The following is a 57,671-nucleotide window of genomic DNA, read 5'->3' as shown; positions in this document are numbered from 1 at the left end:
CTTTAGTTCCCATGACTCAATCTATTCATCAATTATTTGAACAGCAGGTACAACGCACCTCTGAAGCTATGGCGCTGATTGGGGAAAACTGGCAAATTAGCTATGAAAGCTTAAATCAAAAAGCCAATCAACTGGCCCATTATTTACAAAAATGTGGGCTAAAACCGGAAAGTCTCGTCGGCTTATCTGTTGAACGTTCCCCGGAAATGGTGATGGCCCTTTTGGCTATTCTCAAAGCCGGATGCGCCTATGTTCCCCTCGACCCCGACTATCCCCCGGAGCGCTTGGATTATATGATACAAGATGCTCAATTATCTCTTATAATCACCAATAGTTATTTAATCGGTAAATTCGGGGACAATCAGAGAGTTAAATTTCTGAAATTGGATGAAGATTGGGAGCTAATTGCCCTAGAAAAGCCAGAAAATCCCGATATTGAAGTTAACCCCGAAAACCTCGCTTATATTATCTATACATCAGGTTCCACCGGAAAACCCAAGGGCGTGATGATTGAACATCGCTCTGTGGTTAATTTTATTGAAGTGGTTAAGACTACCGCTAATCTCAGTCAAAGCGATCGAATTTTACAATTTGCCTCGATTAGTTTTGATGTTGCCGTCGAGGAAATTTATCCTTGCTTAACTGTTGGTGGCACAGTGTTTTTGCGAACTGAGGCGATGTTAAGCTCATTTTCTAGCTTTATCGAAAAGTGTCGAGAATGGCAACTAACAATCTTAGATTTACCCACAGCTTTTTGGCAGGCTTTAATTAGCGAATTAGCGCGAACTAAGGAACCCTTCCCCGAATCGGTGCGATTATTATTTGTGGGTGGAGAAAGTTTATTACCCGAAAAACTCAAACTATGGCAGCAATATATAGAAGAAATGTTACAAACTGGGAAACTCCGCCGAGTACCCCAATTAATTAACGCTTATGGACCGACAGAAACCACTGTCGAAGCAACCTATTGTGATTTATCTAATTATAAATTAACAGAAAACTGTACCTCTGTCCCTATTGGTCGTCCCATCAATCAGACACAAATCTATATTCTTGATCAGAATTTACAGCCTGTCCCCCAAGGAACTCAAGGGGAATTATATATTGCTGGTATTAGTTTAGCGAGAGGTTATCTCAATCAGCTAGAATTAACCCAAGAAAACTTTATCAATAACCCTTTTAATCCCTCAGAACGGCTTTATAAAACTGGAGATTTGGGTCGCTATTTAGGCGATGGTGACATTGAATACTTAGGACGCATTGACAATCAAATTAAGATTCGAGGTTTTCGGGTAGAACTAGGAGAAATTGAGAATGTATTGATTCAACACTCGGCGATTGATTCGGCGGCGGTTATCCTCAGCCAAGATCAATTAGGGGATAAACAGTTAATCGCTTATGTCGTTCCTCATCTAACTTCTGAGGATTCCTTAGAACAGGAAAAAACTCAACAAGAATATCTGGCTCTTTGGAAAACTGTTAATCAGCAAACCGATAGTAAAACACCTATTCAAAGTGATCTTACTTTTAATATTATTGGTTGGGATAGTAGTTATGACGGACAGCCAATTCCCGAAGAAGAAATGCACGAATGGGTTAATAAAACCGTTGAGCGCATTCAAGAATTACACCCAGAAAAAGTTTTAGAAATTGGCTGCGGCACCGGATTATTATTAACTCGAGTTGCCCCGGATTGTTCCGAGTATGTAGGTCTTGATTTTTCTCGTCCTGCTTTAGATCATATTCGGAAAATTCAGCAAACAATAGGCGGTTTAGATCATGTAACTTTGTGGGAACGAAGCGCCGATGATTTAGCGGGGTTGGAGTCAGAAAGTTTTGATACTGTTATCATGAACTCTGTGCTGCAACATTTCCCCAGTACCGCCTACCTATTGCAAGTTTTAGAAGGGTTAATTAAACGGGTTAAAAAAGGAGGTCATATTCTTGTTGGAGATATTCGTAATTTAGCCCTTTTGCCAACCTATTGTAATTCTGTAGAAGCTTATCGGGCTAATGATCATGTTCTTGCCTGTCAATTACAAGAAAGAATTACCCGCAAACAACAAGCAGAAGAAGAGTTGTTATTACATCCCTTTTTCTTCCTAGAACTTCAACAACAATTTCCTGAAATTACTCATGTGCAAATAAAACCCAAAACTGGGGTTTATGATAATGAATTAACTCGCTTTCGTTACGAGGCGATTTTATCTATCAATAGTTCCGTTGAACCGTTGACAGAGATTGATTGGTTAGACTGGCAAAAAGAACAACTGAACTTAGACGAAGTTAAACGTATTTTAACTGAAGATCAACCGAAAAATTTAGGTATTTCTCGTATTCCTAATGCTCGTTTGAGCAAGGAAGTTAAGGTTCAACAATGGTTAGAAGAAGCTGATCAAAGCGACTCACTTAAGCAACTAAACCAGTGGCTAGGTAAGCAGCCGAAGCATGGGGTAGAAATTGATCGGATAATGGCTCTTGTGGAGGACTTACCTTATCACCTAGAGATTAGCTGGATTAACACCGATGCCACAGGATATTATGATCTAGTTTTTAGCCATAAATCCGCACCATTCCAACCAGCAATTTTTTCCATTAGTTCTCCTATTGAAGATATATTTACCTATGCCAATAATCCAATCGAGATTAAATTTAAGCAGCAATTAGTATTAGAACTCAGTCAATTTATCAAAAGTCAATTGCCAGAATATATGCTGCCCAATGCCATCAGTATTTTAGACAAATTGCCCCTTACGCCTAATGATAAAATAGACCGTCTAGCCTTGTCAAAACTGGCAAAACCGAGTTATCTATTAACCAGTAATAAAGCTAATTTTGTGGCTCCTCGTAATCGAGAAGAAGAAATATTAGCGAACTTGTGGTCTGAAGTTCTGCAACTAGAGCCAATAGGTATTAATGATAACTTCTTTGAGTTAGGCGGAAATTCTCTCAAAGTCATTATTTTATTGAATAGAATCCAAGAAAAGTTGAATAAAAACTTGCAGATGCTTGACCTATTTCAGTCGCCCACCATTGCTGAATTAGTAACTTGTTTGTCAAAAAAATCATCAACATTTAACAGAATTGAAGCAACAAATTCCCAATCTGCTGACGAAATTCGCTATTATCCGCCCTCTTTTGCTCAAGAGCGATTTTGGGATTATCGTCATTTAGGTAGCTTTTATTATCTACCTAACTACTTCCATCTGGAAGGAAAGCTGAATGTAGCTATTTTGGAAAAAAGTTTTAATGAGATTATTCGTCGCCATGAAATTCTAAGAACAAAATTAGAAGAAATCAATGGTTCTTTAAGGCAGGTTGTCTATCCCAATACAAAGATAGCTCTTGAAATTATTGATCTGCAAAACCGCTCAGAAGTAGAGCAACAGCAAGAAATAGAAAGAATAACCGCAGAAAAAATCAAAAACCAAGTTTTTCTGGACAAAGATCCTTGGTTGTTTGTTAATCTACTACAATTGTCGGAAACATCTCATATTTTGCTGATCGGTTTACACATAATGCTGGCCAATGAACAATCTTCGGAAATATTAATGGCAGAGTTGAGTCTTCTCTACGATACTTTCCTCTCTGATAACCCTTCTCCTTTGGACGAATTACCCCTACAATATAGCGATTATGCAATCGCCGAACGTCAATCTCTTACAGAAGAAGGACTAAAAATAAGGCGCGACTATTGGCAACAGTGGTTAAGTCGAGAACCCCAACCTTTAAACCTTCCCACTGACAGATCGCTACCAGAGGTGCAAAGCTTCCAGGCAGCCACCCTAAAAACGCAGATTTCTCCTGAACTGACTACTCAGTTAGAAATTTTGAGTCAGAAACAAAAAGTGACTTTTTTTACCACCATCGCCACTGCCTTTGGACTTTTACTCCATCAGTACGATTCTCAGGAAAGTCTCGTTATCTGCGTTCCAGCGATTGATAGCAATCAGCAGCAATTTGCATCTGTCATGGGAGATTTTGGTAAGCACTTGCTTTTAAGACTTAATTTTGGCGAAAATGACCACTTTTTTCACCTATTAAAACGGGTTCAACAGGAGATGCTTGCTGTTATCACTCACCAAGATGTACCTTTTGAGCAAATCGCCAAAACCTTTGACCCGCCGATAGAGCGAAATAAACGCTTTTTTAGAGTGTATTTAGACTTTTTACAAAAAGCTCCCACAGATCATTTAGAATTATCGGGTTTGAATGTCACCCCCATACCGATTAAATCATCAATGGCAAGAGTAGATTTAGGAATATTGTTCTGGAAAAAAAATACTCCTTCAGGAACTGTTATTCAGCTATGGTGGAAGTATAAAAAAGAGTTGTTTCAAGCAGATACTATCACTAGGATAGCGTCAAATTTTGAAAATTTATTAGAGGTAATCGTCAATCAATGAAACCCGATCAATCCCATGTTTTCAATACAACTCGTTGGCATAATACCTGTTTAATGGCAGAATCGGGAAAAGGTATTTATGTTTATGATTCAGAGGGAAAAATCTATCTAGATGCCATCGGGGGGACTCATGTTATTTCCATCGGTCATGGTGTCACAGAAGTGGCCGATGCCATGGCAGAACAAGCTCGTCAACTGTGTTTTATTCATAAGGCTCAATTCACCAGTGAACCCCAGGAAAAGTTGGCCAATGTGGTGACAACAATGGCTCCCGAAGGTATGGATAGAGTCGGTTTTGTCACCAGTGGTTCAACCGCTAATGAAATGGCTTTTCAAATAGCTCTTTATTACCATAAACTACGAGGCAAAGCCAGCAAATACAAAATTATTTCTCGTTGGCATAGCTATCACGGACATACAATTGCCACTCTCGCCATGACTGGTAGTAGGTTTGTGCGAGAAAGTTTATCACCCTTTGACCTCTTAAATTTTCCCCATATTCAAGCACCTCACTGTTATCAATGTCCCTATAAACTTACCTATCCCAGTTGTGAATTAACTTGTGCTAATGAACTAGCAAGAATAATCGAACAAGAAGGAGCAGATACCATAGCAGCTTTCGTGGCTGAACCGATTATTGGCGGTGCCGGGAGTGCCATTGTTCCGCCTCCTGGCTATTATGAAAAAGTGCGAGAAATTTGTGATTTCTATGATATTCTTTGGATTTCTGAGGAAGTTATCACGGGTTTTGGTCGAACGGGTAAAAACTTTGGGGTTGACCATTGGGCGGCAATTCCCGATATAATTACAGCCACGAAAGCCTTAAGCAGCGGGTACGCTCCTATTGGTGCAGTTATTGTTCATCAACGGGTTCGGGAAGTATTTGACAATGCAACTAAAAATATACCCCTGTCATTGTTTACCTATGCCGGTCATCCTATTAGTTGCGCTGCGGCTTTAGCTGTGCAGAACTATATGGCTAAACATAATTTAATAGAACGATGTGCAGTGATGGGTAAATACCTCAAACATCAATTAGAAAAACTGGCTGAACGGGAGCCAATCATAGGCGATGTTCGGGGGGAAGGATTATTAATAGGAATTGAATTTGTTAAAAATCGAGACAATCATCAACCTTTTTCTCGTTCCCTGGGTATTACTGAAAAAATTATGCAAGTAGGCTTAGAAAATGGATTAATCCTCAGAGGGAGGTTTGGTACTGGTGTCGGAGTCGATGGAGACCATATCTTAATTTCGCCACCCTTTATTATCACAGAAACTCAATGTGATGAATTGGTGGAAAAGTTAGAGTTAACTTTCAAGCAAGTAAAACATTCTTTAAAATTGGTTGAGGTGTGTTAAAGATGATCGCTCAAAACAGTCTGCTACAAACAGCTAAATCCTATTTAATATCATCCGTTGCCCCTAATGCAACAGAAATTGATCGGGACACCAATGCTTTGCGACAAGCACTTCATGGTCTGGCAGAATTAGGTTTATTGGGATTAAGAATTCCCCCTCAATGGGGGGGGACTCAAGTGAGTCAAGAAACTTTTGATGATTTTCAAGCGTTAGTAGCCAGATATTCTGGTGCTTTGGCATTTTTGCAAACTCAACACCAGGGGGCGGGAGTCATGCTGTCGCGCAGCGAAAACTTGACGTTAAAACAAAAATATTTGCCTTTAATGAGCCAAGGCAAACTTTTGTTAGGCGCCAGTAATTCTCATTGGCGAAGGACTAACGAACAGCCCTTAAAAACCTTCCCCGTGCCTGGGGGCTATCAGTTAGAAGGAAAAGTACCTTGGGCGAGCGGTTGGGACATATTGGAGGAACTTATTGTCGTGGCTGCTTTACCTAGTGGTGACTCTCTTTTTGGGATAGTTCCTTTTCAAGAAATGGTTCAGGAGCAAGGGGGTGTAATTAGCTTTACTGAACCAGCGCAACTAGGGGCGATGACATCCACTAACACGGTGAGTGTTATCCTGAACGAATGGTTTTTGTCTGAAGAGCTTGTGGTTGATATTAAATCAGCAAGTTGGATGGCGGAAAATGATAAAAATAGAATCTTGACTCGATTTACTTTTGCAACTATCGGATGTGCTTATGCAGCCTTAGATATCCTACAAAATACTGTGCAAAAAAATTCTCAGCCTTTTATTAAGGATGCTTTTGAAGCCTTGTCTTCAGAATTAGATAGCTGTAAAAATTCTCTCAAGAAAGCTAATAACAATCCAGCTTTAGATTTGGCAGAAAAACACAAATTGCGAGCTTGGACTATTGACTTGGCATGGCGTTGTACTCTGGCGGCGGTTACTATTTCTAAAGGCGCAGCTAATTTAGTCAGCCACCCCGCTCAAAGAATTTATCGAGAGGCTCTAGTTTTTGCTGTTTCTGGTCAAACTGAGGGAATAATACAGTCAAGCCTAGAATTGTTGACAAGTAAGGTAAAATCGTTAATAATTTAGCCAAGGATCTATTCTTAGCAAAAAATACCCTTTTTAGGGAATCCGTAAGCTCAATCAAAAAGGTCATTAAATTATGTTTAATCTTCCTGGGGAAAACCCAAATCAAATATCTCCTAGAGACACCGTTTTACTGATGATTAGGGGGTTTCAGATCAGTCAATGTATTTATGCTGCTGTAAAATTAGGAATTCTTGATCTGTTAGGAGATGGCTCAAAACACTATCAAGAATTAGCGACGGAAACTAACACTCATGCTGATTCTCTCTATCGTCTTTTACGAACTTTGGTCAGTTTAGGAGTTTTGCAAGAAAATCAACCGGATTATTTTCAAAATACTCCCTTAGCGGCTTATCTAAGGGATGATCAAGTGGGAACTTTACGCAACTGGCTAATTACCGAGATAGAAGAAAGTTATGCTTGTTGGGGCAATTTTACCCAAAGTTTAACGACTGGTGAAGGAGCTTTTAAAGCCATGTATGGTCTTGATATTGAGGAGTACCATCGAGAGAATCCTAGCCAAAATAAAGTTTATGATCAATCAATGAATGATATAACCACATTCCAAATAGCCAAAATATTAGAAGCTTATGATTTTTCCTCCGTAGAAGTATTGGCAGATATTGGAGGCGGTCAGGGAAAACTGATTGCTGCTATCTTAAAACGTTACCCTCAAATAAAAGGGATACTTTTTGAACAGCCATACTCCCTTGAAAAAGCCAAAAATTTATTGAAACAGGAAGGGGTAAGCGAACGCTGTGAGTTGATAAGTGGAGATTTTTTTGAATCGGTTCCCGTCGTAGCGGATGTTTATTTACTTAAGCAAGTTTTGCTCAGTTGGAATGATCAACAAGTGGTTGATATTCTCAAAAACTGTCGCCAGTATATGCCTTCCACATCTCGATTATTAATTGCAGAAAGAATTATCCGCAAAATTTATTGGAGAGACAATTTAGCTGATCTACAGTTATGGATGCTTCATTCAGGAAAAATTCGCTCAGAAAATGAATTAAAAGTCCTATTAACAAGTGCTGGATTTCAAATAGATAGAATTATTGACACTATGCCTGTGCAGAGTTTGATTGAAGCAAGTCCACTCCCTAAATTAAATTAGATATGTCCTAGCAAATAATGAGCAATCAAGAATGTATTCCAAATTTAAAAACAGAAGCTATTCTTAATCCTGATATCAGTTTTGACAGTCCTCTGAAGGAGGATATTGACGAGCCAAAATCAATTTTTTTAACTGGCGCTACTGGATTTTTAGGGGCTTATTTGCTCCGGGAACTGATCGATCAAACCACCGCTAATATCTATTGTTTAATTCGTTGTCATACTTTAGAAACTGGTAAACAGCGACTAAAAGAAAACCTCCAATCTTACCAACTTTGGCAGGAACCTTTTGATGATCGTATTATCCCAATGCTTGGCGATTTGGCTCAACCATTGTTAGGTCTTTCTGAGAAAGAGTTTTGTCAATTAGCCACCGAGATTGATGTTATTTATCATAACGGATCACAAAACCACCCGATCCCCCCTTACTATCAAATGAAAGCGGTTAATGTTCTGGGAACTCAAGAAATTCTTAAGTTAGCCGGACTAAGAAAAACTAAACCTGTTCATTTTATCTCGACACTGGCCATTTTTTTTAGTCAGGCTCATAGACAAGATACACCCATTAGAGAGACAGAATTTCCTCGATTTTCTCCCAGTTTAAATACGGGCTATAAACAAAGCAAATGGGTTGCTGAAGAATTAATACACCTAGCTCAAAAAAGAGGTTTGCCCGTCTCTATTTATCGACCCACAAGAATTATGGGTGACAGCAAAACTGGAATTTATAGAAAATCGAATAATTTCTTTTTTCAGTTTATTCAAATATGTATTAAATCAGAAAAATTTCCCACTTTTGATGTGGATATAAATATCATTCCCATTGACTATGCCAGTAAAGCTATTGTTTATCTCTCAAGGCACAAGCAACTTCTGGGAAAAACCTTTCATTTAGTTAATCCTGAATCAATTTCATGGCAGAGACTTTTTGAACTAATTAATGCCTGTGGTTATGCCACTGAAGCGGTATCCGCTAAAAATTGGTTAGTGATGGTTGAAAATTACCTTTTTGAGCAGGGAGGAGAAAAAGCCGTTAGTTCTTGCTTCCCAATTATTTTAAAATCAGCTAAAATGATTGGTCAGACAAAGCCTCGCTTCGATGCTTGTCAAACTATCGAGGGATTAGCCCATAGCTCAATCGTTTGTCATCCTCTCGATTTATCCCTGATCTCTACTTATTTACTTGCTTGGAAAAATATGAGACAAAAATGTTAAACTAGCAAAGGCTCAACTGCTGCCCGACTACCAATAGCGTCAACCCCTTTTTTTTGGAAATATGTCAACCCAAGTTGCTGAAAATAAAAATGTACTTGCTTCTTTTAACCAATTTTTGAAAGATGTCAAGGCGATTACTCAACCTTACTGGTATCCGACCGAACCAGGAGCAAGAAGCTTTCCCGCAGTAATTCGTGGCTGGGGAATGCTATTTTTGCTACTTTTTCTAATCCTCGGGCTAGTAGTCGTAACGCTTTTTAATAGTTTTGCTATTCGTCGCTTGATTGACGCAATTGTACAACAGGGAGACTATGCCAAATTTAATCGGGAATTGATCGCCTATGTGATTGGGCTGATCTTGGTGACACTGCTAGTCGGTTACAGTAAAAATATTTCCAAAAAAATTGCTTTAGATTGGTATGAATGGCTAAATAGTCAGGTTTTAACTAAATACTTCCATAAACGTGCCTATTATAGAATTAATTTCAAATCTGATATTGATAATCCCGATCAACGCATTGCTCAAGAAATTGAACCGATCACCAGTAATGCTCTTAGCTTTTTCTCATCTTTCCTAGAAAAAAGCCTGAAGATGCTTGTCTTTTTAGTGGTGATTTGGACGATTTCTGAGCGGATTGCTATTCCCCTACTTATTTATACAGTCATCGGTAATTTTATCGCCCTTTATTTAAATCAAGAATTAATCAAGATCAATGAAAAGCAATTAGCTTCAAAAGCTGATTATAATTATGCGTTAACTCACGTTCGGAATCATGCTGAATCCATCGCTTTTTTTCGGGGGGAAAAAGAAGAATTAAATATCATTCAGCGAAGATTTAAAAAGGTATTAGAAGATACTCTCGATAAAATTGATTGGGAAAGAGGGAACGAACTGTTTGCTAGGGGCTATCAAGCCGCTATTCAAGTATTTCCCTTCTTAATTCTGGGACCTTTGTATATTAGAGGTGAGATCGATTATGGACAGGTGGAACAAGCTTCCACAGCCTGTTATATATTCGCTACTTCTTTGGGCGACCTGATCACTGAATTTGGCATTTCGGGACGATTTTCTAGTTATGTTGAACGTTTAAATGAATTTGCGACTGCCCTAGAAACCGTCACTCAACAACCGGAGAATATCAGCACGATCAAAACTATAGAAGAAAATCATTTTGCCTTTGAGAAAGTCACTTTACAAACTCCCGACTATGAGCAGGTAATTGTCGAAGATCTATCTCTTTCTGTTCAACCAGGTGAAGGATTACTGATTGTTGGCCCTAGTGGCCGCGGCAAAAGTTCCCTCCTACGAGCGATCGCGGGTTTATGGAATTCCGGTACCGGACGTTTAATACGGCCACCCCTTGAAGAAATTCTCTTTTTACCCCAACGTCCCTACATTATCTTAGGAACCTTACGCGAACAACTGCTCTATCCTCAGACCGATCGTCAGATAACTAATAGCGAAATTCAAGCAGTATTGCAACAAGTCAATTTACAAAACGCACTAAGTCGGGTGGATGAATTTGACTCTGAAAAACCCTGGGAAAACATTCTCTCCCTAGGAGAACAACAACGTCTAGCCTTTGCTCGCCTCTTAGTTAATCCCCCCAGTTTTATCATTTTAGATGAAGCAACCAGCGCCCTAGATTTAGTCAACGAAAGGATTCTATATGAGCAATTAAAAGCTCGTAAGACAACTTTTATTAGTGTCGGTCATCGAGAAAGTCTCTTTAATTATCATCAATGGGTTCTAGAACTCTCGGCTAACTCTAGTTGGGAACTCTTGACTGTTGAAAATTATCGCCTTAAGAAAGCTCAAGAAATGTTTACTAATACCCCTAAGGACAATTCTGTAAAACCCGATATTACCATTAATTATGGGTCAGAATCCCCAGAAACCGATCAGTCTCTTGAGGGACTTTCTCATCAAGAGATGAAACTATTAACCGACTTATCGCTCTCTAGTGTTCGTAGTAAAGCTAGTCGCGGAAATTTGATCCTAGCCAAGGATGGTTTTACCTATCGTTATGACAAAAATCCTCAAATCTTAAAGTGGCTTAAAATCTCACCTTAAGCTCTCTGGCTGGAAAAGATTGATATAATCAGGCCAATAGCCAGACCTCGAATCGACCCCAGAACCTGGACAAACCCGCCAGCTGTCTGACGATGCCAGCAATTTAACTGCCAGTTTCTACCAACAAGAATTGAGTAAGAATATAGGATGAGAGGCTATTGAAACTAAATTTTACGAAAACTTCTCACTTATATCGCTAGATGATTAAAATGTGGTAAGCTAGGCGATAACGTTCACAAAGACCGCGACAAATAGATCAATCTCTTATTAGTCAGAGTCCCTGAACCCCTGATTACCTCTTTCTCCCCTAGGTGATTACAAAACCAATGGCTGAACAACGCTCTGTACTAAAATTTAATGGCATCGATGATTGCATGGAGCTATCCGGGAGATTTCTCGATATCGATCAGAGTGTTACCATTACATTTTGGGCAAAAGGAGAAAATAATTTAGCTACAGAAACTACTCTTTTAGAAGCTGTTAATCGCGAGAATAACCGCATACTACATATTACCCTTCCCTGGGGGAATTCCGTCAAACCTGCGATTTTTTGGGATGCAGGTAATGAAGAAGGTTTCGATCGAATTGAAAAAAAAGTCAAGATTAAAGATTATAGTGATTGGACTCACTGGGCCTTTGTCAAAAATGCCACCACAGGCCGAATGTTAATCCACCGTAACGGGATCATATGGCATCGTGGCAACGGTCATAACCGTACCTTAACCGGAATTGAAAAAATCATCTTAGGAGCCGCTGTTAATCTCTCCCATTATTGGCAAGGTTGTCTCGCCGAACTTTCTGTTTGGAATCAAGCACTTAGCCAAGAAGAAATCGAAAAAACGATGTATCAATCTCCCAGGGTTGATGACCTTAGCCTAGTCACTTATTTATCACTCAATGGCAGTGCAGAAGATCAAACAAGTTATAGCAATCATGGTATTCTTTATGGGACAACCTGGCAACTAGATAGTCTTCCCGCCAAACCGACCTCGCCCCCTAAATCAAAAACTCAGACTAGCAGTAAAGTTAGAAGGAATGCAAAAAGGATAACAATGGTCAACGAAATATTTAACTCCCTTGAAGAAGAAGAAGTAATTGAACAGGATGCTCCAGCCGAACATCAAGAACCCTCCCCAGAAGAGAATCCAGAATCAACTATAATCACCGAAGAAGCTGCCCTTACCAGCAATGAAATGGAGGAAATTACTGAAAAAGCAATTTCTCAACCAGATATACTGACTTATTCAAACCAGAAAAAACGGTTAATTATTTGTTGTGATGGTTCTTGGGAAGACTCGGCCAGTGCTTACCCCACCAACGTGGTTAAATTCGCCGAATCCATTAAATATATTGCCGAAGATCAAACCCCTCAAATCGTCTTTCTGTCAGGTTCTGGCAGCCCAGAAGATAACGAATTCATCAAAAGTTTAGGAAATGAAACTTTTGGCTGGGGACTCGATCGAATGATTCAAGATGCCTATCGTTTTCTTGTCCTTAACTACAATCCCAAAAGCGAAGATGAAATTTATTTATTAGGTTTTAGTCGCGGAGCATATATCGTTCGATGTTTGGCAAGTTTTATCGATAAATGCGGAATCCTAAAACCCTCTAAGATTAAAGAAATTCCCCAAGCTTATCAACTATATCGAGATCACACCGTTAGTTCCGATAGTGCCAAAGCTCAACAATTTCGTGCCGCTAATGCCAAAAAAATTGAGACAGAAAAAGAAGATTTTCAAGATCGTATTCCAGTCAAGATGTTAGGTTGCTGGGATACAGTTGGCAATTTGGGTATTCCCGATTTAACTCCCTGGTTTCCCCTAGCGAAGTTTTATCATAAAAAATATGAATTTAGTAATACAAAATTAAGTCCGATTATCCAAAATGCTTTTCATGCAGTTGCCATTGATGAAAAACGGAAAAACTTCCCTTCCACTGCGATCAAAGCCAATCCCGAAAATCCTGAACAAGTTGTCAAAGAAGTTTTATTTGTCGGTGAACATACCTGTCTAGGTGGTGGCAAAAAAGAATATCAAGGACTTTCCGACTACCCCTTACAATGGATGATTAATCAAGCCAAAAAATTGGGATTAGAGTTTAACTCAAATACCTCTGAATCCGAGGAATTCCAAATTAAACCAGACCCGACCATCAAGTTCGATAATACGGTCAAGGGATTGTCGGCCTTGGGAGGTGAGCAGTCGCGACATTTCAACACAAAAGTTGTTACCGTTCATCACAGTGTGGTCAAACGATTAAAAGCTTTTTCCGATTATCGTCCCAAAAATCTTGAACCGTTTCTTCAAGCTTTACTTGACAGCGAGCAACAGACAGATTAACCTTGCTTTACAATTAAACTAATCCTTCGCTAAAAATTTGAGGTGATTTTTATGGAACTCGATAACATTATTAAAAAAGTGGCTGGTGCTTATTTAGCTTCCGCTATTATTGCTGTCATCGTGCTAATTGTTACCCTCGGACAACCCTTTGTCGTTTTTCTGGGTATCGGAGCGATGGGGTTGGTGACTGTCTTAGGAGATGCGATCGCCGAGTACGGAATTGAAGCGGTTCTCAATGCTTTTTACGCCGAGCGAAGTAAAAAAGAATCTCTGGAAACACTTTTGGCTGAAATTGATAGTTTACCTCTGACTGATGACTTGAAATTAAAAACCAAAAAACACTTAACCGAGCATCAAGAACAGACAGTAAAGCAGCCAGAAACGGTAACTGATCCAACTCCTGAAAGTCCTCAAACAGTTGTTATTGAAAATGAACCAGTTATTGAAAATGAACCAGTTATTGAAAATGAACCGGTTGTTGAAAATGAAACAGTTGTTGAAAATGAAACAGTTGTCGTTGAAAATGTTTAATTAGGGGTTGCTCCCTCTTGTAATAGCTGGGGGAACCGAATAATTATTGCTAAGTATTGAGAAATTTTTTGGTCTAAGATAGCTATGCTAAATAGGAACTCTCAACATCTGATGACCTATAAAAAAATTGCCATTTATGAGCAAAGCTATCAACTTCCTGTTTTTAAGAATAGATGCTTAAAACATTTTCAGAAAATCATCAAGGAACGTCGGAAATTAATTCAGGAAGGAGTTCGCTACCATTACTATTTTGGTAAGATTATTAAACGAAAAGAAAAAATTACTCAACAAGAAATCCTGATTGAGACGCAGTTATTAATTAAAGACTATAATTTATTAATTAACGGACTAGAAATCTATCAAGACGGATATTATCGTTTTTTACTCCAACTCAGTGACAATCTCAAAATTTTATTTTCCCAAAAATATCAAGAATTAAAAATCTTAGACTACGAGAGAATAAAGTTAGAGATTAAAAATAATAATAATCAAAATATTCTCAATCAACTCAAGCTAGAAAAACAGGAAAATTTTCGGGCAATTTTGCTACTGGGAAAAACATCTTTTTTGATGTTGAGAAAAACGAAATTACTAGGGGAAGGAGTGCAAAAATTAGCCGAGTATACTCAAAAGCAGAAAAAAATTGTGCAAGCAATTATTCAAGAACTCAAAATTTATGAGGAATTAAATCATTACCAACTCAAATCCCAACAAGTTCGCCAAGAAATTGCTAATCTTGCCCAAAATGCGATTAATTTTGAAAACTACTTACAGGACTATTTTGCTCCTTTTCAATTATTAATAGAAGAAGTCCTTAAGGTGGATGAAGAATTTTATGCAACAGTGGGAGAAATTAAGTATTTGGTAGATAATATTTTTCCACCTCAACCTGATCTTTTAGAAACGTCAGATTCCGCCATAAATTCTGAGTTTTTGTTAAATTTTCTAGCAACTGGTTACGAGAAAGAAGCAAGGTTAAAAGAGGCTTTTTCCTCTGAGCAATTTGATGATTACTTATTCAATGAAAGTGAATGGTCAGCACAATTTATTTCCCTAGAAAAAACCATCAATAAATTATCTGCTCATTTAGCGGAACAAGAGGTTTGTCAAAAAGACACTATCCCCAAAATTCCCCTGGCAATAGTTGTTTCTCAATTCCCTCAAAACAATCTTGACAAATCTTCTAGTTCTAAAAATCCCCCGACTTCTCCAAATATCTTAACTCAAGAATCGGCGGATCTTGATTATAGTCAATTACAAGATTTGCTAAAAAAGCAACAGTGGCAAGCGGCCGATCGCCAAACAACCCAACTACTATTAAAAATTTTGGGTAGAACCTACTGGAATGAGGTTTACCCTCAAGATATTGCTCAATTACCTTGTTCAGAACTGAAAAAAATTGATCAACTGTGGCTGCATTATAGTCATGGTCATTTCGGGTTTAGTATTCAGCAGGCTATTTTCTCTAGTCTCGGTGGTTTAGTGGATTATGAAACTCAAAAGAAACTTGGCGATCGCTTAGGTTGGCGGAAGGAAGGTCAATGGCTCAATTATGAGCAACTAAACTTTCAATTAGAGCCGAATTCTCCCCTCGGTCATTTACCGGTTCATTGGTTGATTTTTGAGGAAAATCTTGGTTATTCATCTGCGGAAGCTTCTGATCATCAAAACTCCGTGGCTTTCTGGAGAGTTGGTAATTGGTTATTATGGCAACTTCACCTCGTTTTCAGCAAAATTCAAGCCTGTGGAATTATTCCTCTTTCTGACTTTTAAAGCCATTATCCCATTAAAAACTGATTGGGTATCCCTACCAATTTCTTGACCGATAGTTAATACTAAATCTGGTTATTAAAGACTGATTATTTATTCCCCTTTTTGCCTTTTGTGAGCAGAAAACGGGTTTCTCGGAGAAACCCGTTTTCTGAGCGTTAATATCGCCAAAAAATCTCCCCTTTTTACTGGAAATAAAAAGGGGGAGAAAATATTAGATAGCTTTAGGATTCAGTCATCCATTCCGTATGGAAAAACTCACCTCTGGGTTTATCGGTACGTTCGTAGGTATGAGCACCAAAATAATCCCGTTGTGCTTGGGTGAGATTTTGCGGCAAATTAGCCCGACGATAACTATCAAAATAGTCCAAAGAAGAACTAAAAGCCGGGACGGGAATTCCCAACTTATTAGCCAAGACTAACACCTCACGCCAAGCTTCTTGGCGATCGAGGATACTTTGCTTAAATTCCGGCGCTAACAACAAATTCGGCAGCCCCGGATTTTCCGCAAAAGCTTTGCGAATTTTATCCAAGAAACCGGCCCGAATAATACAGCCGCCCTTCCAGATCCGGGCCGATTCCGGCAGACTGATATTATAGTTAAACTCCTGAGAAGCTTTAGCGATTAAAGCCATACCCTGGGCATAGGAACACATTTTCGAGCAGTAAAGAGCATCACGCACCTTATCCACAAATAGTGCCGCATCCCCTGGATAGGTTTCCCCAGGTCCGGGTAACTCTTTGGCGGCTGCTACCCGTTCATCCTTATAAGCGGACATCACGCGAGCATTAACCGCAGCATAAATGGTCGGAATCGGCACCCCCAACTCCAAAGAACTTAACACAGTCCAGCGTCCGGTTCCCTTTTGTCCCGCCGAATCTAAGATTAAATCTACCAGATGATGACCGGTTTCTGGGTCAACACACTTAAAGATATCGGCGGTAATTTTAATTAAATAAAAAATAAACTCATCGGTGCGATTCCACTCGGCGAAAGTTTCCTGTAACTGCTGATTGCTTAGTCCTAGACCATTTTTCAGCACATCGTAGGCTTCCGCAATCAACTGCATATCGCCGTACTCGATGCCATTGTGAACCATTTTCACATAATGGCCTGCACCCCCGGAACCCACATAGGTGACACAGGGACCATCATCGACTTGGGCGGCAATTTTGGTTAAAATCGGCTCTAATTCCCGATAGGCGAACTCTGTACCCCCTGGCATCAGGGAAGGACCGTGCAGAGCACCTTCTTCGCCACCACTGACTCCCATCCCGACAAAACCCAGTTTAGTGGTCGATTCTAGGTCGCGGGTGCGTCTTTCCGTGTCCTCGTAGAGGGAGTTACCGCCATCGATAATCATATCTCCTTCTTCGAGAAGGGGTTTTAATTGTTCGATCACGGCATCCACCGGCGGGCCAGCTTTGACCATGACCAGGATTTTGCGGGGACGCTCTAAAATTTGGACGAATTCTTCTAAACTATAGGCCGCCTTGACATCTTTGCCGACGGCGCGAGTTTCCATAAATTCTTGAGTTTTGCTGGCGGTGCGATTGTAAACAGCGATAGGAAAACCCCGACTCTCCACATTGAGAGCGAGATTTTCTCCCATGACAGCTAGTCCGATAACACCGAAGGTACGTTTAGTCATAGAAATTCAGTCTCGGCTGATGCGTTCTTCCTCCCCTTTTAGCGCCTACTTTCCCTAAGATAGCTAAACTTTCCCTATTTCTTAAGCCTTGACTAATCAGTGATCAGTGATCAGTAATCAGTAATCAGTGATCAGATTTGGGTTTTCAGTGACTGGCATTGAGTGAGGAGTGTGACAGCGTTTCTCCTCAAGATGAAGTGTAACCTAAGTAGATAGGTATTAAAAACTTTCAGATCCCCCCTTATCAAGGGGGGATCAAGGGGGGATTAAAGGCAAAATCCATTTTTAATTTAATTATAACCAGCTACTTAATTTGGTATCATCCCCAGACGACTGGCTACTGTTGCCTGTTCCCTAAAACCAGAGACTTCCTACCTCACCATTAAGATAACTGCTATAAACGGCATTCACTGATGACTGAAAAACCCCCAAGCGCAGAAAAATTAATGCTAATGTTAAATTAAATTAAGAAAATCCTCATTCTTATTATATGCAGTTAACTTGGCTTGATAGTAATTCTTGGTTAATCGAAATCGGGGGAAAACGCCTGCTTCTCGATCCTTGGTTGGTAGGTTCCCTGACTTTTGGTAATTTAACTTGGCTATTTGAGGGCAAAAAAACCGCTAATCATGCCATTCCCGAACATATCGATCTGATTCTTCTCTCCCAAGGTTTGGAAGATCACGCCCATCCTCCTACTTTACAGGTACTCGATCGCCAAATTCCCGTGGTGGCTTCTCCTAATGCCGAGAAAGTAGTTCGAGCGCTTAATTATACCCATCTCATCCCTTTAACCCACGGCTCTAGTTATATCTTTGACAATGCGATCGAAATTACTGCTGTCCCCGGTTCTCCAGTCGGGCCGACTCTGGTGGAAAATGGTTATGTTATCAAGGAATTAGCGACAAATCAGAGTATCTACTACGAACCCCACGGTTATCATTCTCCTAGCCTCGATTCTCTCGGTAAAATCTCCGTGATTATTACCCCTTTGATTGACTTAAAAATACCTTTCCTCGGACCGGTAATCAAAGGACAAGAAAGCGCCTTAGCAGTCTGTCAACGCTTGCAGCCCGAATATATTATTTCTACGGCTGCCGGTGGTGATATCGAGTTTAAAGGATTATTAATGGCGGTGTTAAGTGCTGGGGGTAGTCCCGAATCTTTTCAAGAATTATTAACATCCCATGACTTGCCGACAAAGGTAATTGATCCTCGTCCTTGGCAACCTTTTACAGTGGAATTGGGCGAGTGCGTTCCGGGTTTGAGCTAATCTAAGTTAAGGGAAGAATAGAAAAAAGTCAAAACTTTCTTCCCGTTTTTTATCTAAAAAAGTAGAATTTTTGTTATATCTTTGCTGGCTACCGATAACATTAATTGTTTAAAAAAACTGGCTCTCTTGCATATTGGATGTAAAATGGGTAAAACCCCACACCCCACACCCTGCCCCCAGGAAAAACTTTTTCAGCAAACCCTAATTAAAAGTGGCTCTTCTTTACTAAATTTTCTATGAATCAGTTGCCCTTATTTTCTCAATCAAAATCAGTACGAGACTTTTATCAACCTGATGCCGAAATAATTCTTTATCAAGGAGATAGCAATAATTTTATCAAGACTATACCAGATAATTCTGTGAGCTTGATTATTACTTCTCCTCCCTACAATTTAGGAAAAGACTACGAAAAAAAAATCTCTTTGGATACTTATCTGGAAACCCAAACCAAAATTCTGCGAGAATTCTCTAGAATCTTGCAAGATAATGGCAGTATTTGCTGGCAGGTGGGAAATTTCGTTCAAGAGGGAGAAGTTTATCCTTTAGATATTTTTTATTATCAGCTATTTAAACAAATGGGTTTCTTTTTAAGAAATAGAATTGTCTGGCATTTTGGCCATGGATTACATACCTCTAAAAGATTTTCTGGCAGGTATGAAACTATTTTGTGGTTGACAAAAACCGATAAATATACCTTTAATCTTGATCCAGTGAGAATCCCCGCTAAATACCCTGGTAAGCGCCATTTTAAAGGTAAAAATATCGGTAAACCCTCTGGTAATCCTTTAGGGAAAAATCCCAGCGATGTTTGGGAGTTTTTAGCACAAGAATGGGATGAGTTACTATGGGATATTCCTAACGTTAAATCTAATCATCCAGAGAAAACTATCCATCCTTGTCAATACCCGATCGAATTAGTAGAAAGATGTGTTTTAGCCTTGACAAATGAGGGGGATTGGGTTTTTGATCCTTTTGCCGGAGTCGGAACTTCTCTGATTGCTAGTATTATGCACAATCGTCGAGTGATGGGGAGTGAAAAAGAAGCAGAATATGTGAAAATTGCCAAGGAAAGAATCGCCGCTTATTGGCAAGGAAATCTCAAAATTCGTCCTTTAGGAAAACCTATTCATCAGCCTACTGGCCAAGAAAAAGTCGCTCAAATTCCCGAAGAATGGCACAAGAATATATAGGAAGTAACACTGAATCTCCCCATGAGAGTACAGGTTTTTGCTCTCATATCCTTGGGTTTTAATGCTTACTGCCGTCTAACCCATCCGACAATGATTGATAAGTTTTTTTGTCACCATTTTTAGAGAAAACTTTGCAGAATTGTGGCGGTTTCTTGGCTGGTTTTTTCCCAACTAAAAAGCTCGGCGCGCTGGAGACTGAGGGATTTTAATTTTAGGCGTAATTGTTCATCGGTGGCGATTTGCTGCATTGCCTCTCTCATCTCATCAATACTATAGGGATTAATTAAAATTGCCGCCTCTCCTGTGACTTCTGGGAGAGAGGAAAGATTAGAAGTAATTACAGGAGTTCCACAGGCAATCGCTTCTAGTACAGGTAATCCGAAACCTTCCCAAAGGGAGGGATAAACTAAAGCAGTTGCTTGGTTTAAAAGTTGCGGCAATTCTCCATAGGAAACATAGTTTAAAAATTGCACTCTTTGAGAGATTGATAATGCTTCTACCTGTTGCTGTAGAGCCGGGGTAAAACGGGGGTCAAATTGACCGACAATTAATAATTGATATTCGGGATCGATTTGGGAAAAAGCAGTAATTAAACGACCGAGATTTTTATGAGGATCATAACGACCAAGATAGAGAAAATAGGGACGAGTCGCCAGATTTAGCGGACGAAAATTATGAGAATCATATCCAGAAAGAATCACGGTTATTTTGTCAAGAGATATGTTAAAAAACTTATTAATATCCGAGGCAGTTGCTTGGGAAACAGCGATAATATGTGTGGCTTTTTTCAGGACTTGGGGTAAATAGTATTTATTATAAAAAGTTAGGGGAGAAAATTTCGGAAATCGCAGGGGAATTAAATCATGAACTGTGACAATATAGCGGCAATTTCCATAAATAGGTGCTTCGGGAATGGGGGTAAATAGTAGGGAAGACTTTAATTGTTGATAGGTTTGATAGAGTTGGGTTTCTGTCCAAATTAAGCGCCTAATATTGCCTTTGGTTCCCTGTTCTTGGGTGAGGTTTGCCGACACAGGATAGGTGTTAAAATCTGGGTAAGTATTAGAAGTGATTAGGGTAGGATTTAAGTTGGCTAATTGGGGAATGAGATTTTTAGTATAGGTAGTCAATCCAGTATATTTAGTACCGAGAAAAGCGAGATTGATTAATAATTGATTATTCCTATTCATAGATATTAGCTACTTAAGTAGGTAGGTGTTAAAAGTTGTCAGACACCACCCTTATCAAGGGGGGATTAAGGGGTGATCAGCACCCCCCTTATCAAGGGGGGATTAAGGGGTGATCAGCACCCCCCTTATCAAGGGGGGATTAAGGGGTGATCAGCACCCCCCTTATCAAGGGGGGATTAAGGGGGGATCCATCTTAAATTTAATTATAACTACTTACTTATTATAAAAGAGAACGATAAGCTTTTATAGTAGCTTGTGCGGTTTTTTGCCAAGAGAATTTTGCCGATTGTTTTTTTCCTTTAGTGATTAATTCTTGACGGAGAGATGTATCACTAATAACTTGATAGATTGCTGCAGCAATTTCTAGGGGATTATCGGGATTAATTAATATTGCCGAATCTCCAGTGACTTCGGGTAAGGATGCAGTATTAGCAGTTACCACGGGACAACCTAAAGTCATCGCTTCTAAAACTGGTAATCCAAAACCTTCATAAAAGGAAGGATAAACAAAAACATCAGCTTTTTGATAATAATCCGCAACTAAGTCATCGGCAAGATAATCAAGATGTTGAATACTATCTCGGAAGGGCGACTGAGATATTTTATCGAAAATTGGTTGATACTTCCATCCTTTTTTGCCAATCAGAATCAGATTATGGTCTAGTTTATACCTGTACTTGAGATAGTTAAAAGCGGTGATAAGATTAATAATATTTTTTCGTGGTTCTAGGGTACTAACAAAGAGTAAATAGGGTTTAGTGATAGTTAGGGATGAGGGATAATTGGGGAGGGAAGAATAACGACTTGCGAGGGGAGTAACAAAAATTTTCTCTGGGTTCACATCTAAATATTCAATAATATCTCGTTTGGTACTTGCGGAGTTAGCAATAACTAAATCTGTCCATTGTAGAGATTGTTTAATGCGTTGGGTGTAGGTTTTGACAATCCCCGTGACAAACTCAGGATATTTAATAAAAGTAACATCATGAATAGTCATAATTTTGCGACTCTGACGACAAGGATACACCACATGATCCAATCCGTGGAGAATATCGGGAGAATCAAGAAAGTTTTCTAGATAGGGAATTAGAGGATTAGGAAATCGGGTTAAGATATTGCTAAGACTGACGGGAATTGGTAAACATTTAACCTCTGGATAGGATTGCAGTTTTTCGGGGATAGAAAGATTACCCCGCAGCCAGTTTTTTACCGATGGTTGAAAACAGATGGACAGGGAAAAGTTTTCTTGGTTTTGTAATTTAGCTAATTCGGCAATCAGGTGATAAGCATATAATCCAATTCCACTAGGATTTTGTCTTATCGGTGTACCATCAACTAAAATTTTGAGCATTTGCGGTTAGATGAGATTGACGGGATAGATATTTTAAAAATTACACATTCAATTGTCAATTTTGCTCGGTTAGGACAAGATTAAAATCGGCAATAAATTCCACCCTAATAGTTAATCTTACCCTATAGCGCCCCTGAATAGCAGCCTTTTTGGGCTAGGTTACGGCCAATACTTAATTTATCGGGCAATTTTTTCGATTATTGTCCCCTCACCCACTCTACTACTATGATTGTCAACGGGTACTTATAAGCTAAGACCTATTTTAATCGCCTATCCTTAGATTAGCTGAATCTCCTTGACGAGAAACGCTGTAATTAGTTATAATTACGGAAGAATAGCTTCCCCGTACTTGTGGTGATCAGAAAAAGTTATCTCAGGGATGGCTTAGTCTCCTAGAGAACAACCAACATCGGGTAATGCCGAAAAATCTTGATTAACTAATGTTTTCAGTTTTCTTGTTTTCCGTTAAGATGGTCTGATGATTAGTAACTTGGCAGTAACGTATGAGTAACAAAAAGTTAACCATCACCCTAGCTCTCACTGTTGGTTTTGTTAGTCCAGCCGCTCCGATATTAGCCGCTAATATTTCTACCACCGTTCTCGCAAGCGGTTTAAATAATCCTCGGGGCATGACCTTCGGTCCTGATGGCCAGCTTTATATCGCCCAAGCAGGAAGAGGTGGTAACGGAACTTGTATTTTGTCAGGAGGTCAAAGTCAAGTTTGCTACGGACCCACTAGTGCAATCGCTCGTTTGAATACAACCACGGGAGCAACGGAGGTCTTGATCGATAATTTACCGTCCTTGGCTCAACAACCATCAGGCAATGAAGGTACTGGTCTTCAAGACCTTTACTTCGACCAATCAGGGCAGCTATTCGGTATTATCGGTTTGGGAACTAATCCAGATGTTAGGGATAATACTTTAGGCGTTCCTGCCTTTGGACAGGCGATCGCCATCAACCTCACTGGAACACCTAGTTGGTCGCCCGTAGCAGATTTAGCTGATTTTGAGAGAGATAATAATCCTGATGGGGATGAAGTTGATAGTAATCCCTACTCCCTCGTTGTGCAAAATGGTGTTATTTATGCCACCGATGCGGGGGGAAATTCCTTGCTCAGAGTTGATGGCAACGGGGCTATAACAGCGATCGCTGCTTTTCCTGTTCGCTCAGTTACACCACCACCCTTTATCCCTAATTTACCGAATCCTTTTCCTATGCAAGCCGTACCCACAGGGATGGCTATTGGTCCGGACAATCAACTCTATATCGGTCAACTTACTGGATTTCCTTTTCCCGTTGGTGGGGCTAATGTTTATCGGTTTAATGGCACCAATTTAGAAGAATTTGCGACAGGTTTTACTAATATCATTGATCTTGCTTTCGCCCCCGATGGTAGTTTATATGTTCTAGAATATGCTAGTAATTTTCTGGCAGGAGATTTTAGTGGTCAGCTTTGGAGAATAGCACCTAATGGGACTCGTCAAAGTATTTTAGACGAGGGTTTATCCTTTCCCACGGGTTTAGCAATTGGGGATGATGGAGCTATCTATGTTGCCAATCAAGGCTTTGTGGGCGGACAGGGGCAAATTTTAAAGATAACTTCAACCCCAGAAATGACCTCGGTGATCGCTTTAGGAGTTACTGCACTAACGGGTTTACGATTACGCTCTAAAAAAAAGTCAACTTCTTTGTAACCGTTCGGGGGGGGACGAAATCTGGCAATCTGAGAGATATCGCTCTTGGAGGGAGTCTGGCAAAAGTCTTACAGTCTCTAAACTCTAGCTCTCTTATGGGGTAAGCCTTCAAGCTATCGCTAACTAACAGAAACCCGAAATTTGAGTTTTTATTAGAAAAAAAGTTAGCGATCACTTGTCAACCAAGAGTTTCAGAATCTGGATTCGGTCAGGGATTTCCGAAAGTCCCAGAAGAGCGATAAATTCATCCCTCTTCTAGGTTCTGTCTGATAAGTTTAACTTACATAGGATCGATCAATCTTTGTGTCCTTTGTGTCTTTGTGGTTCGTTCCACCCCCTCGCTAGAAGGAATGTATCTTAGAATACATTGTACCCACCAAATCCAAGAGAGCCCCTACAGAACCGCTAACATCGGGTCATGTCGAAAAATACTGATTAACTAATGTTTTCACTATGTTTAACTCCTTAGTATCTTTTAAATCCCTAGAAGGCCATGAAGGTGAGGTTAAATGTCTAACTTTTTCCCAAGATGGTCAATTTTTGGCTAGTGGAGATAACGAGTTAACCGTTATTGTTTGGGATTGGCAAAAAAATCAAAAATTTAGTTTACAAGGACATGAAAAAGCCGGTTGGTGGGATAAGAGAGTTAACTCTGTTGCTTTTAGTCCCTGTCAAGGATTTTTGGTTAGTGGAGGAGATGATCAAACCGTAAGAATTTGGTCACTGGAAACTAAAGAACTAATCTCTACCTTAACGGGACACCAAGACAAAGTTACAGCAGTAGCTGTTCATCCCGATGGGGAAATTATTGCTAGTGGTAGTGAAGATAAAACCGTGAAAATATGGTCAGTAAAAACTGGAGAAATTCTGTCCACATTACAAGGTCATAGCGATAAAGTCCTAACAGTTAAATTTAGTCAAAATGGTCAACTTTTAGCCAGTGGTGGCGGCGAAAATGACAAAACGGTAATTATCTGGAATCTGGGAGAAAAAAGCAGTATTACCTTAAAAGGTCATTCCGATTGGTTTGGAGGTATTTTATCGGTAGATTTCGGCAGTAATAACAAATTTTTAGCCAGTGGCAGCAAAGACAAAACCATTAAAATCTGGGATATTAAAAGAGGTACAGAGGTAAAAACTCTCAGCGAACATAGTGATCATATCAATTCAATTAGTGTTAGTCCTAATAATCAACTATTAGTCAGTGGTAGTGATGATAAAAGCCTAAAATTATGGGATTTAAAAGCAGGAAAAGCCATTATTTCTATTCCCCATCCCCAGAAAATCTATTCCGTTTGTTTTAGTCCCGATGGTAATTATATTGCCACGGCCTGCCAAGACAAAATCGTGAGAGTTTATGGCACTTCCGAACTACAATCTTTAGCAAGTTGAGCAATCTTTAAGCGCACCGGATGCTTATCGCTGTCTAATTATCCACTAGAGATCGCTGCTGGTCTGTTCCTCTCGGAAGTAAAGTTGATATAATTGACAGCTAGGCTGGGCTAGGTCGCCTTTTAACTGAATTAAACCCATACTTTCCAGTTTATAGGCAGTAATCGGTTCTAATCGCGCTCCTTTATCGGAAGAATTAACCACTTCCCCCATCGCTGTCAATAATTCCGGCTGTTTTTGCAGATTATCCCAGTGATGACGCAGGTGTGCCGCATAAATTCCCCCTTGGGTAGCAGCATTAGGGAGAATATTTTTTTCCCCACGCACCCGTGCTTCCAGGGCCAAACGGCTAAGATAGGGATGACCAGCGACTAGAGCAATTAAATCCCCGATAAAACGCTGATTATCATCATTTTTAGGCAATCCGTAGCTACTAGCCAAGTTTTCCAGTTGTTCGAGGCTAAAACCGGGTAATTTAATCGCACGACCGACATTAAAGGGAGATTGATTAGCGTCCAATTGAATATAGATTTCTGTGGAATTAGCAATCGCTAACCGCAAATTTTGCCAGATTTCCAAATTATTAGCTTCTTCGTGCCAACAGCGCAAAAGCGGCAGAAAATCCCTAGCGATGTCGGGATACTCGAAAATTCTGTCTAAATTATCTAGGGCCAAAAAGAGCGGCCCGTTAATCTGTTCCAAAAGATAGGACTGAAAATAGGTTTGACAACTGATTAAACTGCCAAATAGTTCCTCATCCCAATATTCATCTAATTGAGGCTTTAAACCCAATTCTCGGCTAACATTTGCCGAAAACCAGCGACAAAATCGGTCTAAACTGGCAAACATCGCCTTTTCTGCCACTTGACAATTAATATAAACTGTGCTATGTCCCCAACTATCTGCCTGAGCGAGCAGATGTTTAAGTAGAGAAGTTTTACCAGTCTTTTCGGGGGATTTAATGCGAATGAGTGACCCCGGACGATTAATTTCTTGATAACAGTCGCTTTCGACGGGAGGGCGGCTAATATAAGTATCTATAACTGATTTTTCTGCTAGTATCGGGGTGGGGTAATTTTTCCATTCAGGATATTTGATATCTTTGAACCATTCCCGCAGGATTTGGAACTTACCCGGCCCTTTACTACCTAATTCGAGTTCGGGACAGCCATTATCTTTATCTGCCGAGAAATAGCTATAGATTTTAGTCATTTGTTTTTTATAGGTTTCATGGCTGGCGGCCTCGGCCATTTCCCAAATTTCCTCATCGGGTTTGCGCCAATTTTCGTAGGCAAAACGAACCAAAAAAATCTCCTTTAATTTGCCTTGAACACCGTATTCTCTAGCTAGATGTTTAAGAAACTCGTCCCATCCCTGTGGTTTCATCCGGTTCTACTTTATCCTACTTATATTCCCTTTTTTTCCATGTTAACCCCTTTTTCCCTCTTGGCAATGGGACTGACATCCGAGCGGGAAAACCCTATGGTAAAAATAGGTCAATTACCTGATGGTGTCTAAGGGAGTAAAGCCATGAAAATCTCGTTAACCTTGTTTGTCTTGGTCTCCTTGCTGTTAGGTTTTCTTCCTCACACTTTAGCGGTTAATAGTCAAGATAACCATTTTGACGATTCCTCTTGGCCGCTAATTTTACAAAACCGTGACTGTAAGGGTGATAAGGACGATGATTGCAATTAGTCCTGATTATCTCGGTTAAGGTTCTTACTGTATATCCCCCACCGATGAAAAAATCGTGGTCGGGATTTTTTTTATCGAAAATTTTGGTTTTAAAATCCCGACTTTTTTCTGCTCTATGGAATTGTTATTTGTCGTCGATACCATAGACGGTAAGAGTTGCTTACAGATATAGCCAAGGCATAGTTTGACGAGTCAAGACGCGAATTGCGTATTTCAACTGTTCGGAACGACTACTATAGTCTTTTCCCCCAAAATGTCCCGCAATACCAGAAAATTTCGGTTCAACGGGAAACCTTTTACAAACATTAGCCGATTGTGATGCTAAATTAATAGCTTGATAATATTGATGTTCACTGTAAAAACACCCCTGCTGATGATTTTTGTGCATCGGCTGCAGGTATCTTTCATAGAAGCATTTGCTAAAGACAAGGAAACGAGTATCTGCATAGGAAGGATTATTTTGTTTGTTCTGTAATTGTTGCAAAATCGGCCATTTAAAATCACATAAACACTCAAAGGGACTTTTAACCCTCTCTAAAATATCGGTCATATTGAGAAGATAAATTCTCCCAGTTATCTTGGCAACATAAGTAGATTCTTTGACCAGTGCTGATTTTAAAATTCCCTGCTCTATTAATAGGGTTTCGCCGTAACCTTTGCCAAAATTACGAGGAAAATCATTGGCATCTAGTGAAATAAATTCAATTTGTTTGTTATGGGGATTTTCTTTAGTCGTTTCTTGCAATCGCTCAAGAGGCCAACCAGAATTTTCCACAAATAGTATTTTTTTGATACGAGGATGGAAATTAATATAATACTTCAGGGAATTATAGTAATCTTCCTGTCTTTGCTCAGGAACAGTTGGATAGGCTTTCGGCATACCTTTAATATTAATTGTTGCTGTTAAAAGTAAAACTAATTCCTGCTCTACATTTAACCAACCAGCTTGAAAACTTGTTCTTGATGCATTCATAAGCTATTGTCTGTATTTATTGTGTAATTATTGAACCATTTGTTCAGAGTGTGCTGCCATGATCTAGAAAATGAGGATTGATTGAGCGACTATAGATAATGCAAACCGTAGTTAGCTTATCATCGTAACTAACCGATCAGAATAATTTTTAGATTCAAGACCAATTATCTCAAGAAGTCGCCTGTAATTCCTCTAAACGCGCTAAAACTTCGGCACTGTGAATGGCAGGATTTACTCCTAAATAAATCTCTTTTAAAATCCCCTGCGGATCGATAAGATAGGTATGACGCAGGGAAACATAACCCATCCAAGAACCATAGGCTTTACTAACATCTCCGGTAGTGTCTGCCAGTAAGGGAAATTTTAACCCCTCCGAGTCGCAAAATTCCGCATGAGAATCGACATCATCGGCACTTACCCCTAAAATTTGCGTATTTTTAGCCATATATTTCGGCAAATCCTGCTGAAAACGCCGCGCTTCTAGGGTACAGCCGGGGGTAAAATCCTTGGGATAAAAATACAAAACTACCCACTTACCCCGATAGTCCGATAGGGAAATATTCCCTTCTCCCGTGTTAGTCGGTAGGCTAAAATCGGGTGCCGGTTGATTTAAAGGGGGTTGGGAACCACCTAAAGCGTTAGCATCGGGAATAAGGGCAAAAAATGCCAGAATTACTACGCTTAAAAAACTCAACAGTTGACGACGAGACATAATCAGTTATCAGTTATCAGTTATCAGTTATCAGTTTCTTGGTGTGATAAGTTTAACCTAATACGGGAGCGATCAATATCAGAGAAAGTTTTGGCCGCATAGTTTAGGGAAAAACTGGCCAGATCGATCTTATCCTCCTCAGTCCAGGTATCACTTTGATCTAGCGATGGTTGTTGTTGTTGTCCGACAAGTTCATTGAGAATGATTGTGGCCAATCGCAAACGTTCCCCAGATGATAAGTGACAAACCAGTTGATTATAAACTTCTTGGGCAGTAGTGGGCATGACAAAAAACTGATGACCGAATGCTTCTAGCTTAATATTCTTTACATAACTTGACAAGGAAAGGACGAGGTAAAGGGGGAAAATAGATCGAGCTTGTCTTCATCTGCCTAAAGATCATGTCTATTGTCACCCTTAACCCCCTTCAATCCCATCAAGATTTAGTCATCGATCCAGCCAAAATCACGGGATTACGCGGAAAAATCACTATCCCCGGCGATAAATCCATATCCCATCGCTCCCTGATGTTAGGAGCGATCGCCGAAGGAGAAACCGTTATTCATGGGTTATTATTAGGCGAAGATCCTCGCAGTACCGCTAGTTGTTTTCGTGCCATGGGTGTGGAAATTTCCCAACTCAACAGCGAGAAAGTGATCGTCAAAGGTAGGGGTTTAGGCAATCTTGAGGAACCCTTAGAAATCCTCGACGCGGGCAATTCCGGCACGACGATCCGCTTGATGTTAGGATTATTGGCTGGTCATCGGGACCGTTTTTTCGTCGTCACTGGTGATGCTTCCTTGCGATCGCGTCCCATGTCCCGGGTGGTGAAACCCCTCAAGGAAATGGGGGCGCAAATTTGGGGCAGAAAAGCTAATTCTTTGGCTCCTTTAGCCGTTTCTGGGGAATATCTGCAACCGATCCACTACTATTCTCCCGTCGCTTCTGCACAGGTGAAATCCTGTCTTCTCCTCGCTGGACTGTTAACCGAGGGGAAAACTACGATCACGGAACCCGCTTTATCTCGCGATCACAGTGAACGGATGCTGCGCGCTTTTGGGGCAAATATTGAGGTGGATGGGGAGACTAATAGCGTCACGGTGACGGGTTATCCCACTTTAACCGGACAAACGGTGATCGTACCTGGGGATATCAGTTCGGCGGCTTTTTGGTTGGTAGCGGGGGCAATCGTGCCTAATTCCGAGTTATTAATCGAAAATGTGGGAATAAACCCGACTAGAACTGGAGTTTTACAGGTTTTACAGGCAATGGGAGCAGATATCACCCTCGAAAATCAACGGGTGGTGACGGGGGAACCGGTGGCGGATCTGCGGGTGAAATCCAGTCCACTACAGGCAACCACGATCGCCGGTGAGATTATACCCCGTCTGATCGATGAAATTCCGATTTTGGCAGTAGCGGCGGTTTTTGCCCAAGGAACGACAATTATCAAGGATGCCGAGGAATTACGGGTGAAGGAAAGCGATCGCCTGACGGTGATGGCCACCCAACTCGATCGCCTAGGGGCAAAAGTAAGGGAATTACCCGATGGTTTAGAGATTACCGGCGGTACGGGCCTATTAGGCACGGAAGTGGACAGTTTTACCGATCATCGTATTGCTATGAGTCTAGCGATCGCTTCCCTCAATTCCCGTCAACCCACCACTATCCATCGCGCTGAAGCGGCCGGCATTTCTTACCCCGATTTTGTTAGCACTTTAAAGCAAATTTGTCAAGAGTAGAAATATTAAGTTTTTCTGCGAACGGGCGATGGGTAACTGGTACAATTGCAGGATAAATCACAGAGTAGTAAGTAGGCCGCCTGTGTGATAATCAAGTTCATCGATCAAAATAGCGGAAAATAGAAGCGTCCCTAACTCGCATTTCCCTGAAAAATATCTCCCCATCTACTCCACTCCCGTCTTCTATTCCCCACCGATAATGGAAATCATCGCCCAATTAGAGAAAGTTTCCTATATTTATCCCGAATCCTCCAATCTAGTGCTTAAAAATATCTCTTTAGCAATTCATCGAGGAGAATTTTTAGGTATTATCGGGCCCACAGGTGCGGGAAAAACTACTCTCTGTTTAACTCTTAACGGTATTGTCCCCCAATTCTACGGAGGGCGTTTTTTTGGTTATGCAACAGTAGCCGGTTTAGATACTTTAACCCATCCCGTTAGCACCTTGGCCCGCTATGTGGGGGCAGTATTTGAAGATCCCGAAACGCAACTTTTAGCCACTTCAATAGAAAATGAAATCGCTTTTACCTTAGAAAATTTACGGCTACCGCGAGAGGAAATTAAAGCGCGCATTCCCAAAGTTTTAGCGGCAGTACGGTTAGAGGGAATGGAAAAAAAATCCCCGGGGGAACTATCGGGAGGACAAAAACAACGATTAGCGATCGCCGCCGCACTTGCAGTTCAGCCCGCTTTGTTAATTCTCGATGAACCCACCTCCCAACTCGATCCGGTGGGATCCCAGGAAGTTTTCGCCACCATTAAGGAATTAAATCGCCATCTCGGTGTCACCATTGTGATGGTCTCCCACGCGGCCGAGGAAATGGCCGAATATGCCGATCGCCTGGTACTATTAAGGGAGGGTGCGATCGAAGCCATGGGAACCCCAGCAGATATCTACTCCCAAGTACAACGTTTACAGGAAAATGCCCTGCGTCCCCCGCAAGTGGCCACTACTTTTGCCTTGATCAATCAAAAAATCGGGGCGGTCGCAACGCGCTCGCTACGCGAGATCGATTCTATTCCTGTCACCCTAGACCGCAGTTTTGCCCGTTTAAACGAGCTTAAATCCTTTTACCATCAAATAACACCAAACCCTCCCTTATCGTCGGTTTATGACCCCTTACCCCCCCTACTGAGGGTTAAAAATCTCTGCCATACCTATCCTGATGGTACTACCGCTTTGCGGGATGTGTCCCTCGATATTGCTGAAGGGGAATATCTGCTGATTATCGGTCAAAATGGCGCAGGAAAAAGCACTTTAGTCAAGCATTTTCTCAATCTTCTCTCGGCAACCACCGGTCAAGTTATGATTGACGGACGTTCGATCACTAGCTTTTCTGTTAGTGATTTAGCTCGTTCGATCGGTTATGTAGCCCAAAATCCCGATAATCAGATTTTTAACACCACTGTCGAGAAAGAGGTATCATTTGCCCTGACTAATCTCGGTTATTCCCCAGAAATCGTCATCCAACGCACGGAAGCAAGTCTAGAAGCCATGGGATTGCTAGAATATCGCTCCTATCATCCTCTCTCTTTGCCGAAAGGCGATCGAGCGCGGGTAGTGATTGCGGCAATTTTAGCCATGGAACCGCGTATAGTGGTCTTTGATGAACCCACCACCGGCCAAGATTACCAAGGAGCTAAGGCAATTTTAGAGGTGAGTCGTCAATTACACCAAATGGGCAAAACCGTGATTGTGATCACCCATCACCTCTATTTAATGCCAGAATACGCCGAAAGAGTAATTATCATGGGTCAAGGAACTATCCTTTTAGATGCCCCAATCCGGCAAGCTTATCATCAAACCGATCTCTTAGCCAAAACCTATCTAACTCCACCCCAAGCAGTTTTATTAGCACAAAAATTAGGACAACTTTCCGGTTATCCTAATTTCCTTTTAACTCCCCAGGAAATTGCCGATTGTTTTCAGAGGATTTAGCCTTGAGGTTATTTAACTTTTTCTAAGATCAACTTTGATCGCTTAACATTATCAGGTACAGGAATCGGATAATCGCCATTAAAACAAGCAGTACAGAAGGTTTTCGGATCTTCCCTCGTTGCTGTTAACATTCCATCGTGACTGAGATAAGCTAAACTATCCACCCCGATTTGTGCCTGAATTTCCGCCACCGATTTAGTTGCCGCAATTAATTGCTCTTGGTTGTCCGTATCAATGCCATAAAAACAAGGATGAGTCACCGGAGGAGAAGATATTCTCATGTGAACTTCTCTTGCTCCCGCATCGCGTAAAGCTTTAACTAATTTCCGGCTAGTGGTTCCCCGCACGATCGAATCATCAACAATAATAACTCTTTTTCCCTGTAAAACATCCTTTAAAGGATTCAATTTCATCTTAATTCCCGACTCTCTCATGTGTTGGGTTGGTTGAATAAAAGTCCGTCCCACATAACGATTTTTAATCAATCCTTCCGCGTAGGGAATATCAGAAATGCGCGAAAATCCGATCGCCGCTGGAATACCCGAATCGGGAACTCCCATCACCATATCTGCTTCTACCGGCGACTCTTTAGCTAATTGTTCCCCCAAACGTACCCGATAAGTATATAAAGATTCCTCGTGAACAATGCTATCGGGACGGGCAAAATAAATCATCTCAAAAACGCATAATTTTTTCTCCGGTTTCATGGCCCAATCCACCGAAGATAAGCCATCTTCACTAATCCAAACTAATTCCCCCGGCTGCACATCCCGCAGATAATCGGCCCCGATAATATCTAATCCGCAGGTTTCCGAAGCCAAAACATAACGGGAGGGATTGCCTTCTTCTTGCAAAACCCCAATTACTAAGGGTCTGACACCATTGGGATCCCGCGCCCCGATAATTCCCGTCGGTGTGCCGATAACAAGGCTGTAGGCCCCGCTACAATAGCTAAAGGCATCGATCGCCGCTTCTATCCAATCCTTGCCACTATCCACCTCCTGGCCGATAGCGACTGCGATCATTTCCGAGTCGGTGGTGGTGACGAAATCACAACCGCGCTTTTCTAATACATTTCTTAACTCAAAAGTATTGACTAAATTGCCGTTATGTGCTAGGGAAAGTTTACCCAAACGGGTTTCGATCACAGCAGGTTGGGCATTGGCCCGACGGCTGGAACCAGTGGTAGAGTAACGAGTATGACCGACGGCGTGAGTACCAGGCAAGGTTTTAAGGACAGTTTCGCTAAAAACTTGGGAAACTAAGCCCATTTCTTTATAACAATGCACCGTTTCCCCGTCGTAGGTGGCAATACCTGCCGATTCCTGTCCTCGGTGTTGCAGGGCATAGAGTCCGAAATAGGTCAGTTTTGCTACTTCTTCCTCGGGGGCATAGAGTCCAAAAACTCCACAGGCTTCTTCAGGCTTATCGACGTGGTTCAAGAATAGGGATGAGTCGGGATGGCTAGACATGAGAGGACTGGGGTTTGGGGCTACTTTTGATACAAAATCTTAACTTATCTTAATCTCTTTTTAACACCTTATTTACGGGGATTTGGGGGATGGGGAACAGTTATCAGTTATCCGGGTTAAGTTTCCAACTCCTGACTTGAAAGAGGGTGTGGGGTGTAGGGTGTAGGGAAGGAAACCTCTTTCATCTGTGGGGGTGAAAATTTTTTCATCGGGACTGACTCCCGTCTCCTGTCTCCGTTCGGACCTCGGCGTGAGCTCGGTCGAACGCTGATCTCACGGCCGAAGCCTGTCTCCTGACTCCTGTTTCCTTCCCTAAAGCCTTCTTTCGATCGCTTTTGACCAAACTTGCCGTATAGTTTCTAGACTAACATCGATCGCTGGTTGTTTATTCCGGTCAAGAATTAAAAGATTATCGCTTTTTTCGCTAACTTTGCCAGTCATTTGCCAATAGTCTCCTAATTGTGTCTTTAGGTATTCTTCCCAATCTTGCTGATTTTCGGGGGAAACGGAGACAATAATGCAACTAGCTAATTCTCCGAATAACACCGCATCAAAACGGCCTTGATGCTGCCAAGAAAGGTCAATTTCGGCCCCTAATTGGCCCCCAATACAGCATTCTGCCAGAGCAGTGGCTAAACCTCCCTCGGCGCAATCGTGGGCAGATTTCAGCCAACCGGCGCGAATTCCCCGACGACAGGCCGCTTGTACCTTTCTTTCTAACTCAAAATCAATTACCGGCGGTTTTCCCGTCACCAAACCGTGAATAACGGCTAAATATTCCGATGCGCCGATAGTTGGCAAGGAGAAACCCAAAATATAGATTAAATCCCCCGCTTTTTGCCAACCTTGGCCGCAAATTTGCCCGATATCCGGCACTAATCCCACCATCCCAATCACGGGAGTGGGATAAATAGACTGGGGGCTGCCAGCTGCATCAACGGTTTCGTTGTACAAAGAGACATTACCCCCAGTCACTGGTGTATTCATTTCCCGACAAGCTTCGGCAATACCCTGACAAGCAGTGGCTAATTGCCAATAGCCGATTGAATTCTCTGGACTTCCGAAATTGAGATTATCCGTGACAGCAATGGGGTCAGCCCCAACACAACTAAGGTTTCTGGCCGCTTCTGCCACGGCCAACTTAGCTCCGTTATAGGGATCAAGATAAACATATCGTGGATTACAATCTGTAGTCGCCGCTACACCGCGCCGAGAATTTGCGGGATTAGCACCCAGAGGACGCACGCGAATCACGGCCGCATCGGCTCCACCGGGGAGAATAACGGTGTTATTCTGGACTTGATGATCATATTGACGATAAACCCAGCGTTTTGAGGCAATCGAGGGACTATCCAGCAGTTTTAATACAATCTCGTTATAGGATTCGGGAATAGGAATAGTAGCATCTTCCCATAATTGAGCTTTTTGGGCGTATTCTGGCGGTTCTGCCCGTAATTCCCGATGATAGATAGGAGTATTATCCGCTAGGGCCGTGGCAGGAATTTCGGCCGCAATTTCCCCTTTAAATAATATACGGACGATCGGTTCTGCAATTACCTGGCCAGCTACCACAGCCTGAAGTCCCCAACGATGGAAAATCTCGATTAATTCGCCTTCTCGTCCCGATTCCGCCACAAATAACATTCTTTCTTGGGATTCCGATAGCAGATATTCGTAGGGAACCATCCCAGTTTCCCGGACGGGGATTTTATCGAGGTCTAATTCAATTCCCACCCCTCCCTTGGCCGCCATCTCGGAAGTAGAACAGGTGATCCCAGCAGCCCCCATGTCCTGGGCCGCCACCACCGCGCCGGTCTTAAATGCCTCTAAACAAGCTTCTATCAGGGATTTTTCCAGAAAAGGGTCGCCCACTTGCACTGCGGGCCGGTCATCCATAGATTTATCGGTTAATTCGGCGCTGGCAAAACTCGCCCCTCCCATACCGTCGCGGCCGGTGGTAGAACCAACGTATAAAACCGGGTTTCCCAGGCCTTTTGCCCCGGATTTGACGATTTCCTCAGTTTCCATTAGCCCTAAAGCCATGGCATTAACGAGGGGATTGCCATTGTAGGCATTATCAAAGTATATCTCACCGCCCACCGTGGGAACGCCCACACTATTGCCATAATGACTTATCCCCTCCACGACTCCGGCAAAAATGCGACGATTGCGGGCATCTTGCAAGTTACCAAAACGAAGGGAGTTGAGGATAGCAATGGGCCGGGCCCCCATGGTAAAAATATCCCGCAGGATGCCTCCAACTCCGGTAGCGGCACCTTGGAACGGTTCCACCGCAGAAGGATGATTATGGGACTCGATTTTAAAGGCTAATCGCAATCCATCGCCTAAATCCACTACTCCGGCATTTTCCCCCGGTCCGACGAGAATTTTTTCGCCAGTGGTGGGGAATTGTTTGAGCAGCGGCCGGGAGTTTTTATAACAGCAGTGTTCCGACCACATCACGCCAAACATTCCTAATTCGGCTTTGTTGGGGTGTCTTCCCAGTCTTTTGACTATTTCTTCGTATTCTTCGGGTTTGATGCCTTCTGAGGCAATTTCTGCGGCAGTGAAGGGGGTAGTCATGGGACAATGCGATCGAGGGACAAGGTAATTTTATCCTGAAAGTTGCTGGTTAGACCCATGTTATCCTGATAATAACGGACTTAAGTAACAATTGGCAGGGAGTAGTTATTTATCCTCGGCGTTCAGTGGAAAGCGTAGAGACTGATCGTTATGGGGAGTTAATCAACTCCGGCAGGATTTTACGTTTTTATCTCGATCGATTAAGAGAAGTGGAATACTTGGGAATATCAATGTTACAATCAACCATAGCACCAACCCCAAGAATGATCGAGTAGGGAAAACAATTAATTCCACGGATTAGACAAGAATTACCTAAGGTTAAACAACAGCAAGAACTTTTAGAATGGTTGTTGATGCGTTGAATGGCGGTTTCCAGTTCGATTTCCTCATCAGGGATTTCCACTTCCGTCCATTGCCATCCTTCCTGCTCGGCTCGCTCTAATGCGATCGCTAAACGGCCGCGCTTTTCTTCGCTGGTGACAAGGAAATTGAGCAAACTAGCCGATAGATTCTCGTTTTTGCGGAAAGATAGGGCCGATTCGGAACTGAGAATGTTCTGGACGAGGGATTCCACTTCGCTGACACTGCGGGAAAGTTCCCCGTCAATGGTCACTACTCGATCGATCAAGCCTTGAAACTGTCCGATAATTGGTTTTAGGTATTGTTCTAGATTAATGGCTACTTTGGCCATTTCGATCGCTTCTTGTTCCAGATTATCTAACTCCAGCTGCAACTGATACACTTGTTTGTACCCGTTTAACTCGCCGATCATTTTCGAGAAAACCTGTTTTTGTGTATCCTGATACTGTATAGAGATGAGCAGTAATTATTTATGGAAGCTGGCGGTTCACAAAGGGGGATTTCCCCAACTCTTAGGCAAAGTGGTATCGGTTTAATGTTACTGGCATCGGGGGGAATATTAATCTGGTTTATCGCCTGGTTAAGTAATTTTAGCTTCGGGGGACGTAGTTATCGAGCCAGCTTCCTTTTTCCTAATGTGGGTGGCATGATGGTGGGAACCCGCGTCGGTTATCGGGGAGTGAGAATCGGGCAAGTGACGGCAATTACCCCAGAACCGGAGGGAGTCGCCGTAGAAGTGGAGATTTCGCCAGCAGATCGCCTAATTCCCAGTAATTCCCTCATCGAAGCCATTCAATCCGGTTTAGTGGGTGAAACCACGATCGATATTACTCCCCTGCAAGCTTTACCCGTCGGTGGTGTCAAAGAACCCCCTTTGAGTCCTAACTGCAATGGGGAGGTGATTATCTGTAACGGTTCCCGTTTACAAGGGCAATCGGCGCTAAATGTCAATACCTTGATCAGATCTTTACTGAGAATTTCTAATCTAGTTAGCGATCCCGATATGGTGGCCGGATTTCGTTCCTTTACCCAGCGCGCTGCCAATGCCTTGGGGGGACTCGATCGCTTTAGTGGTGAGGCAACCACCGCTTTAAGCGAGGTTCGTCGCAGCGGTACTCTAGGTAAACTTAATTCGGGGATGAGATCCCTAGAATCCTTACCCCAAGTATCCGGTTCCCTCGATCGCCTTTCTAGTGATCTTTCCGGTGTCGGGGGATTGAGTCAGGAAGCTACTACTTTACTGAGAAGTTTACAGGGAAGTGGCGGCCTGAGAAATTTAGACGCTACTCTAGTAGAGGCCCGAAAAACGCTGCTTTTGGTGGGAGAAACTACCGAAGAACTGCGGGTTTTTTTGGCAGCTAATCAAAATCGTTTAATTGCCACTCTCGATAGTATCAAAACCACTAGCGATCGCCTACAAACTACTCTCGCTGCTTTGGATCCGATCCTGACGCAAGTGCAGAAAAGCCAAATTATCGAGAATTTAAACACTATTTCGGCAAATGCTGTTAAATTAAGCGAAAATTTAGGCAACTTTACTGCTTATCTCTCCGATCCTGCCACTGTTGTCACCCTACAGCAACTCCTCGACTCCTCTCGCGCTGCTTTTGCCAATCTTCAGAAAATCACCTCGGATGTGGATGAAATTACCGGTAATCCGCAACTGCGACAGGAAATTATCCGTTTAATTCAGGGTTTAAGTCGTTTGGTTTCTTCTAGCGAACAACTACAGCAGGAATTCGCCCAAGGTCAAGCAATGACAAGAATGGCCGCCCAAATTGCGACAATAGCCCCAAATCCCGCCGCTAATACCCCAGAAAAAGACGCTAAGAAACCTGAATCTGAGTAGCAGAATTTGGGGTTAGGGGTTAGGAAAAAAAGTCCGAATTTTGTCTAATTTTTTATCATAGCTAAATCTAAATGAGGAATTTCTTCACCATGTTGACGATAACTTTCTTTAACGCCTTCCCAAGCTAGAATTAACTCATTGAGTGCTGTTTGGGGGCTATTTCTTCCTCATGTATTTTTTAAAATTGTTTGACTTGATCAGCTTTTGCTTTACCGTTTTTTGTTGGTTGAGTAATTTATCTTGGTCCTCGTTGTCGTTATTCTATTCAAATTTTACCAGTCCAAGTTTAAAGTAGTTTAAGATGATTTTGACAACGGCAAAATTCTATGAAAATAAACCTTTATCAACCGACATTATCGTTATTATTGCTGCTGTTCCTATCCGGTGGTTGTGCAGTGAATCAGGAAAAAGGGAAAACTACCAGTCCGTCAGTGCCTCCCCTAGCAGAAATCGTTCCTTGGCAGACCGTCGAACGGGTTACTATTTTAAAAGCCGATCAGGATCCCATCTATGCTTTGGCCATTAGTCCCGATAACTCCCTGCTGCTGAGTGGTAGTTTTGACGGCACTGTTAGGGAGTGGGACCTAAAAACCCAAAAACCTCTTAGGACTTGGCAACTGGGTGATACTGTCAATGCTATCCGATTTAGTCCCGATGGTGAGACTTTCGTAACTGCCAATGCGGGGGGAAAAGTGCAACGCTGGAATACGCGCACGGGAAAATTAGAAATGACCTATACTGGCCATGCTTTTCTCGTTACTGATGCCGCTATTTCTCCCGATGGCAAAATTTTGGCTACGGGTAGCTGGGATCGTACAGTTAAACTCTGGGATTTTCAGACGGGTATACTGTTAAAAACCCTGCGCGGTCATAATCATCCGATTCAAGCGATCGCATTTAGTCCCGATGGTAAAGGAATTGTTAGTGCCGATTACGATGGCTTCGTTAAACTGTGGAAAGTGAGTACAGGTCGCTTTATTCGCGCCTATGCGGGTAATTTGTTCCCCGTTTATCGGGTGCTTTTTTCCAAAGATGGTAATATCGCCGGTACTGCTAGTCAAGACGGTTCGATCCGTAGTTGGCAAGTGAAAAGCGGCATCGGTACCACTACTATTCTCGCCCATAACGACGCTGTTACCGATATGGCCCTGCTCGATGGGGGTAAAGTTTTGGCCAGTACATCTGGGGATGGCACTGTGAAATTTTGGGATGTTAATACCCGTCGGCACTTGAATACCCTAAAGGGAAACGTCATCTTAAGAATGGTTGCCAGCCAAGATGGTCGTTGGTTAGTCACTGGAGATCAGGACGGCGCAATCGCACTCTGGCGGGGAATCTAATTGACTATAATTAGGGACTTCCAGAGAATAAAATACCCAGCAAAAAAATAGAAAAGTGTTTTTTTTGAAAAAATAATTATTTTTGTCCAGGAAAACAAAGAGTCTCCCATTACAACCCATTTTTCCGAAAAAATAGGCAGCATAAACTTTTGTACTTCCGAGCTTTTTCCAGTATAACAAGGACAAGTTAAAGAATCAAAGACAGTTTTTAGCCAACCATCTTAGTTAACTACAAACTAGGTCGTATCATAATAGACTCAAGGAGTGACAAAGAGGTTCAAAGGTAAGCAAGATAAAGACTCTAGCCAAATAAACCCAAAAGAAATAGAGTGGTTGAGACAACCACCCAAAATTTCAAAATGTTACCATCATTCTATCAGGCCTGTTTACAAGCCAGCTTGACACAAGCACAATATCTGACTCTACAAATTCTTATACTGCTCCTACAAAGCCATAGAACAGTACAATTAGAGAGATTAGCTGCCTTATTCCCGCAACCCATTACTTTTGAAAGCAGAAGAAGAAATTTACAAAGGTTTCTCAAGTTACCGCAATTAAGTGTAAGATTGTTGTGGTTTCCGCTAATTAAACACATTATTAAGCAAGAGTTTAGACAAAAAAATAAAAATCGACATCAAAGAAGAAAACTGAAAAAGCTTAAGCATCTAGGACATCTGTTACTGGTGATTGAGCGAACAGATTGGAAAGAAAGAAATTTATTTGTGGCGAGTGTTATTTGTGGAAAAAGAGCGCTGCCTGTTTACTGGACATTGTTAGATAAACAAGGAGGTAGTAATCTAGGGGAACAAAAAAAATTTCTAAAGCCTGTTTTAAAACTCTTGACATCTTATCCAGTTGTCGTGATAGGCGACCGAGAATTTCAGAGCGTTCAACTAGGGAAGTGGCTGGACGAAAAGGGTACAGCCTTTATTCTGAGACAAAAAAAGGGAACATCTTTGCTGTGATCAGGTGAAGAAAAATATCAACCACTAAAAGCTCTGGATATTCAACCTGGGACTGAGCAGTTTTTCTCGGAAATTTATTATACATCTGCCCATAAAATTGGACTTTTTAATTTGGCAACTCGTTGGAAGAGACCCTATCGTAGTAAACAAGCCGACGCTCCCTGGTATCTTCTTACTAATCTTGACTCTTTAGAGAAGACTTTAAAGTTATATGAATCTCGTTTTGGCATTGAAGCTATGTTCAAAGATTGTAAAACGGGAGGTTATAATATCGAGAAGACTAAAGTTAGTGAACCTCGCTTTTTAGCTCTTGTTTTATTGATTGCTATCGCCTATTCTTTAAATACGATACGGGGTCAACAACTTAATACTTTACACCACCGTGTTTATATTTGTCGACTCAAAGAATCTAATCGTTCTGCTGAAAGACATAGTGATTTTTGGATAGGCACTTATGGTAATTTTTGGGTTGAGTCGATGGATACTTTCTCGGAACTTGCCTTTTCTTTGATATGCCTCAAACCCCAGAAAAACCCTTATTTCTCCAAAGGACTAAAGGCTATGAGCCTGATCAAGCAAGCTCTTTAACTGCTCTGTCACCCCTTGAGGAGTATTTTAGATCAGGGTAAGCGCATCTTAACAATCCTTGACAAAATGAACTTTATGTGAGTTGTTTACCCAGAGAGCGATTCAGGCATATTTGAGGAGAATTGGCCATCTCAATTGTTAAGCAAAAATCGACCAAATGTGAAGATTTCGTAACTATGCTGATTGACTGGTATCACCTGAAATGCCCACACAGCAAGCGGCCCACAAAATTGGCCAATTGTCAATAGCTTTTGAGATGCTCTCACCCTGTATTTTAGATGAAATCGAAACAGCTTTAAAATTCGCCCAAACTATGACTTGGAAAGGAAAACACCCGAATGTTAAGTTGATTAATGAAACTTACGAAAAAAAAGTAAAGCTTACTAAAAAAGCCAGGGAAGAAATTGAAGAAAAAATCGAACGTCTCACAGAATCAACGAATCAAGACTTTCCCAATTTGGGTCAATGGTTTATTGATATCTATTATGATACGACCTAGTTTGTAGTTAACTAAGATGGTTGGCTAAAAACTGTCTTTGATTCTTTAACTTGTCCTTGTTATACTGGAAAAAGCTCGGAAGTATAAAAGTTTATGCTGCCTATTTTTTCGGAAAAATGGGTTGTAATGGGAGACTCTTTGTTTTCCTGGACAAAAATAATTATTTTTTCAAAAAAAACACTTTTCTATTTTTTTGCTGGGTATTTTATTCTCTGGAAGTCCCTTAGTCTAAACTCCAGCTGTGAGCGATCGCTAATATCATTGGGTAACTCGGTCAGGTGTATTTGTCCATCTCGATAAACACCTTCGATGGTTTTCAGCATAAAATTCCCCTTTATTGACTTTTTACTCGTTAAAGCGAGATTCGGACGGGAGTGCGACTGGCTTTAATTTCCACTTCGGCTGGTTTAATCAGCGATCGCCCAGTCATTTCCACCGGGACGGGAATTTGTAGAATTTCAAGGATAGTGGGGGCAATATCGGCTAAACGACCATCATCCCGCAGCTGCACATCGCCACCGTGGCCGGGTATTTTTCTCTGTTCCCCTTCAATTAAAATTAAAGGAACGGGATTAGTCGTGTGGGCTGTCCAAGGATTACCCGACTCATCCACCATCGTTTCGGCGTTACCGTGGTCGGCAGTGATTAACACTGTTCCCCCCAATTTATTGATGCTACTTAACAACTTAGCCAAGCATAGATCCACCGTTTCTACTGCTTTCATGGCCGCATCTAAAATGCCCGTATGACCCACCATATCGGGGTTAGCGTAATTGACCACCACGAGACTATAGATCCCCTGTTTGATCGCCGCAGAGACCGATTCTGTCACTGCGGCCGCCGACATAGCCGGCGCTTGGTCATAGGTGGCGACTTTTGGACTGGGAATTAATTCGCGCACTTCTCCCTCAAAGGGTTTTTCTAACCCCCCATTAAAAAAGTAGGTGACGTGGGGATACTTTTCGGTTTCTGCACAACGAAACTGTTTTAATCCCTGTTGAGCGATCACCTGTCCTAAAATATTATTTAAATTCTGGGGAGCAAAGGCCACATCTACCGGTAACTTCGGATCGTATTGGGTGAAAGTGACAAAACTGAGGGGAGAAATTAAATCTCGATCGAAATCTTCAAAATCGGGCATAGTCAGGGCATAACATAACTGTCTAGCTCGATCGGGACGGAAATTATAGAATATCACCCCATCGCCCGCTTCGATCGCCCCCGGTGCAATTCTGGTGGGGGGAATAAATTCATCGGTAATATTTTGATCATAAAATGCCTGTAATACTTCCGTGATCGATCGCCCGTCGATACCTTGATCACTGGTCATCACGTTATAGGCTTTTTCCACCCGATCCCAACGGCGATCCCGATCCATGGCATAATAACGGCCACTGAGAGTCACGAGGCGACCGAGTTTGATTTTATTAATATGTTCTTGAATCCGTTTAATAGCGAGCATTCCGTCGGTGACGTTGGTATCGCGACCATCGGTGATGACATGAATGCAGACATCACTAATCCCTTGCACTTTCGCTAAGTCTAATAAGCCCAGTAAGTGATCGAGATGGGAATGGACTCCCCCCTCGGAACATAAACCAATTAGGTGTAATTTGCTTTTTTTAGGGCGAATCTCGTCGCAGAGTTTTAATAAAGCTTGATTTTGTTGAATCGAACCATCTTCGATCGCATCGGAAATCCGTACTAACTCTTGTGGTACAACTCGCCCCGCTCCGATATTTAGGTGGCCAACTTCCGAGTTGCCCATCTGTCCTTCTGGTAGTCCCACATCCTTAGCGGATGTGCGGATTAAGGTGTGGGGATAAACTTCCCAGAGACTATCCATAATCGGGGTTTTCGCCATTGCGATCGCATTATCCGACCTTTGCGGGCGATAACCCCAACCATCAAGGATAACCAGCACGACTGGGGATATAGGTGCGTGGGTCATGATATACAGTCCTAAATTAAGAGTGGATTTCCATGCACTAAGATAATATCATCGAAACTTCCATTGATCACTGGTGTGGAGGCGATCGACCCCCTAATGTCAGCAAATGATGGGGTAGTGGGGTAGTGGGGTGTTAGGTGTTGGGTGTTGGGGTAGTGGGGGGGTGGGGAATTTAGCTGAAATCTCCCCATCTCCCCAAATCCTCATATCCGCAAATCCCCATCTCCCTAAATCCCCTAACTGATCACCGCTCACTGAATAATTATGTCTCAAAAAAAAGAAACAACTGCTTTAATAATCGCTCTTTTAGCCACTGCGGGCATTTTAGGTGGGGGTTACTTCTGGCTGCAAAGTCAATGTACTGCGGGTAAAGAATTTTTTCTCTGTGGCAGCAGTAAAAGTCCGCAAAAATCCCCAACATCGGGAAGCACCTCCTCTCCCCTACCCCCTCCCCCCTCCCCCCAGGAAGTGGTTAGTTTTGCCCCACCGACTTTTATCCCCAGTGGCACGACAATTCGCATTAACGGCTCTACCAGTATGGTACAGATTAATCAAGCCTTAAAAGCCGCTTTAACTGCCAAATTTGAGGGGGTAGAGGTATTGACAAATGCGCAAGGATCTGATAAGGGATTAGAGGAATTGGCCCGGGGGGCGATCGATATTGCGGCGGTGTCACGACCTTTAACCGAGTCGGAACGCTCTCAGGGATTTGCTTCTAGTCCAATTGTCCGAGATGCGATCGCTATTATGGTGGGGGTAAAAAATCCCTTTGCGGGGGGGTTAACCACTGCCCAAGTTAAAGATATTTTTACCGGAAAAATCACCTCTTGGTCGAAGGTCGGGGGTTCTGCTGCTACTATTCAAGTGATTAATCGTCCGCCTATTAGTGGCACTTATCAAAGTTTTCGTCAGGAAGTGCTGCAAGGGGGGCAATTTGGTACAGGAACTAATTTTAAAATGATGGAGAGGGATGCCACCACCCCAATTTTGCGAGTTTTGGGACTGAATGGCATTAGTTACGCAACCTATAGCCAAATCGTCAACCAAAAAACCGTCAGAGCGCTCGCTATTGAGGGAATTTTACCCAGTGAACCTAATTATGCCTGGCAGCGTACCCTTTACTACGTTTACAAAGAACCTGCTAGTGAAGCGGTCAAAGCTTTTATGGGTTTTGTGGCCTCTAGTGGTGGTCAAGAAGCAATTTTTCGGGCCAATGAAGACCTACAAAAGTAGTCGAGGAAAACTAACTCAGAAGACAAAACAGGATAGACTTTTCTCTAGTCTGATCGATTTTGGTGGCCATGAAGGATTTATTGGCAATTTTTAGCAAGGAATTAAGCTCTTGGTTTCGGCGCTGTTGGTTAGCGGTACTATTAACTGGCAGGGTTTTTTACTTCCTATTCACGCGCCAACCCGATTGGCGCGTCACCCAAGAACAAATGATGGCAGCTGGGCCTGCTTCGCTGATTATCGCTATGATCACGGCCGCGGTGATCGGGATGATCTTTACGATCCAAGTGGCGCGGGAGTTCCAAGCTTTGGGCGCCGGCAGTATGGTGGGGGGAATTTTGGCTCTTGCTCTCGGTCGGGAACTCTGTCCGATTATGATGGCGATCGTGGTAGCCGGTCGGGTAGGATCGGCTTTTGCGGCGGAAATCGGCACCATGAAGGTGACAGAGCAGATCGACGCACTCTATATGCTCAAAACCGATCCTGTAGAATATCTGGTGCTGCCCCGTTTAATTGCCTGTTGTCTGATGGTTCCGGCTTTGAGTATTATGGCGTTGCTGATCGGTTTAGGTAGCGGTTTGCTAGTGGGTCAAAGTTTATACGGGATTGCTAATTCAGTTTTTCTCGACTCGGTTCGCGGTTTCCTGCGCGTGGAAGACGTGCTGAGTGGACCAGTTAAAGGGTTGGTTTTTGGGGCTTTAATTGCTATTATCGGCTGTAATTGGGGTTTAACGACCGATGGCGGTGCTAAAGGAGTCGGTCAAGCTACGACCGCAGCCGTAGTCACTATGCTCTTAGCGATTTTTGTATCTAATCTGCTGATGACTTGGATCTTGTTCCAAGGATCTGGCAACAGTTCGGTTTTATTTGGACAGTAATTTAGTTAAAAACGCCCATTTTCTAGCCATTGTTCTAAATCATCTACTGACTGAAAATCTAATAAAGCTTCTCCTATCTTGAATGATGTCTTTGTTTAATACTAATCCGGCGAGAATTGCGGCTCTCCTCGACTTTGTGTGATAATCAGTGCTTATCATTCCTAGTAGTCTTACCAGACAAGGCTTTAAAAACTATATTTCTAGAAAATTATCGGATGCATCTCCTATTTGTGACTTTCCCTCACCTATAGGTGAGCAGCAGAAGTTATTCAAAGAGGGGGAATGCAATTCGCCCGTACAATAATATTATTGCGCCAATGGTAGAGGCGCACCGCGTGCGCCCAAAACGTCCTATAGAACCCATTTGGTATCTTTTATAATGTAGATGCTAGGCTGAAAAGGTGAAGCGAAAACCTTGTCCACTATAGGTTTCAGGGAAGAGAGTCTGTAGCCTGTTTAACGGCAATACTTTGGTCTGAACCCCGTCAGTGAATGCGCCACCGTCTAGTCGTCCCCGAAAATCGATACTTTGGAGTAAGCTAAAATGTACTCAAGTAGTATGGCGAATGAAGAGTGGTCTATCGTAGAACCGCTATTGCCAAAGAAGAAATTGACTTGCCCCCCGAAATGGACAAAACGACAGATTTTAGATGGGATTTTCTATCAACTCAAAAATGGCTGTAATTGGCGGGACATCCCGAAAGATTTCCCTCCCTACTCCACCGTGTTCTGGCATTATAAACAGTGGAGAAGTCAGGGAATCATCCAAAAAATAATGGAAGAATTACATCGCCGATTACGACAACAAGAAAAAAAACTGGTGGACGACTCTAATTATGATTGATTCTCAAGCCGTCAAAAATACCTGTAATGCGAGTGTTGAGACGAAAGGATTTTGTTTCTACAAGTGCACCAATGGAATTAAACGTCATCTAGGGACGGATAGTCTTGGTTTTCCCTTTTTCGCTCATTGTACTCCCGCCAACCTATCGGATGACCAAGGATTAATTGAGTTGTTAACTCGAGGTATTGACTATTTCAAGTTAAAACCGTCGGAACTGCCTAAGACGACTATTCTTGTAGATAATAGACATCTCCAAAAATTATAACCTAGTCACAGCTTGCATTTGTCTATTGTACTAGCCAAGTAGTTCAATGGCTGAAATGTATATCTATCCTTGCTAATTCAATTTTACTGAAAAAATATGATGCAATTAAAATCATTTTTATTCGGGTATATTCCTTAACTAGAGAGACTTTTGGTCTTGAGATAATATTAGGTCGATGTCTAATGGTTATCATCCTGACAAAATAGAGAAAGAGTTGGTTAAGGTCTATCAAGAGATAATGACTAAAATTCAGTTTGAACTGTCTCCAAAACCGTCAAAAACTGAAAAAGCGGAGAAGGGTTTATCAGGATTGGTACCTGTAAAAACTCGATGGGTGATTGAAAGAAGTAATTCTTGGATGGAACGCTACAAATCTTTAGTCAAAAATTTTGAGCGCACTTTAGAACACTCCACTACCAAAATTCATCTCTGTTTTCTTCGACTTCTACTACGACGATTAGCTGTATCCTAAGATGCCAAATGGATTCTATAAAGAATGATTTCCCTTTTGGACTAATTTTGATCGGTATAGTTAAAATGTACTAAATAAATTGTCGTATTAGCTAGGAGAAACCCCTATTTGGTCTTTCTCTTGCTTTCGTGGTTATTCGATAATTTTCCCGCTTCTCCCTAAAAACTACCGTCTCGCTCGCTAAACTGCTAAATTAATAAGCTCCTTTGACCTTTTGCCGCCTTATTGAGCAGAACTAGGTATAAACACTTTCTTAAGAATTAACCTATGTCACAATAGATGAAGATAAACCAAATAGTATGAAGTTGTAAAGTAGGTATTTACTGAATGGAACCGCTTTATCAGTACGCGTGGCTAGTTCCCGTCCTACCCTTGGTAGGCGCTACCCTAGTGGGCGCGGGCTTAATTTCCTTTAATGAAGCCACCAATCGTCTGCGACAGGTGAATGCTGTATTGATCATTTCTACCCTCGGCGCATCGATGGTGCTGTCTTTTGCGCTGCTGTGGAGTCAAATCAATGGACACACCCCCTATACCCAAATGATCGATTGGGCATCGGCGGGTAACTTTCACCTGAAAATGGGTTATACGATCGATCATCTCAGTGCTTTAATGTCGGTTATCGTCACCACCGTGGCCTTTTTGGTGATGATTTATACCGATGGTTACATGGCCCACGATCCAGGTTATGTGCGTTTTTACGCCTATCTGAGCATTTTTAGCAGTTCTATGCTGGGTTTGGTCATCAGTCCCAACCTCGTCCAGATCTACGTTTTCTGGGAATTGGTGGGGATGTGTTCCTATCTGCTAGTAGGTTTCTGGTTCACTCGTCCGGCGGCCGCCGAGGCCTGTCAAAAAGCCTTCGTTACCAACCGCGTCGGCGATTTTGGCTTATTACTGGGAATGCTGGGTCTTTTCTGGGCCACCGGCAGCTTCGAGTTTGATATCATGGGTGAACGTCTAGAGGAATTAGTCTCTTCTGGAGCTATTGCCGGCAGTTTAGCGGCATTATTCGCCGTTTTAGTCTTCCTTGGACCCGTGGCCAAATCAGCCCAATTTCCCCTTCATGTCTGGCTACCGGATGCCATGGAAGGTCCGACCCCGATTTCGGCCTTGATTCACGCCGCCACCATGGTGGCCGCTGGAGTTTTCCTGATTGCCCGGATGTATCCCGTTTTTGAGCCAATTCCCACGGCGATGACGGTAATTGCTTGGACGGGGGCCTTTACTGCCTTTCTAGGGGCAAGTATCGCTCTCACCCAGAACGATATCAAAAAGGGTTTAGCCTACTCCACTATCTCCCAATTGGGTTATATGGTCATGGCTATGGGTATCGGTGCTTATAGTGCGGGGTTATTCCACCTGATGACCCACGCTTATTTTAAAGCGATGTTGTTCCTCGGTTCTGGTTCGGTCATCCACGGTATGGAGGATGTGGTCGGTCATGAGCCAGTTTTAGCGCAAGATATGCGGATGATGGGCGGTTTACGCAAGTATATGCCCATTACTGCCCTAACTTTCCTCGTGGGAACTCTGGCCATCTGTGGGATTCCTCCCTTCGCCGGTTTCTGGTCGAAGGATGAAATTCTCGGTTTAGCTTTTGAGGCTAACCCCGCTTTGTGGGTAATTGGTTGGGGTACTGCGGGTTTAACGGCTTTTTATATGTTCCGGATGTACTTTAACACCTTTGAAGGGGAGTTTAGAGGCACTAATAAGGAGATTAAACGCCGACTGTTAGCCAATGCGGGTGCGATTCCGGCTTTTGGACCAGGGGCAATGAATGTTAAGCAATTAGACTCGGAAGCGCAGGAAGAAGACAACCACGGCCATCATGCCCATGAACCCCACGAATCGCCAATTACTATGACTTTACCTCTCATGATTTTGGCGGTTCCCTCTTTGTTAATCGGTTTGGTAGGTAAACCTTGGCAGAATTTCTTCGAGGGTTTTATTCATGTTCCTAACGAAGTAGTGGAAGAAGTTCATGCTTTTGATTGGACAGAGTTTCTGATTATGGCGGGTAATTCGGTGGGGATTGCTTTAATCGGGATTACTGTCGCTTCTTTGATGTATCTCCAGAAGAAAATTGACCCCGCAACTATTGCCGAAAAATTCCCCGCTTTGTATCGTTTTTCCCTGAACAAGTGGTACATTGATAATCTCTATGATCGAGTTTTTGTCCAGGGTTGTCGTCGTCTCGCACGGCAAATTATGGAAGTAGATTATCGCGTTATCGATGGGGCTGTGAATTTAACCGGTTTAGCTACTCTTGTCAGTGGTGAAGGTCTCAAATACCTCGAAAATGGTCGCGCCCAATTCTACGCTTTAATTGTCTTTGCCGCAGTTTTGGGTTTAGTAATTGTCTATAGTCTGGTGTAGATTTTAATACGTTGACTAAAGATTTTTGGGGGCGCAAAGCCCCTTTTTTTAGCTTTAAGTCCCCCTTTTTAAGGGGAATTTAGGGGTAGCAAACTCTTATAGTCATATTTTGGGAAAGCGATAGCTTTTGATATACTCTTTAAAAATAGATGATAATTGAAATCGGTTTTGCTCCCTTTGAATTAAATAACGTTGTTGCAAGGATTGTAAACCATTGATTAAATCACCAGCAGATAAATCTAGGTTATTTTTTAACTCCTCTCTAGATAAAGGTTGAGCAACTTTACTTAATTCTAAGGCGATTTGTTGAGCAAGGGGAGAACAGCGACCAAAAATCTGTTTTAAATGAGACTGCATTTTTTTAGTAATACCTAAGCTATTTTCTGCCAAGAAATCATTAAAATTGCTATCAAAAACATCTTCAATCAAAACAGTAATATCGATTAAATAAAAAGGATTACCTTCGTATAATTGAATTAATTATAACTATCTTTTCTCATCTTGTAAACCTTTATTTACCAGAAGATTAATTGCTTAAAATCCTGATAATTCTAAACATTGAATAGGAGAATTTTCCTGATTAAGATGGTGGAATTCCAGTAATTACAATTTCCTGAGAGATCAAGAAAACAATCAGATGAGTTTAAAATTGCCTTTCCCGAAGATTTTAGGCTTGATTAAGCCAATTGATTAAGTCAGCTTGACTCTCAAGGTCTAGTAATGCTTCTCCTAAGTCTTCTAATTGTTCAACGGCTAGTTTTTCGATAGTTTTGGTAATATTCGGTGGCAGTTGACCAAAACGTCGGTTAAGCAAGCGTAGCACTAGCTTGGATGCTTCTTTTTGAATTCCGATAGCTTCTCCTTGTTGAATCGCTTTTTCTCTATCTTGTTCGTATAAAGGGGCTAAACGCATAATAAATTTCCTCTCCTCCTGGGTTCTTTTTGGTAAGGCTTGCAAGTTCCTACTCAAATTGTATAATAATTTCAAGGAAGCTGATTTGAAGGGATGATTAGGAGGCAAGGGCTCTAATTCATCAATCGCTCTGGTTCTGGTTCCTCCTCTACCTAATAATCTTAACCAAAGGGTTTCAGGGGTTTCAGGTAATTGATGTAGGACAATAAGGGCTGTGGTTAATGCTGGAGGTAAAAAATAAATTCCTTCTCCCCAATCTGGATTATTGAGAGCGGAAAAAGCAGTTATAATTCTTTGACTGGCAGTAGGAGTTAGTATCCATAGTCTAGGAATATTTTCTGGTAATAAGGGTTGTTGATGACGGTGAGCTTCTCTTTGTAATTGTTCCCGCACAGTCAACAGTTTAGATAAACAGGCAATAATGCCATCAATCGTGACTGGATTGCGATAGGGTTCCAATAAACAAGGGGTTTGAGCTAATCGGCCCAATAAACCTAATTCGGGCGGCATTTCTGGGGAATTCGGTCGAAAATACACATCAATTTCTTGAGTTTCTGCCGTCACATCAAGGCTAGTTTTCACGTCACTGGAAGAAGGGAGAAAGGTTTCGAGGTAATCTTTACTAAATTTATCCCAAAGAAAGCGAGTCAAGACTTAAGTGATTACATCAGCGATGATGGTTACTTTATCATCTTCAAAGCCTGATCAGGAAAATTGGCAGCATTGCAGCTTTAGCTACAGATTTTTCCGAGTTTTTGCGCTAAAACTGAAACGTTAATCAGCAAAAAACGCGCTCGACGAATGAAACCGCAAATCATCGTCTGTGGATTAGGTCGCACGGGTTATAAAATCTTTTGTTTACTCAAACAACAATCTGCGGCAGTAGTGGCGATTAGCGATCGCCAAATGGTCTGTGAATATCAGTCTGATATTATTATCGGCGATCCCTGCTCTCCTAAAACTCTCCTGCAAGCTGGTCTCCCAGATGCAGAAACCCTAGTTTTGGCCACCGATAACGACGCACTCAATCTGGAAATTCTCACGCGCGCAAGGATAATTAACCCGAAAATTCGGATAGTTAACCGACTATTTAACGAAACTTTAGGAGAAAGACTCGATCAAACCCTACCTGCTCACGTTAGCATGAGTGTTGCTTCCCTAGCAGCCCCGATCTTTTCCTTTGCTGCCCTTGGCAATAAAGCTATCGGTCAATTACAGCTATTCGATCGCCTTTGGCCAATTCAAGAGATAATTATCGAGGAAACTCATCCTTGGTGGGGATTACCCCTCTACGAACTTTGGGACGATCCGGCCCGGATGTTAATCTATTATCTCCCAGCCCACGACGAAATCGATCTAGTTTCAGCAGTTCTTTTAGGTAAAAAACTCCAAACTGGCGATCATCTAATTATCGGCAATAAACCGACAATTAAGGCAAAACAGCGTTTTAAACTGCAAAAGTGGCTGAGAAATCTGCTCAATCTCCGTCCCTATCAGCACTATGTCCAACCAGTAATTCTTGTCACCCTTTCTCTCCTGGGGATGATTTCCCTTGCTACCATTACCTATCTCAGCGTTAATCAAAAAATTTCCCTCGTCGATTCCCTCTATTTCTCCGTCGGGATGATTACCGGTGCCGGAGGTAACGAAAAAGTGGCCGAATCTACCCCCGATAGTATCAAAATTTTTACCGTGGTCATGATGATTGTCGGTGCGGGGGTTATCGGTATCTGTTATGCTCTCCTCAACGATTTTATCCTCGGTAGTCGCTTTAAACAGTTTTGGGATGCTACCCGCATTCCCGTCCGCAATCATCACATTATCTGTGGTTTAGGAGGTATCGGCACCCGGATCGTGCGACAATTGCACGAGCAAGGCTGTGAAGTGGTGGTGATCGAATCAGACCCCAATAACCGATTTTTGCATTCCGTGCGCTCCTGGGGAATCCCCGTCATCATCGAGGATGCGCGTCTAGTGGCTACCCTAGAAACGGCTAATATTAACAACGCCGAATCTTTGATTGTGGTTACTTACGAGGATATGATTAACGTGGAGATTGCCCTCACTGCTAAAGCGATCGCTCCTAAAATTAATCTAGTTTTACGCTGCTCTCAGGAACAATTCGGGCGATCGATTCAAGAGGTTTTTGATTTTGATACGGTATTATGTCCCCGGGATCTAGCTACCTATTCCTTCGCTGCGGCCGCTTTGGGCGGTAGAATTCTCGGTAATGGCATGACCGATGATCTCCTCTGGGTTGCTTTGGCTACATTAATCACACCTAATCATCCTTTTATGGGGCAAATTATCAAGGAAGCGGCGATGAATGCCGATTTTGTGCCACTTTACCTAGAAAAACAAGGTCAAACTATCCACGGTTGGCAATTACTGGAAATTACTCTCGATCAAGGCGATATTCTTTATCTAACTATGCCAGCTATGCGTTTACAACAGGTTTGGCAAAATACTTCCCTAACTATTCCCCAATCTTTCCCCGATTTAAAATGATTTCTGGTCTTAATTATCTGAGCAAAGCTAGTTATCGCTGTATCTTGAGTTTAGGCAGTGCTGGCAGTATTTTAAGTCTAGCTAGTGCCGGCAGCATTTTAAGTCTGGTTAGTATCGGCAGTATGCTCAGTATTGGCAGTGTCGGCAGTATTCTTAGTATTGGCAGTGTCGGCAGTATTCTCAGTATCGGCAGTGTCGGCAGTATCTTTGGCATTTTTCAATATCATTCTCTGCCTAACCATCCTGGATAGGTCTAATGAACTACTCCTCATCGCTTCTTTGTCGATGGCGGTTTTATAAGTTTAAACTGTGGGGCGATAGCTTTTTATGAAAACAAAATAGAAAGAGCGATCGCTTTGTGATCATCAGTTAATAAAAGAATAAAGTTCAGGAAAAATGAGCCAAGCCAGTATTCAATATTTATCGGATGAAAATGGCGAAACAATCGCTGCTGTTGTGCCTATTGATCTATGGCGAGAGATTGAGTCTGAACGAGAAACGGCTTATTTGTTAAGTAGTGAAGTGATGAAGGAAAGGCTGTTAACGGCGAAAAGTCGTCAGGGGGAATGAAGTTAGAGGAAGTCTGTGAAAAGCTGGGAATTTGATCGGTTTGCCCTATTTTGGTAAAATCAACTATAATGGGGAGAAGTTAATCTTTGCCAAGCTTGAGCAGACTTAAACTAATCCCTGAGTGAGCAAGCAATTGAATCCTATGCTTAAAATTGCCCTTTTTGGAACCAGTGCCGATCCTCCCACTGCTGGTCATCAAGCCATACTAAAATGGTTATCGGAACAGTACGATATCGTTGCGGTTTGGGCTGCCGATAATCCCTTTAAAAATCATCAAACCAGTCTCGAACATCGTCTGATGATGTTAAATTTGCTCATCCGGGATATTCAACCCCCAAGAGATAATATACAACTGCGACGAGAATTAAGCGATCGACGTAGCTTAATTAGTGTGGAAAAAGCGCAAGCAATTTGGGGAGAACAGGAAGAATATACCCTAGTCATCGGTTCCGATTTAGCCAGACAAATTAGGCACTGGTATCGCAGCCAAGAATTACTAGAAAAAGTCAAAATTCTCGTGATTCCTCGTCCCGGCTATCCTATTAATCAAGATGATATTGAACAACTGCAAACATTAGGGGGTGATTGTCTGATTGCCGATGTATTTGCTCCGGCTGTATCCTCAACAGATTATCGAGAAAAAGGCGATAAACAGGCTGTTCCTGCACCGATTAAAGATTATATCGAAGGTCAAAAACTTTACGCATGAAACCGCCAAAGACCCTAGCTAATAAATCTCTAGCTGATTTTAAAGTCGGAGTTGATAACGTGATCTTTTCTGTTGATACCCAATTAAATCGGCTGCTAGTGCTTCTGATTAAACGACAGGAAGAACCCTTTAGTAATTACTGGAGTTTACCCGGGACTTTAGTGAGAAATGGGGAATCACTGGAAACGGCAGCCTATCGAATTTTAGCCGAGAAAATTAGCGTCAATAATCTCTATCTGGAACAGTTATATACTTTTGGCAGTCCAGAGGAAGATTCCCCAGCAGCGGCCGAGAGTTTTGGGAAACGTTATCTATCGGTGAGTTACTTCGCTTTAGTGCGGTTTGAAGAAGCAAAATTAATCACTGAACGGGATTATAATATCACTTGGTATATGATTCATAAAGTGCCAGATTTAGCCTTTAATCACGGTCAAATTTTAGAATATGGCTGGCGAAGATTACGCAATAAAGTAGAATATAGTCCCGTCGCTTTTGAGGTTTTACCAGAATTATTTACTTTAAATGATCTTTATCAATTTTATGAGACAATTTTAGGTAAAAATTTTAGTGATTATTCTAACTTCAGAAATCGGCTATTGAAATTAGGATTTCTCAAGGATATGGGTTTAAAAGTCTCTCGTGGTGCTGGTCGTCCTGCTAGTTTATATCGCTTTGATGAAAAAGCTTTTGCTCCCTTTAAAGATCAACCGTTAGTTTTTGTTTAAATAGGAAAAAATATGAGAATTGCTATCGCTCAATTAAATCCCATTGTTGGAGATATCGAAGGAAATGCCCAAAGAATTTTAGAGGCCGCTCAAACGGCATTTAATCAGGGAGCAGAATTACTTTTAACCCCAGAATTATCCCTCTGTGGTTATCCTCCCAGAGACTTATTATTAAATCTGGGTTTTGTCGAGAAAATGTCTCGACAATTGCAATTATTGTCCCAACAATTACCAGAAAAATTAGCCGTATTAGTCGGTTTTGTCGAAAAAAATCCCTCGGCAACGGTCAGAGGAGAAAAGCCGTTATTTAATAGCATAGCTTTGTTACAAAATCAAGAGATTAAACAAATTTTTACTAAACGTTTATTGCCTACCTACGATGTTTTTGATGAGGATCGTTACTTTGCTTCTGGGAAAGAAAGTCAATATTTTCAACTAACAGAAAATAATATAAAAATCGGTGTAACTATCTGTGAAGATGTTTGGAACGATGAACAATTTTGGGGTCAGCGTCAATACACAGTTAATCCCATCGCTGATTTAGCTAATTTGGGAGTGGATTTAATCGTTAATCTTTCCGCTTCTCCCTACAGTGTCGGTAAGCAAAAATTGCGAGAATCTTTATTATCCCATAGTGCCACTAGATATAATTTACCTATAGTTTATGTCAATCAAGTGGGAGGTAATGATGATTTAATTTTTGATGGTGACAGCGTGGCTTTTAACAGACAAGGAGAAGTGATTTATCGCGCTCAGGCATTTACTTCTAGCCTAGAATTGATCGAGTTTAATCAGGATTTGTTACCCGCAGTTATTCATCCTTTACCCGTCGATGAAGATGAGGAAATTTATCGAGCTTTAGTCTTAGGAGTGCGAGATTATGTGCAGAAATGCGGTTTTAAACGGGTAATTTTCGGCTTGAGTGGTGGGATTGATTCCAGTTTAGTTGCCGCTATTGCCAGCGACGCATTGGGTAAAGAAAATGTTCTCGCTGTGATGATGCCTTCTCCCTATAGTTCCGACCATTCCATTAGCGATGCAGTGGCTTTAGTTAATAATTTAGGTATCAAAAGTGAGAAGTTAGCAATTAAAGAAATTATGAGCGCTTATGATCAACTTTTAGAGCCGCTTTTCGCTGGGACTGATTTCGGTATTGCTGAAGAAAATCTTCAGTCACGCATTCGCGGTAATTTATTAATGGCTCTCTCCAATAAATTCGGTCATTTACTATTATCCACTGGCAATAAATCAGAAATGGCCGTGGGATATTGCACCCTTTACGGTGATATGAATGGTGGTTTAGCAGTGATTGCTGATGTGCCGAAAACCCGCGTTTATTCCCTCTGTCGCTGGTTAAATCGGCACGGGGAAATTATTCCCCTTAATGTGATTAATAAAGCTCCTAGTGCTGAATTAAAACCCCATCAGAAGGATCAAGATTCTTTACCTCCCTACGAGATTTTAGATGCTATTTTAGCACTATTAATCGATCGCCATCAATCCGCCGAACAAATTATCGCCGCTGGTTTTGAGTCTGAAATTGTGCAGAAAGTAATTAAATTGGTTAAAAATGCCGAATTTAAGCGCAAACAAGCCCCCCCGGTCTTAAAAATTAGCGATCGCGCTTTTGGTACTGGTTGGCGAATGCCCATCGCTAGTCGCTGGGGTTAGAGGGATTTTTCAGTTATCAGTTATCAGTTATCAGTTATCAGTTGGGTTTCGTACTTCAACCCAACCTTGTATATTGAGAGAAGTGGCAGACCGTCCCAACCTTGGTCAGAAAAGACCGCTTCGTAGCAAGGGTCACCACCATAATCTCCCTGACAAAACTCGAACAGTCGCCGGGGTCGTGGCGAA

General features: G+C 41.9%; 42 protein-coding genes and 5 pseudogenes. 32 read left to right on the top strand and 15 right to left on the bottom strand.

The genetic code is table 11. The features are described 5' to 3' along the window. The first annotated feature begins 11 nt into the window (after window positions 1-11). From MiAbW_RS11675 to MiAbW_RS11635, 9 genes are all read left to right on the top strand, one after another. Window positions 12-4,406 carry a non-ribosomal peptide synthetase gene (locus MiAbW_RS11675; RefSeq protein ID WP_238707262.1) on the top strand — a complete coding sequence of 1,465 codons (4,395 nt, stop codon included), beginning with the start codon at window positions 12-14 and terminating at the stop codon, window positions 4,404-4,406. Next, a complete protein-coding gene (locus tag MiAbW_RS11670; RefSeq protein ID WP_151696258.1) occupies window positions 4,403-5,767 on the top strand; it encodes an aminotransferase family protein in 1,365 nt (454 codons plus the stop codon). The genes MiAbW_RS11675 and MiAbW_RS11670 overlap by 4 nt, the downstream gene beginning before the upstream one ends. Before the next feature lie 2 nt (window positions 5,768-5,769). Further along, window positions 5,770-6,870 carry an acyl-CoA dehydrogenase family protein gene (locus MiAbW_RS11665; protein ID WP_002783467.1) on the top strand — a complete coding sequence of 367 codons (1,101 nt, stop codon included), beginning with the start codon at window positions 5,770-5,772 and terminating at the stop codon, window positions 6,868-6,870. A 73-nt stretch (window positions 6,871-6,943) separates the two neighbouring features. After that, a complete protein-coding gene (locus MiAbW_RS11660) occupies window positions 6,944-7,981 on the top strand; it encodes a methyltransferase (RefSeq protein WP_002783468.1) in 1,038 nt (345 codons plus the stop codon). Between the two features lie 17 nt (window positions 7,982-7,998). Continuing rightward, window positions 7,999-9,195 (top strand): thioester reductase domain-containing protein, encoded by a 1,197-nt coding sequence (locus tag MiAbW_RS11655; RefSeq protein ID WP_238707261.1) that lies wholly within the window; start codon window positions 7,999-8,001, stop codon window positions 9,193-9,195. A gap of 61 nt (window positions 9,196-9,256) precedes the next feature. Further along, window positions 9,257-11,269 carry an ABC transporter ATP-binding protein/permease gene (locus MiAbW_RS11650; protein ID WP_151696257.1) on the top strand — a complete coding sequence of 671 codons (2,013 nt, stop codon included), beginning with the start codon at window positions 9,257-9,259 and terminating at the stop codon, window positions 11,267-11,269. Window positions 11,270-11,595: 326 nt separating this feature from the next. Then, window positions 11,596-13,608, top strand: coding sequence for a phospholipase effector Tle1 domain-containing protein (locus tag MiAbW_RS11645; RefSeq protein WP_151696256.1), 2,013 nt, complete (start codon window positions 11,596-11,598; stop codon window positions 13,606-13,608). 51 nt (window positions 13,609-13,659) lie between these two features. Beyond that, on the top strand, window positions 13,660-14,139 hold the full coding sequence (locus MiAbW_RS11640; RefSeq protein WP_151696255.1) for a hypothetical protein: 480 nt from the start codon (window positions 13,660-13,662) through the stop codon (window positions 14,137-14,139). A 111-nt stretch (window positions 14,140-14,250) separates the two neighbouring features. Further along, window positions 14,251-15,912 (top strand): GUN4 domain-containing protein, encoded by a 1,662-nt coding sequence (locus tag MiAbW_RS11635; RefSeq protein ID WP_151696254.1) that lies wholly within the window; start codon window positions 14,251-14,253, stop codon window positions 15,910-15,912. A 221-nt stretch (window positions 15,913-16,133) separates the two neighbouring features. Here MiAbW_RS11635 and gnd read toward each other — a convergent pair whose 3' ends face one another. Next, a complete protein-coding gene (gene gnd / locus MiAbW_RS11630) occupies window positions 16,134-17,561 on the bottom strand; it encodes a decarboxylating NADP(+)-dependent phosphogluconate dehydrogenase (protein WP_151696253.1) in 1,428 nt (475 codons plus the stop codon). Window positions 17,562-18,051: 490 nt separating this feature from the next. Here gnd and MiAbW_RS11625 point away from each other — a divergent pair, with 490 nt between their 5' ends. Both MiAbW_RS11625 and MiAbW_RS11620 read left to right on the top strand, forming a co-directional pair. Then, window positions 18,052-18,834 carry an MBL fold metallo-hydrolase gene (locus MiAbW_RS11625; protein ID WP_151696252.1) on the top strand — a complete coding sequence of 261 codons (783 nt, stop codon included), beginning with the start codon at window positions 18,052-18,054 and terminating at the stop codon, window positions 18,832-18,834. A 236-nt stretch (window positions 18,835-19,070) separates the two neighbouring features. Further along, window positions 19,071-20,024, top strand: a complete 954-nt coding sequence (locus MiAbW_RS11620; RefSeq protein ID WP_151696251.1) for a DNA-methyltransferase — start codon at window positions 19,071-19,073, stop codon at window positions 20,022-20,024. 119 nt (window positions 20,025-20,143) lie between these two features. On the opposite strand, the gene MiAbW_RS11615 is transcribed toward MiAbW_RS11620, so the two are convergent. Continuing rightward, a complete protein-coding gene (locus MiAbW_RS11615; RefSeq protein WP_151696250.1) occupies window positions 20,144-21,214 on the bottom strand; it encodes a glycosyltransferase family 4 protein in 1,071 nt (356 codons plus the stop codon). Between the two features lie 220 nt (window positions 21,215-21,434). Continuing rightward, on the bottom strand, window positions 21,435-22,565 hold the full coding sequence (locus MiAbW_RS11610) for a glycosyltransferase family 4 protein (protein WP_151696249.1): 1,131 nt from the start codon (window positions 22,563-22,565) through the stop codon (window positions 21,435-21,437). A 503-nt stretch (window positions 22,566-23,068) separates the two neighbouring features. Here MiAbW_RS11610 and MiAbW_RS11605 point away from each other — a divergent pair. After that, entirely contained in the window at window positions 23,069-24,262 is a 1,194-nt protein-coding gene (locus MiAbW_RS11605) for a ScyD/ScyE family protein (RefSeq protein ID WP_151696248.1), read from the top strand. A gap of 453 nt (window positions 24,263-24,715) precedes the next feature. Further along, window positions 24,716-25,654 (top strand): WD40 repeat domain-containing protein, encoded by a 939-nt coding sequence (locus MiAbW_RS11600; protein WP_151696247.1) that lies wholly within the window; start codon window positions 24,716-24,718, stop codon window positions 25,652-25,654. Between the two features lie 45 nt (window positions 25,655-25,699). Here MiAbW_RS11600 and MiAbW_RS11595 read toward each other — a convergent pair whose 3' ends face one another. Then, complete coding sequence (locus tag MiAbW_RS11595) at window positions 25,700-27,040, bottom strand: AAA-like domain-containing protein (RefSeq protein WP_151696246.1); 1,341 nt, start codon at window positions 27,038-27,040, stop codon at window positions 25,700-25,702. A gap of 144 nt (window positions 27,041-27,184) precedes the next feature. Between MiAbW_RS11595 and MiAbW_RS20100 the strand changes: the two genes are divergently transcribed. Further along, window positions 27,185-27,349: a hypothetical protein gene (locus tag MiAbW_RS20100; protein ID WP_238707260.1), complete on the top strand. Its 165-nt coding sequence runs from the start codon at window positions 27,185-27,187 to the stop codon at window positions 27,347-27,349. A 160-nt stretch (window positions 27,350-27,509) separates the two neighbouring features. Here the strand turns inward: MiAbW_RS20100 and MiAbW_RS11590 are convergent, their stop codons facing one another. The 3 genes from MiAbW_RS11590 to MiAbW_RS11580 form a co-directional block, all read right to left on the bottom strand. Beyond that, window positions 27,510-28,322, bottom strand: coding sequence for a hypothetical protein (locus tag MiAbW_RS11590; RefSeq protein WP_151696245.1), 813 nt, complete (start codon window positions 28,320-28,322; stop codon window positions 27,510-27,512). Between the two features lie 169 nt (window positions 28,323-28,491). Further along, window positions 28,492-29,034: a peroxiredoxin gene (locus tag MiAbW_RS11585; protein WP_151696244.1), complete on the bottom strand. Its 543-nt coding sequence runs from the start codon at window positions 29,032-29,034 to the stop codon at window positions 28,492-28,494. A 23-nt stretch (window positions 29,035-29,057) separates the two neighbouring features. Continuing rightward, window positions 29,058-29,375: a hypothetical protein gene (locus tag MiAbW_RS11580; RefSeq protein WP_151696243.1), complete on the bottom strand. Its 318-nt coding sequence runs from the start codon at window positions 29,373-29,375 to the stop codon at window positions 29,058-29,060. Window positions 29,376-29,434: 59 nt separating this feature from the next. On the opposite strand from MiAbW_RS11580, the gene aroA reads away from it, so the two are divergent. Next, window positions 29,435-30,775: a 3-phosphoshikimate 1-carboxyvinyltransferase gene (aroA, locus tag MiAbW_RS11575; RefSeq protein ID WP_151696242.1), complete on the top strand. Its 1,341-nt coding sequence runs from the start codon at window positions 29,435-29,437 to the stop codon at window positions 30,773-30,775. Between the two features lie 199 nt (window positions 30,776-30,974). After that, on the top strand, window positions 30,975-32,714 hold the full coding sequence (locus MiAbW_RS11570) for an ABC transporter ATP-binding protein (RefSeq protein WP_151696241.1): 1,740 nt from the start codon (window positions 30,975-30,977) through the stop codon (window positions 32,712-32,714). 8 nt (window positions 32,715-32,722) lie between these two features. On the opposite strand, the gene purF is transcribed toward MiAbW_RS11570, so the two are convergent. Together purF and purL are read right to left on the bottom strand one after the other, a co-directional pair. Then, a complete protein-coding gene (gene purF, locus MiAbW_RS11565; protein WP_151696240.1) occupies window positions 32,723-34,186 on the bottom strand; it encodes an amidophosphoribosyltransferase in 1,464 nt (487 codons plus the stop codon). 312 nt (window positions 34,187-34,498) lie between these two features. Continuing rightward, window positions 34,499-36,769, bottom strand: coding sequence for a phosphoribosylformylglycinamidine synthase subunit PurL (gene purL, locus MiAbW_RS11560; RefSeq protein ID WP_151696239.1), 2,271 nt, complete (start codon window positions 36,767-36,769; stop codon window positions 34,499-34,501). A 125-nt stretch (window positions 36,770-36,894) separates the two neighbouring features. Between purL and MiAbW_RS20095 the strand changes: the two genes are divergently transcribed. Next, on the top strand, window positions 36,895-37,044 hold the full coding sequence (locus MiAbW_RS20095; RefSeq protein WP_238707259.1) for a hypothetical protein: 150 nt from the start codon (window positions 36,895-36,897) through the stop codon (window positions 37,042-37,044). Between the two features lie 68 nt (window positions 37,045-37,112). Here MiAbW_RS20095 and MiAbW_RS20090 read toward each other — a convergent pair. Beyond that, window positions 37,113-37,571 (bottom strand): annotated as a pseudogene (locus tag MiAbW_RS20090) (formylglycine-generating enzyme family protein); the annotation flags it as partial. A 30-nt stretch (window positions 37,572-37,601) separates the two neighbouring features. Between MiAbW_RS20090 and MiAbW_RS11545 the strand changes: the two are divergent. Next, window positions 37,602-38,978 (top strand): MlaD family protein, encoded by a 1,377-nt coding sequence (locus MiAbW_RS11545; protein WP_151696238.1) that lies wholly within the window; start codon window positions 37,602-37,604, stop codon window positions 38,976-38,978. Between the two features lie 44 nt (window positions 38,979-39,022). Here the strand turns inward: MiAbW_RS11545 and MiAbW_RS20565 are convergent. Then, window positions 39,023-39,133 (bottom strand): annotated as a pseudogene (locus MiAbW_RS20565) (type II toxin-antitoxin system HicB family antitoxin); the annotation flags it as partial. 171 nt (window positions 39,134-39,304) lie between these two features. Here MiAbW_RS20565 and MiAbW_RS11535 point away from each other — a divergent pair. From MiAbW_RS11535 to MiAbW_RS11520, 3 genes and pseudogenes are all read left to right on the top strand, one after another. Continuing rightward, complete coding sequence (locus tag MiAbW_RS11535; RefSeq protein WP_151696237.1) at window positions 39,305-40,318, top strand: WD40 repeat domain-containing protein; 1,014 nt, start codon at window positions 39,305-39,307, stop codon at window positions 40,316-40,318. A 359-nt stretch (window positions 40,319-40,677) separates the two neighbouring features. Beyond that, window positions 40,678-41,871 (top strand): annotated as a pseudogene (locus tag MiAbW_RS11525) (IS4 family transposase). 271 nt (window positions 41,872-42,142) lie between these two features. Continuing rightward, a pseudogene (locus tag MiAbW_RS11520) lies at window positions 42,143-42,370 on the top strand (ISAzo13-like element ISMae28 family transposase); the annotation flags it as partial. 352 nt (window positions 42,371-42,722) lie between these two features. Here MiAbW_RS11520 and gpmI read toward each other — a convergent pair. Further along, window positions 42,723-44,321, bottom strand: a complete 1,599-nt coding sequence (gpmI, locus tag MiAbW_RS11515; RefSeq protein ID WP_151696236.1) for a 2,3-bisphosphoglycerate-independent phosphoglycerate mutase — start codon at window positions 44,319-44,321, stop codon at window positions 42,723-42,725. Window positions 44,322-44,585: 264 nt separating this feature from the next. Here gpmI and MiAbW_RS11510 point away from each other — a divergent pair, with 264 nt between their 5' ends. Beyond that, window positions 44,586-45,554, top strand: coding sequence for a phosphate ABC transporter substrate-binding protein (locus MiAbW_RS11510; RefSeq protein WP_151696235.1), 969 nt, complete (start codon window positions 44,586-44,588; stop codon window positions 45,552-45,554). A gap of 68 nt (window positions 45,555-45,622) precedes the next feature. After that, window positions 45,623-46,429, top strand: coding sequence for an MlaE family lipid ABC transporter permease subunit (locus MiAbW_RS11505; RefSeq protein WP_151696234.1), 807 nt, complete (start codon window positions 45,623-45,625; stop codon window positions 46,427-46,429). A 5-nt stretch (window positions 46,430-46,434) separates the two neighbouring features. On the opposite strand, the gene MiAbW_RS11500 is transcribed toward MiAbW_RS11505, so the two are convergent. After that, window positions 46,435-46,506 carry a DUF4351 domain-containing protein gene (locus MiAbW_RS11500; protein ID WP_151696269.1) on the bottom strand — a complete coding sequence of 24 codons (72 nt, stop codon included), beginning with the start codon at window positions 46,504-46,506 and terminating at the stop codon, window positions 46,435-46,437. A gap of 467 nt (window positions 46,507-46,973) precedes the next feature. On the opposite strand from MiAbW_RS11500, the gene MiAbW_RS19720 reads away from it, so the two are divergent. From MiAbW_RS19720 to MiAbW_RS11485, 3 genes are all read left to right on the top strand, one after another. Continuing rightward, complete coding sequence (locus MiAbW_RS19720; protein WP_181014230.1) at window positions 46,974-47,273, top strand: transposase; 300 nt, start codon at window positions 46,974-46,976, stop codon at window positions 47,271-47,273. 440 nt (window positions 47,274-47,713) lie between these two features. Beyond that, window positions 47,714-48,010, top strand: a complete 297-nt coding sequence (locus MiAbW_RS11490) for a transposase (RefSeq protein ID WP_238707258.1) — start codon at window positions 47,714-47,716, stop codon at window positions 48,008-48,010. A gap of 327 nt (window positions 48,011-48,337) precedes the next feature. Beyond that, the gene (locus MiAbW_RS11485) at window positions 48,338-50,389 is read left to right on the top strand and encodes an NAD(P)H-quinone oxidoreductase subunit 5 (protein ID WP_151696233.1); all 2,052 of its coding nucleotides are present in this window, start codon (window positions 48,338-48,340) and stop codon (window positions 50,387-50,389) included. 102 nt (window positions 50,390-50,491) lie between these two features. On the opposite strand, the pseudogene MiAbW_RS20085 reads toward MiAbW_RS11485, so the two are convergent. Both MiAbW_RS20085 and MiAbW_RS11475 read right to left on the bottom strand, forming a co-directional pair. Further along, window positions 50,492-50,986, bottom strand: a pseudogene (locus MiAbW_RS20085) (ATPase); the annotation flags it as partial. A 70-nt stretch (window positions 50,987-51,056) separates the two neighbouring features. Next, window positions 51,057-51,953 carry a DUF4351 domain-containing protein gene (locus MiAbW_RS11475; protein WP_151696232.1) on the bottom strand — a complete coding sequence of 299 codons (897 nt, stop codon included), beginning with the start codon at window positions 51,951-51,953 and terminating at the stop codon, window positions 51,057-51,059. 150 nt (window positions 51,954-52,103) lie between these two features. Here MiAbW_RS11475 and MiAbW_RS11470 point away from each other — a divergent pair, with 150 nt between their 5' ends. The 6 genes from MiAbW_RS11470 (at window position 52,104) to MiAbW_RS11445 (ending at window position 57,485) form a co-directional block, all read left to right on the top strand. Next, the gene (locus tag MiAbW_RS11470) at window positions 52,104-53,810 is read left to right on the top strand and encodes a potassium channel family protein (protein ID WP_151696231.1); all 1,707 of its coding nucleotides are present in this window, start codon (window positions 52,104-52,106) and stop codon (window positions 53,808-53,810) included. After that, entirely contained in the window at window positions 53,807-54,061 is a 255-nt protein-coding gene (locus tag MiAbW_RS11465) for a hypothetical protein (protein ID WP_004161578.1), read from the top strand. Before MiAbW_RS11470 ends, MiAbW_RS11465 begins: the two co-directional genes overlap by 4 nt. Window positions 54,062-54,206: 145 nt before the next feature. Continuing rightward, window positions 54,207-54,380: a prevent-host-death protein gene (locus MiAbW_RS11460; RefSeq protein ID WP_238707256.1), complete on the top strand. Its 174-nt coding sequence runs from the start codon at window positions 54,207-54,209 to the stop codon at window positions 54,378-54,380. A gap of 142 nt (window positions 54,381-54,522) precedes the next feature. Continuing rightward, window positions 54,523-55,089, top strand: coding sequence for a nicotinate-nucleotide adenylyltransferase (locus MiAbW_RS11455; RefSeq protein ID WP_151696230.1), 567 nt, complete (start codon window positions 54,523-54,525; stop codon window positions 55,087-55,089). Beyond that, complete coding sequence (locus tag MiAbW_RS11450) at window positions 55,086-55,814, top strand: NUDIX hydrolase (protein ID WP_151696229.1); 729 nt, start codon at window positions 55,086-55,088, stop codon at window positions 55,812-55,814. Before MiAbW_RS11455 ends, MiAbW_RS11450 begins: the two co-directional genes overlap by 4 nt. A gap of 12 nt (window positions 55,815-55,826) precedes the next feature. After that, complete coding sequence (locus MiAbW_RS11445) at window positions 55,827-57,485, top strand: NAD+ synthase (protein ID WP_151696228.1); 1,659 nt, start codon at window positions 55,827-55,829, stop codon at window positions 57,483-57,485. Window positions 57,486-57,671: the final 186 nt, after the last annotated feature.

Origin of the sequence: Microcystis aeruginosa NIES-4325 (genome assembly GCF_008974145.1) — a bacterium.
In the GTDB taxonomy this organism is placed as follows: Bacteria; Cyanobacteriota; Cyanobacteriia; order Cyanobacteriales; family Microcystaceae; genus Microcystis; species Microcystis aeruginosa_G.
Note: the sequence above shows the minus strand (reverse complement) of the source record. Positions and strands in the feature narration are given on the sequence as shown.

What these genes read in the sequence shown, in the direction of transcription:
- MiAbW_RS11485 (WP_151696233.1), top strand. Translation starts at nt 48,338, where the DNA reads ATGGAACCGCTTTATCAGTACGCGTGGCTAGTTCCCGTCCTACCCTTG.
- MiAbW_RS11535 (WP_151696237.1), top strand. Translation starts at nt 39,305, where the DNA reads ATGAAAATAAACCTTTATCAACCGACATTATCGTTATTATTGCTGCTG.
- MiAbW_RS11665 (WP_002783467.1), top strand. Translation starts at nt 5,770, where the DNA reads ATGATCGCTCAAAACAGTCTGCTACAAACAGCTAAATCCTATTTAATA.
- MiAbW_RS20100 (WP_238707260.1), top strand. Translation starts at nt 27,185, where the DNA reads ATGAAAATCTCGTTAACCTTGTTTGTCTTGGTCTCCTTGCTGTTAGGT.
- MiAbW_RS11450 (WP_151696229.1), top strand. Translation starts at nt 55,086, where the DNA reads ATGAAACCGCCAAAGACCCTAGCTAATAAATCTCTAGCTGATTTTAAA.
- MiAbW_RS11505 (WP_151696234.1), top strand. Translation starts at nt 45,623, where the DNA reads ATGAAGGATTTATTGGCAATTTTTAGCAAGGAATTAAGCTCTTGGTTT.
- MiAbW_RS11650 (WP_151696257.1), top strand. Translation starts at nt 9,257, where the DNA reads ATGTCAACCCAAGTTGCTGAAAATAAAAATGTACTTGCTTCTTTTAAC.
- MiAbW_RS11585 (WP_151696244.1), bottom strand. Translation starts at nt 29,034, where the DNA reads ATGTCTCGTCGTCAACTGTTGAGTTTTTTAAGCGTAGTAATTCTGGCA.
- MiAbW_RS11635 (WP_151696254.1), top strand. Translation starts at nt 14,251, where the DNA reads ATGACCTATAAAAAAATTGCCATTTATGAGCAAAGCTATCAACTTCCT.
- MiAbW_RS11655 (WP_238707261.1), top strand. Translation starts at nt 7,999, where the DNA reads ATGAGCAATCAAGAATGTATTCCAAATTTAAAAACAGAAGCTATTCTT.
- MiAbW_RS11640 (WP_151696255.1), top strand. Translation starts at nt 13,660, where the DNA reads ATGGAACTCGATAACATTATTAAAAAAGTGGCTGGTGCTTATTTAGCT.
- MiAbW_RS11605 (WP_151696248.1), top strand. Translation starts at nt 23,069, where the DNA reads ATGAGTAACAAAAAGTTAACCATCACCCTAGCTCTCACTGTTGGTTTT.
- MiAbW_RS11600 (WP_151696247.1), top strand. Translation starts at nt 24,716, where the DNA reads ATGTTTAACTCCTTAGTATCTTTTAAATCCCTAGAAGGCCATGAAGGT.
- MiAbW_RS11610 (WP_151696249.1), bottom strand. Translation starts at nt 22,565, where the DNA reads ATGCTCAAAATTTTAGTTGATGGTACACCGATAAGACAAAATCCTAGT.
- MiAbW_RS11620 (WP_151696251.1), top strand. Translation starts at nt 19,071, where the DNA reads ATGAATCAGTTGCCCTTATTTTCTCAATCAAAATCAGTACGAGACTTT.
- purF (WP_151696240.1), bottom strand. Translation starts at nt 34,186, where the DNA reads ATGTCTAGCCATCCCGACTCATCCCTATTCTTGAACCACGTCGATAAG.
- MiAbW_RS11615 (WP_151696250.1), bottom strand. Translation starts at nt 21,214, where the DNA reads ATGAATAGGAATAATCAATTATTAATCAATCTCGCTTTTCTCGGTACT.
- MiAbW_RS11445 (WP_151696228.1), top strand. Translation starts at nt 55,827, where the DNA reads ATGAGAATTGCTATCGCTCAATTAAATCCCATTGTTGGAGATATCGAA.
- MiAbW_RS11595 (WP_151696246.1), bottom strand. Translation starts at nt 27,040, where the DNA reads ATGAAACCACAGGGATGGGACGAGTTTCTTAAACATCTAGCTAGAGAA.
- MiAbW_RS11570 (WP_151696241.1), top strand. Translation starts at nt 30,975, where the DNA reads ATGGAAATCATCGCCCAATTAGAGAAAGTTTCCTATATTTATCCCGAA.
- gpmI (WP_151696236.1), bottom strand. Translation starts at nt 44,321, where the DNA reads ATGACCCACGCACCTATATCCCCAGTCGTGCTGGTTATCCTTGATGGT.
- MiAbW_RS11455 (WP_151696230.1), top strand. Translation starts at nt 54,523, where the DNA reads ATGCTTAAAATTGCCCTTTTTGGAACCAGTGCCGATCCTCCCACTGCT.
- MiAbW_RS19720 (WP_181014230.1), top strand. Translation starts at nt 46,974, where the DNA reads ATGTACTCAAGTAGTATGGCGAATGAAGAGTGGTCTATCGTAGAACCG.
- MiAbW_RS11660 (WP_002783468.1), top strand. Translation starts at nt 6,944, where the DNA reads ATGTTTAATCTTCCTGGGGAAAACCCAAATCAAATATCTCCTAGAGAC.
- MiAbW_RS11510 (WP_151696235.1), top strand. Translation starts at nt 44,586, where the DNA reads ATGTCTCAAAAAAAAGAAACAACTGCTTTAATAATCGCTCTTTTAGCC.
- MiAbW_RS11490 (WP_238707258.1), top strand. Translation starts at nt 47,714, where the DNA reads ATGTCTAATGGTTATCATCCTGACAAAATAGAGAAAGAGTTGGTTAAG.
- MiAbW_RS11470 (WP_151696231.1), top strand. Translation starts at nt 52,104, where the DNA reads ATGAAACCGCAAATCATCGTCTGTGGATTAGGTCGCACGGGTTATAAA.
- MiAbW_RS11590 (WP_151696245.1), bottom strand. Translation starts at nt 28,322, where the DNA reads ATGAATGCATCAAGAACAAGTTTTCAAGCTGGTTGGTTAAATGTAGAG.
- aroA (WP_151696242.1), top strand. Translation starts at nt 29,435, where the DNA reads ATGTCTATTGTCACCCTTAACCCCCTTCAATCCCATCAAGATTTAGTC.
- MiAbW_RS11460 (WP_238707256.1), top strand. Translation starts at nt 54,207, where the DNA reads ATGAGCCAAGCCAGTATTCAATATTTATCGGATGAAAATGGCGAAACA.
- MiAbW_RS11670 (WP_151696258.1), top strand. Translation starts at nt 4,403, where the DNA reads ATGAAACCCGATCAATCCCATGTTTTCAATACAACTCGTTGGCATAAT.
- MiAbW_RS11465 (WP_004161578.1), top strand. Translation starts at nt 53,807, where the DNA reads ATGATTTCTGGTCTTAATTATCTGAGCAAAGCTAGTTATCGCTGTATC.
- MiAbW_RS11645 (WP_151696256.1), top strand. Translation starts at nt 11,596, where the DNA reads ATGGCTGAACAACGCTCTGTACTAAAATTTAATGGCATCGATGATTGC.
- MiAbW_RS11625 (WP_151696252.1), top strand. Translation starts at nt 18,052, where the DNA reads ATGCAGTTAACTTGGCTTGATAGTAATTCTTGGTTAATCGAAATCGGG.
- gnd (WP_151696253.1), bottom strand. Translation starts at nt 17,561, where the DNA reads ATGACTAAACGTACCTTCGGTGTTATCGGACTAGCTGTCATGGGAGAA.
- MiAbW_RS11545 (WP_151696238.1), top strand. Translation starts at nt 37,602, where the DNA reads ATGGAAGCTGGCGGTTCACAAAGGGGGATTTCCCCAACTCTTAGGCAA.
- MiAbW_RS11675 (WP_238707262.1), top strand. Translation starts at nt 12, where the DNA reads ATGACTCAATCTATTCATCAATTATTTGAACAGCAGGTACAACGCACC.
- purL (WP_151696239.1), bottom strand. Translation starts at nt 36,769, where the DNA reads ATGACTACCCCCTTCACTGCCGCAGAAATTGCCTCAGAAGGCATCAAA.